The 55,207-nt window shown below is 66.3% G+C and carries 57 protein-coding genes and 2 tRNA genes (2 of these 59 only partly in view); 35 read left to right on the top strand and 24 right to left on the bottom strand.

Translation table 11 applies throughout. From position 1 onward, the window contains the following. Together ptsP and VCJ71_RS11715 are read right to left on the bottom strand one after the other, a co-directional pair. Positions 1-471, bottom strand: the 5' portion of a protein-coding gene (gene ptsP, locus VCJ71_RS11720) for a phosphoenolpyruvate--protein phosphotransferase (protein WP_324641315.1). 1,800 nt of this gene lie to the left of the window's left edge; 471 of the gene's 2,271 nt are visible here — the first part of the coding sequence; the start codon lies at positions 469-471; its stop codon lies beyond the left edge, outside the window. Between the two features lie 95 nt (positions 472-566). Further along, positions 567-722 carry a YdcH family protein gene (locus tag VCJ71_RS11715; protein ID WP_290134422.1) on the bottom strand — a complete coding sequence of 52 codons (156 nt, stop codon included), beginning with the start codon at positions 720-722 and terminating at the stop codon, positions 567-569. Between the two features lie 170 nt (positions 723-892). Here VCJ71_RS11715 and VCJ71_RS11710 point away from each other — a divergent pair, with 170 nt between their 5' ends. After that, a complete protein-coding gene (locus tag VCJ71_RS11710; RefSeq protein WP_290134421.1) occupies positions 893-1,090 on the top strand; it encodes a YdcH family protein in 198 nt (65 codons plus the stop codon). A gap of 636 nt (positions 1,091-1,726) precedes the next feature. Further along, the gene (locus VCJ71_RS11705) at positions 1,727-2,194 is read left to right on the top strand and encodes a DUF1465 family protein (RefSeq protein WP_324641314.1); all 468 of its coding nucleotides are present in this window, start codon (positions 1,727-1,729) and stop codon (positions 2,192-2,194) included. A gap of 11 nt (positions 2,195-2,205) precedes the next feature. On the opposite strand, the gene glpK is transcribed toward VCJ71_RS11705, so the two are convergent. Further along, positions 2,206-3,681 carry a glycerol kinase GlpK gene (gene glpK / locus VCJ71_RS11700; RefSeq protein WP_324641313.1) on the bottom strand — a complete coding sequence of 492 codons (1,476 nt, stop codon included), beginning with the start codon at positions 3,679-3,681 and terminating at the stop codon, positions 2,206-2,208. 91 nt (positions 3,682-3,772) lie between these two features. On the opposite strand from glpK, the gene VCJ71_RS11695 reads away from it, so the two are divergent. From VCJ71_RS11695 to VCJ71_RS11680, 4 genes are all read left to right on the top strand, one after another. Further along, on the top strand, positions 3,773-4,642 hold the full coding sequence (locus VCJ71_RS11695; protein WP_324641312.1) for an MBL fold metallo-hydrolase: 870 nt from the start codon (positions 3,773-3,775) through the stop codon (positions 4,640-4,642). A 63-nt stretch (positions 4,643-4,705) separates the two neighbouring features. Further along, positions 4,706-5,497: a Bax inhibitor 1 family protein gene (locus VCJ71_RS11690; RefSeq protein WP_324641311.1), complete on the top strand. Its 792-nt coding sequence runs from the start codon at positions 4,706-4,708 to the stop codon at positions 5,495-5,497. Between the two features lie 70 nt (positions 5,498-5,567). Further along, positions 5,568-6,554, top strand: coding sequence for a quinolinate synthase NadA (gene nadA, locus VCJ71_RS11685; RefSeq protein ID WP_290134417.1), 987 nt, complete (start codon positions 5,568-5,570; stop codon positions 6,552-6,554). A gap of 4 nt (positions 6,555-6,558) precedes the next feature. Further along, positions 6,559-6,843 (top strand): hypothetical protein, encoded by a 285-nt coding sequence (locus VCJ71_RS11680; RefSeq protein WP_324641310.1) that lies wholly within the window; start codon positions 6,559-6,561, stop codon positions 6,841-6,843. Between the two features lie 2 nt (positions 6,844-6,845). Here VCJ71_RS11680 and VCJ71_RS11675 read toward each other — a convergent pair whose 3' ends face one another. Together VCJ71_RS11675 and VCJ71_RS11670 are read right to left on the bottom strand one after the other, a co-directional pair. After that, positions 6,846-7,628: a Brp/Blh family beta-carotene 15,15'-dioxygenase gene (locus VCJ71_RS11675; protein ID WP_324641309.1), complete on the bottom strand. Its 783-nt coding sequence runs from the start codon at positions 7,626-7,628 to the stop codon at positions 6,846-6,848. A 46-nt stretch (positions 7,629-7,674) separates the two neighbouring features. After that, on the bottom strand, positions 7,675-8,553 hold the full coding sequence (locus tag VCJ71_RS11670) for a bacteriorhodopsin (RefSeq protein ID WP_324641308.1): 879 nt from the start codon (positions 8,551-8,553) through the stop codon (positions 7,675-7,677). 149 nt (positions 8,554-8,702) lie between these two features. On the opposite strand from VCJ71_RS11670, the gene VCJ71_RS11665 reads away from it, so the two are divergent. Together VCJ71_RS11665 and VCJ71_RS11660 are read left to right on the top strand one after the other, a co-directional pair. Further along, positions 8,703-10,013: a DUF2254 family protein gene (locus VCJ71_RS11665; protein WP_324641307.1), complete on the top strand. Its 1,311-nt coding sequence runs from the start codon at positions 8,703-8,705 to the stop codon at positions 10,011-10,013. Then, a complete protein-coding gene (locus tag VCJ71_RS11660) occupies positions 10,010-11,335 on the top strand; it encodes a DUF2254 domain-containing protein (RefSeq protein WP_324641306.1) in 1,326 nt (441 codons plus the stop codon). The genes VCJ71_RS11665 and VCJ71_RS11660 overlap by 4 nt, the downstream gene beginning before the upstream one ends. On the opposite strand, the gene VCJ71_RS11655 is transcribed toward VCJ71_RS11660, so the two are convergent. Then, positions 11,307-12,251, bottom strand: a complete 945-nt coding sequence (locus tag VCJ71_RS11655; RefSeq protein WP_324641305.1) for a DMT family transporter — start codon at positions 12,249-12,251, stop codon at positions 11,307-11,309. The two genes, VCJ71_RS11660 and VCJ71_RS11655, sit on opposite strands and share 29 nt — an antisense overlap. 57 nt (positions 12,252-12,308) lie before the next feature. Between VCJ71_RS11655 and VCJ71_RS11650 the strand changes: the two genes are divergently transcribed. Together VCJ71_RS11650 and VCJ71_RS11645 are read left to right on the top strand one after the other, a co-directional pair. Further along, positions 12,309-13,430: an alkene reductase gene (locus VCJ71_RS11650; RefSeq protein ID WP_324641304.1), complete on the top strand. Its 1,122-nt coding sequence runs from the start codon at positions 12,309-12,311 to the stop codon at positions 13,428-13,430. Then, on the top strand, positions 13,430-14,308 hold the full coding sequence (locus tag VCJ71_RS11645; RefSeq protein ID WP_324641303.1) for an HpcH/HpaI aldolase/citrate lyase family protein: 879 nt from the start codon (positions 13,430-13,432) through the stop codon (positions 14,306-14,308). The genes VCJ71_RS11650 and VCJ71_RS11645 overlap by 1 nt, the downstream gene beginning before the upstream one ends. 3 nt (positions 14,309-14,311) lie before the next feature. Here VCJ71_RS11645 and VCJ71_RS11640 read toward each other — a convergent pair whose 3' ends face one another. Further along, positions 14,312-14,632: a hypothetical protein gene (locus VCJ71_RS11640; protein ID WP_324641302.1), complete on the bottom strand. Its 321-nt coding sequence runs from the start codon at positions 14,630-14,632 to the stop codon at positions 14,312-14,314. After that, positions 14,629-15,342, bottom strand: a complete 714-nt coding sequence (lipB, locus tag VCJ71_RS11635; RefSeq protein ID WP_324641301.1) for a lipoyl(octanoyl) transferase LipB — start codon at positions 15,340-15,342, stop codon at positions 14,629-14,631. The genes VCJ71_RS11640 and lipB overlap by 4 nt, the downstream gene beginning before the upstream one ends. Before the next feature lie 65 nt (positions 15,343-15,407). Between lipB and VCJ71_RS11630 the strand changes: the two genes are divergently transcribed. Continuing rightward, complete coding sequence (locus VCJ71_RS11630; RefSeq protein ID WP_324641300.1) at positions 15,408-16,256, top strand: glycerophosphoryl diester phosphodiesterase membrane domain-containing protein; 849 nt, start codon at positions 15,408-15,410, stop codon at positions 16,254-16,256. A gap of 7 nt (positions 16,257-16,263) precedes the next feature. On the opposite strand, the gene VCJ71_RS11625 is transcribed toward VCJ71_RS11630, so the two are convergent. Continuing rightward, positions 16,264-16,887 carry a class I SAM-dependent methyltransferase gene (locus VCJ71_RS11625; RefSeq protein ID WP_324641299.1) on the bottom strand — a complete coding sequence of 208 codons (624 nt, stop codon included), beginning with the start codon at positions 16,885-16,887 and terminating at the stop codon, positions 16,264-16,266. A 112-nt stretch (positions 16,888-16,999) separates the two neighbouring features. Between VCJ71_RS11625 and VCJ71_RS11620 the strand changes: the two genes are divergently transcribed. After that, positions 17,000-18,367 carry an MFS transporter gene (locus VCJ71_RS11620; RefSeq protein ID WP_416379172.1) on the top strand — a complete coding sequence of 456 codons (1,368 nt, stop codon included), beginning with the start codon at positions 17,000-17,002 and terminating at the stop codon, positions 18,365-18,367. 38 nt (positions 18,368-18,405) lie between these two features. On the opposite strand, the gene arsC is transcribed toward VCJ71_RS11620, so the two are convergent. After that, positions 18,406-18,750: an arsenate reductase (glutaredoxin) gene (gene arsC / locus VCJ71_RS11615; protein ID WP_324641298.1), complete on the bottom strand. Its 345-nt coding sequence runs from the start codon at positions 18,748-18,750 to the stop codon at positions 18,406-18,408. A gap of 224 nt (positions 18,751-18,974) precedes the next feature. On the opposite strand from arsC, the gene VCJ71_RS11610 reads away from it, so the two are divergent. After that, the gene (locus VCJ71_RS11610; RefSeq protein WP_324641297.1) at positions 18,975-21,041 is read left to right on the top strand and encodes a TonB-dependent receptor; all 2,067 of its coding nucleotides are present in this window, start codon (positions 18,975-18,977) and stop codon (positions 21,039-21,041) included. Between the two features lie 3 nt (positions 21,042-21,044). Here the strand turns inward: VCJ71_RS11610 and VCJ71_RS11605 are convergent, their stop codons facing one another. The 3 genes from VCJ71_RS11605 to VCJ71_RS11595 all read right to left on the bottom strand — a co-directional run bounded on the left by VCJ71_RS11605 (position 21,045) and on the right by VCJ71_RS11595 (position 23,101). Beyond that, entirely contained in the window at positions 21,045-21,593 is a 549-nt protein-coding gene (locus VCJ71_RS11605; protein WP_324641296.1) for a (2Fe-2S)-binding protein, read from the bottom strand. 13 nt (positions 21,594-21,606) lie between these two features. After that, positions 21,607-22,368, bottom strand: a complete 762-nt coding sequence (locus VCJ71_RS11600) for a class II aldolase/adducin family protein (protein ID WP_324641295.1) — start codon at positions 22,366-22,368, stop codon at positions 21,607-21,609. Between the two features lie 82 nt (positions 22,369-22,450). Further along, positions 22,451-23,101 carry a TetR/AcrR family transcriptional regulator gene (locus VCJ71_RS11595; protein ID WP_324641294.1) on the bottom strand — a complete coding sequence of 217 codons (651 nt, stop codon included), beginning with the start codon at positions 23,099-23,101 and terminating at the stop codon, positions 22,451-22,453. Positions 23,102-23,187: 86 nt separating this feature from the next. Between VCJ71_RS11595 and VCJ71_RS11590 the strand changes: the two genes are divergently transcribed. The 6 genes from VCJ71_RS11590 (at position 23,188) to VCJ71_RS11565 (ending at position 30,766) form a co-directional block, all read left to right on the top strand. After that, positions 23,188-24,324 (top strand): ABC transporter permease, encoded by a 1,137-nt coding sequence (locus VCJ71_RS11590; RefSeq protein ID WP_324641293.1) that lies wholly within the window; start codon positions 23,188-23,190, stop codon positions 24,322-24,324. After that, positions 24,321-25,037 carry an ABC transporter ATP-binding protein gene (locus tag VCJ71_RS11585; RefSeq protein WP_324641292.1) on the top strand — a complete coding sequence of 239 codons (717 nt, stop codon included), beginning with the start codon at positions 24,321-24,323 and terminating at the stop codon, positions 25,035-25,037. The genes VCJ71_RS11590 and VCJ71_RS11585 overlap by 4 nt, the downstream gene beginning before the upstream one ends. Then, complete coding sequence (locus VCJ71_RS11580) at positions 25,034-26,101, top strand: HlyD family secretion protein (protein ID WP_324641291.1); 1,068 nt, start codon at positions 25,034-25,036, stop codon at positions 26,099-26,101. Before VCJ71_RS11585 ends, VCJ71_RS11580 begins: the two co-directional genes overlap by 4 nt. Beyond that, positions 26,101-27,528, top strand: a complete 1,428-nt coding sequence (locus VCJ71_RS11575) for an efflux transporter outer membrane subunit (protein ID WP_324641290.1) — start codon at positions 26,101-26,103, stop codon at positions 27,526-27,528. The genes VCJ71_RS11580 and VCJ71_RS11575 overlap by 1 nt, the downstream gene beginning before the upstream one ends. 77 nt (positions 27,529-27,605) lie before the next feature. Then, on the top strand, positions 27,606-28,952 hold the full coding sequence (locus VCJ71_RS11570) for a TolC family protein (protein ID WP_324641289.1): 1,347 nt from the start codon (positions 27,606-27,608) through the stop codon (positions 28,950-28,952). Between the two features lie 215 nt (positions 28,953-29,167). After that, a complete protein-coding gene (locus tag VCJ71_RS11565) occupies positions 29,168-30,766 on the top strand; it encodes a M10 family metallopeptidase C-terminal domain-containing protein (RefSeq protein WP_324641288.1) in 1,599 nt (532 codons plus the stop codon). Positions 30,767-30,849: 83 nt separating this feature from the next. Here VCJ71_RS11565 and VCJ71_RS11560 read toward each other — a convergent pair whose 3' ends face one another. The 4 genes from VCJ71_RS11560 to VCJ71_RS11545 all read right to left on the bottom strand — a co-directional run bounded on the left by VCJ71_RS11560 (position 30,850) and on the right by VCJ71_RS11545 (position 34,310). Further along, positions 30,850-32,181, bottom strand: a complete 1,332-nt coding sequence (locus tag VCJ71_RS11560; protein ID WP_324641287.1) for an HlyD family type I secretion periplasmic adaptor subunit — start codon at positions 32,179-32,181, stop codon at positions 30,850-30,852. Continuing rightward, positions 32,178-33,965 (bottom strand): type I secretion system permease/ATPase, encoded by a 1,788-nt coding sequence (locus VCJ71_RS11555; RefSeq protein ID WP_324641286.1) that lies wholly within the window; start codon positions 33,963-33,965, stop codon positions 32,178-32,180. The genes VCJ71_RS11560 and VCJ71_RS11555 overlap by 4 nt, the downstream gene beginning before the upstream one ends. Positions 33,966-34,102: 137 nt before the next feature. Then, positions 34,103-34,178: transfer RNA gene (locus VCJ71_RS11550), tRNA-Thr, on the bottom strand. 58 nt (positions 34,179-34,236) lie between these two features. Then, positions 34,237-34,310, bottom strand: a tRNA-Cys gene (locus VCJ71_RS11545). Positions 34,311-34,427: 117 nt separating this feature from the next. Here VCJ71_RS11545 and VCJ71_RS11540 point away from each other — a divergent pair. Beyond that, positions 34,428-35,204 carry an acyl-CoA thioesterase gene (locus tag VCJ71_RS11540; protein WP_324641285.1) on the top strand — a complete coding sequence of 259 codons (777 nt, stop codon included), beginning with the start codon at positions 34,428-34,430 and terminating at the stop codon, positions 35,202-35,204. A gap of 7 nt (positions 35,205-35,211) precedes the next feature. Here VCJ71_RS11540 and VCJ71_RS11535 read toward each other — a convergent pair whose 3' ends face one another. Together VCJ71_RS11535 and VCJ71_RS11530 are read right to left on the bottom strand one after the other, a co-directional pair. Next, positions 35,212-36,021: a crotonase/enoyl-CoA hydratase family protein gene (locus VCJ71_RS11535; RefSeq protein WP_324641283.1), complete on the bottom strand. Its 810-nt coding sequence runs from the start codon at positions 36,019-36,021 to the stop codon at positions 35,212-35,214. A gap of 16 nt (positions 36,022-36,037) precedes the next feature. Then, positions 36,038-37,213, bottom strand: a complete 1,176-nt coding sequence (locus VCJ71_RS11530) for an LL-diaminopimelate aminotransferase (RefSeq protein WP_324641282.1) — start codon at positions 37,211-37,213, stop codon at positions 36,038-36,040. A gap of 92 nt (positions 37,214-37,305) precedes the next feature. Between VCJ71_RS11530 and VCJ71_RS11525 the strand changes: the two genes are divergently transcribed. From VCJ71_RS11525 to VCJ71_RS11485, 9 genes are all read left to right on the top strand, one after another. Beyond that, positions 37,306-39,255 carry a PHA/PHB synthase family protein gene (locus tag VCJ71_RS11525; RefSeq protein ID WP_324641281.1) on the top strand — a complete coding sequence of 650 codons (1,950 nt, stop codon included), beginning with the start codon at positions 37,306-37,308 and terminating at the stop codon, positions 39,253-39,255. Positions 39,256-39,376: 121 nt separating this feature from the next. Then, positions 39,377-40,186 carry a phasin family protein gene (locus VCJ71_RS11520; protein ID WP_324641280.1) on the top strand — a complete coding sequence of 270 codons (810 nt, stop codon included), beginning with the start codon at positions 39,377-39,379 and terminating at the stop codon, positions 40,184-40,186. Positions 40,187-40,382: 196 nt separating this feature from the next. Further along, positions 40,383-40,781, top strand: coding sequence for an ATP-dependent Clp protease adapter ClpS (gene clpS / locus VCJ71_RS11515; RefSeq protein WP_324641534.1), 399 nt, complete (start codon positions 40,383-40,385; stop codon positions 40,779-40,781). Next, complete coding sequence (locus VCJ71_RS11510; protein WP_324641279.1) at positions 40,760-41,290, top strand: DUF427 domain-containing protein; 531 nt, start codon at positions 40,760-40,762, stop codon at positions 41,288-41,290. Before clpS ends, VCJ71_RS11510 begins: the two co-directional genes overlap by 22 nt. 106 nt (positions 41,291-41,396) lie before the next feature. After that, the gene (locus tag VCJ71_RS11505; protein ID WP_324641278.1) at positions 41,397-42,629 is read left to right on the top strand and encodes an LptF/LptG family permease; all 1,233 of its coding nucleotides are present in this window, start codon (positions 41,397-41,399) and stop codon (positions 42,627-42,629) included. Then, positions 42,619-43,728, top strand: a complete 1,110-nt coding sequence (gene lptG / locus VCJ71_RS11500; RefSeq protein WP_324641277.1) for an LPS export ABC transporter permease LptG — start codon at positions 42,619-42,621, stop codon at positions 43,726-43,728. Before VCJ71_RS11505 ends, lptG begins: the two co-directional genes overlap by 11 nt. Further along, positions 43,725-44,240, top strand: coding sequence for a GNAT family N-acetyltransferase (locus tag VCJ71_RS11495; protein WP_324641275.1), 516 nt, complete (start codon positions 43,725-43,727; stop codon positions 44,238-44,240). Before lptG ends, VCJ71_RS11495 begins: the two co-directional genes overlap by 4 nt. Positions 44,241-44,307: 67 nt before the next feature. Further along, the gene (locus tag VCJ71_RS11490) at positions 44,308-44,607 is read left to right on the top strand and encodes a hypothetical protein (RefSeq protein WP_324641273.1); all 300 of its coding nucleotides are present in this window, start codon (positions 44,308-44,310) and stop codon (positions 44,605-44,607) included. A gap of 121 nt (positions 44,608-44,728) precedes the next feature. Then, positions 44,729-44,968 (top strand): hypothetical protein, encoded by a 240-nt coding sequence (locus VCJ71_RS11485; RefSeq protein ID WP_324641272.1) that lies wholly within the window; start codon positions 44,729-44,731, stop codon positions 44,966-44,968. Between the two features lie 6 nt (positions 44,969-44,974). Here VCJ71_RS11485 and VCJ71_RS11480 read toward each other — a convergent pair whose 3' ends face one another. Further along, the gene (locus tag VCJ71_RS11480; RefSeq protein ID WP_416379171.1) at positions 44,975-46,096 is read right to left on the bottom strand and encodes a fatty acid desaturase family protein; all 1,122 of its coding nucleotides are present in this window, start codon (positions 46,094-46,096) and stop codon (positions 44,975-44,977) included. Between the two features lie 193 nt (positions 46,097-46,289). On the opposite strand from VCJ71_RS11480, the gene VCJ71_RS11475 reads away from it, so the two are divergent. Further along, positions 46,290-47,447, top strand: coding sequence for an N-acetyltransferase (locus VCJ71_RS11475; protein ID WP_324641270.1), 1,158 nt, complete (start codon positions 46,290-46,292; stop codon positions 47,445-47,447). Between the two features lie 92 nt (positions 47,448-47,539). Beyond that, positions 47,540-47,974, top strand: a complete 435-nt coding sequence (locus tag VCJ71_RS11470; protein ID WP_324641269.1) for a response regulator — start codon at positions 47,540-47,542, stop codon at positions 47,972-47,974. Between the two features lie 281 nt (positions 47,975-48,255). On the opposite strand, the gene VCJ71_RS11465 is transcribed toward VCJ71_RS11470, so the two are convergent. Then, positions 48,256-49,005 carry a Crp/Fnr family transcriptional regulator gene (locus VCJ71_RS11465; RefSeq protein ID WP_324641267.1) on the bottom strand — a complete coding sequence of 250 codons (750 nt, stop codon included), beginning with the start codon at positions 49,003-49,005 and terminating at the stop codon, positions 48,256-48,258. A gap of 166 nt (positions 49,006-49,171) precedes the next feature. Between VCJ71_RS11465 and VCJ71_RS11460 the strand changes: the two genes are divergently transcribed. After that, positions 49,172-49,966: a response regulator gene (locus VCJ71_RS11460; RefSeq protein WP_324641265.1), complete on the top strand. Its 795-nt coding sequence runs from the start codon at positions 49,172-49,174 to the stop codon at positions 49,964-49,966. Between the two features lie 48 nt (positions 49,967-50,014). Here VCJ71_RS11460 and VCJ71_RS11455 read toward each other — a convergent pair whose 3' ends face one another. After that, positions 50,015-51,649, bottom strand: coding sequence for a CHASE domain-containing protein (locus VCJ71_RS11455; protein ID WP_324641264.1), 1,635 nt, complete (start codon positions 51,647-51,649; stop codon positions 50,015-50,017). Between the two features lie 286 nt (positions 51,650-51,935). Here VCJ71_RS11455 and VCJ71_RS11450 point away from each other — a divergent pair, with 286 nt between their 5' ends. From VCJ71_RS11450 to VCJ71_RS11440, 3 genes are read left to right on the top strand one after another with little or no spacing between them, the layout of a single operon-like run. Continuing rightward, positions 51,936-52,142, top strand: coding sequence for a NepR family anti-sigma factor (locus VCJ71_RS11450; RefSeq protein ID WP_324641262.1), 207 nt, complete (start codon positions 51,936-51,938; stop codon positions 52,140-52,142). After that, entirely contained in the window at positions 52,142-52,759 is a 618-nt protein-coding gene (locus tag VCJ71_RS11445) for a sigma-70 family RNA polymerase sigma factor (protein WP_324641260.1), read from the top strand. Before VCJ71_RS11450 ends, VCJ71_RS11445 begins: the two co-directional genes overlap by 1 nt. 30 nt (positions 52,760-52,789) lie before the next feature. After that, positions 52,790-54,007 (top strand): AI-2E family transporter, encoded by a 1,218-nt coding sequence (locus tag VCJ71_RS11440; RefSeq protein WP_324641259.1) that lies wholly within the window; start codon positions 52,790-52,792, stop codon positions 54,005-54,007. 54 nt (positions 54,008-54,061) lie between these two features. Here VCJ71_RS11440 and VCJ71_RS11435 read toward each other — a convergent pair whose 3' ends face one another. Together VCJ71_RS11435 and VCJ71_RS11430 are read right to left on the bottom strand one after the other, a co-directional pair. Further along, positions 54,062-54,673, bottom strand: coding sequence for a superoxide dismutase (locus VCJ71_RS11435; protein ID WP_324641258.1), 612 nt, complete (start codon positions 54,671-54,673; stop codon positions 54,062-54,064). Positions 54,674-54,746: 73 nt separating this feature from the next. Next, on the bottom strand, positions 54,747-55,207 hold the end of the coding sequence (locus VCJ71_RS11430; RefSeq protein ID WP_324641257.1) for a dicarboxylate/amino acid:cation symporter. The gene runs 814 nt beyond the window's last position; only the last 461 of its 1,275 coding nucleotides appear in the window; its start codon lies off the right edge, out of view; its stop codon occupies positions 54,747-54,749.

The following is a 55,207-nucleotide window of genomic DNA, read 5'->3' as shown; positions in this document are numbered from 1 at the left end:
CAGTTCGGACAACACCATCGCCACGGTCTGCAGCGCCTCGATCTCCACCTCTTCGTAGCGGCGCGGATCGACATGCTGCACGTTGACCACGCCGATGGCGCGCGCCTGGCGCACAATGGGCACGCCGGCGAAGCTGTGGAACCGCTCCTCGCCTGTTTCGGGGCGGAACATGAAGTCCGGATGGGCCTTGGCCTCTGCCAGGTTCAGCGTCTCGACATTCTGGGCGATGGTGCCGGTCAGCCCTTCGCCGATGCCCATGCGGGTGACGTGCACGGCGGACTTGTTGAGGCCGCGCGTCGCAAACAGCTCCAGCATGCCGTCGCGCAGCAGGTAGATCGAGCAGACCTCGCTATCGAGCTCTTCCCCGATGATGTCGACCACCCGGTCGAGCTTGTCCTGCGCGCTGGTGCGCGAGGCCATCACGTCGTGTAGGCGCGTGAGGATCGAGCGGGCGGAGGAGGCGGCGGTCATCGTCCGCCGGTCCTATCCGATATGGCGGGCGCTGCAAACCGGGCGGCGGTGAAAACCATGCCCGGATTGCAGGCCCTATATGTGTCAGGCGCCGCCTAGATGTGGGCGAGCTCTTCCTTGATGGCGAGCTTCTGCTTCTTGAGGCCGGAAATGGTTGCATCGTCAGGTGCCGGGCGCGCCATTTCCGAAGCGATCATCTGCTCCAGCCTGGCATGCTTGGTTTCGAGGGCGGCAACGTGGGACGATGACATAGACACATCTCCTTGTTTCACTTTTGCGACTCGGACGAGGCGTCACAAGTCGAGGTGGCATGGAACCACACAAAGGGTTAACACGGCAAGGATAGAGCCATCGCGGTCGTCCCGAATCCGGCACGGCTCAGGGTCCGGGCGAAGCGATCCGGCGACAGGAAGAGAACGGCGTGACCGAAGACGAATTGCGCAAGCGACTGGCAACGCTGCAAACCGAACACCGCGACCTAGACGCCGCCATCGACGCGCTGCTGCGCGCGGGCAGCCACGACCAGATGCAGATCGCTCGGCTGAAAAAGCGCAAGCTGGCACTGAAAGACCAGATCGCCGTGGTGCAGGACCATCTCTTGCCAGATATTATAGCGTAAGGTGAGCTTGAAAAATGGCCGCACCGCGGGATCGCGCCCGGTTTTTCTAAGGCTAGATACGAAGCGGTGCGGGCTTCAAGATCCGTGCAAAGAGAGCGACTAACTCGTTAGAAAGCGACGACGTGCAGCAAGCCATAGAAAACGTATGACCAGCAGCAGCACTATCAAGGCTCCGAATGCTTCGGTCTGGCCCCAACGTTCCTCCACCCGATCAAATACTGTGACGGGAATCATAAGGCTAGCAAAGCCGAAAAATTCGATCGTATAGTATCGGAATTTGAAGTTGCTGAATAAGCGCATTCATATCTCGCAGTGACATAGGCCCTCGGTTTGACACTCCACCGCGGCAGTGACCCGGGATATGCTAGCTCCTTTAATATCTTCCAAAACCTGACCGCATGATCGTGGAAAGGCCTCACCGCACCGCGCAGGCGGTGCCAGAGGCCGACCGGCCGACCGCAGCGGCCTCGCAGCCGGAACGAAGTCCCGGCGGAGAGAATAGCCGCGAGGACGACCGCGCGGAGGCGCGGTCATGAAACAAGAGAGTCCCGAATTGCGACAGTCCCGAAATGGCATGGGGATGACTGCGACAGGCTCTGGACGCGGGGCGCCGCGCGGGTTTAGCGAACGCTCACAATGCGGGATCATGCGGACATCAACGCGCCCATAGTGGAGGCGCTGTACGAGGAAGGGCTCGAACTGGCCGACCGCGTGCGCGCGGCCTTCGACCTGTCGGGCCGGATCGATGCGGCGGCCGAGGACGAGGATTTCGCCCGTATCGCCCTGTCGTGCGAGGCGCTGCGCTGCACCACGCGGATGATGCACGCACTCGCCTGGCTGCTCAACCAGCGGGCCTATTTCAACGGCGAGATGAGCGAGTTCCAGCTGCGCCGCCACGGCCGGCTGGCGAAGCGGCAGCCCGATGGCGACCGCCAGCAGCTGGCCGCACTGCCGGTGCGGATCGTGACGCTGGTTGCCGAAACGCAGCGCTTCTACCAGCGGATCGAGCGGCTGGACGCCGCGTGGCGCGAACGTTTCGCCATGCAGCCGCCCGCGATCGAGCGCCTGCGCCAGCGGCTCGAAGCCTCGCTCGCCGCGCTCTAACTCGCCGCCTTTTAGCTCGCGGCCAGGGCCAAGCCCCAGCGGTCGAGCCGCGCTTTCCTGATGTCTTCGTCCATCGCCGGTTCGAACACGGTGCGCGTGCCGCCCATCGCCGCATAGGCGCCCTGCAGGTCCGCGTGCAGCCCCGCGCCGACCGCCGCCAGCATCGCCGCACCCAGCGCCGTCGTTTCGACGAAGCCCGGCCGTTCCACCGGAATGCCGAGCAGGCCGGCGATGTCGCGCGCCATCCAGTCGTTCGCGCTCATCCCGCCGTCGATCCGCAGCATGGTCCATTCCGCCCCGTCGGCGGCAAAGGCCCCGGCGAGGTCGCGGGTCTGGTGGGCCATCGCCTCCAGCGCGGCGCGAGCGATATGCGCGCGGCCGGTGCTGAACGAGAGGCCGGAGATCACCCCGCGTGCCTCCGGCCGCCAATAGGGTGCGCCGAGGCCGGCGAGCGCGGGGACGATCACGACCCTGCTGTCCCCCTCCACCGACGCGGCGAGCCGTTCCGTATCCGCCGCCTTGTCGATGATGCCGAGCCCGTCGCGCAGCCACTGGACGAGGCTGCCGGCGACGAACACCGCGCCTTCCAGCGCATAGGTCCGCTCCCCCTCGTGCTGGTAGAGCACCGTGCCGAGCAGGCGGTGGCGCGATTGCGGCACGGTGGTGCCGTGGTTGGCGAGGATGAAGGCCCCGGTGCCATAGGTTGCCTTGGTCTCCCCCGGCGACAGGCAGCCCTGCCCGATGGTGGCCCCCTGCTGGTCGCCGACGAGGCCGGTGATCGGGATCGCGGTGCCGAAATGCCGCGGCGCGGTCTCGGCAAGCGCGCCCGCGTTGTCGACGATCCGGGGAAGCGCGGCGCGCGGCACGTCCATGAGATCACACAGGTCCTGCGCCCAGTCACCGCCGTCCAGCGGCATCAGCAGCGTGCGGCTGGCGTTGCTGGCGTCGGTGACGTGCGCCGCGCCGCCGCTCAGTTTCCACACCAGCCAGCTTTCGACCGTTCCCAGCGCCAGCGTGTCCGCGTCCGCCGCAGCCTTCACCGCGTCCACCTTGTGCAGCAGCCAGCGCATCTTGGTGCCGGAGAAATAGGGATCGAGCAGCAGGCCGGTGCGGCGCTGGACCTCGTCCTCGTGGCCCTGGTCCTTCATCTCGGCGCAGAAATCGGCGGTGCGGCGGTCCTGCCACACGATGGCGCGGGCGAGCGGCTCGCCGCTGGCGGTGTCCCAGGCAACCACGGTTTCGCGCTGGTTGGTGATGCCGATACAGGCGATCCGGTCGTTGCCGTCCGCCCACTCGACGCATTCCTGCGCGCAGGCCAGCGTCGCTTGCCAAATCTCGCCCGCATCGTGCTCCACCCAGCCATCGCGCGGGTAATGCTGCGTAATCTCGGCCTGCGAGACGTGATGCAGCCGGCCTTGCGGATCGAACAGCATCGCCCTGGTTGACGTGGTCCCGGCATCCAGCACCAGGATCAGCGGATCGGACATCGGCGCGCTCCTACAAAACTTCTGCCGGGGGCCTAGCGCGGCGGCGCGCCGCTCGACAAGCCGCAACTCGGCCTCCATATCCCCCCACGTAATGAAGGGACCGCCCAAACCGTGGCCGACCGGCAAGGTCGAGCAGCTGGAGCCGCTGGTGCGCCGCGTGCTGGCGGACAATCCCTCGCCCTATACCTATACCGGCACGCAGACCTACCTCGTCGGCAATAGCGACAGCCTTGCAGTGATCGACCCCGGCCCGGTCACGCCGGAGCATCTTGCCGCGCTGGAGGATGCCATCTGCGATGCAAAGGTTGCGGCGATCATGTGCACCCATACCCACCGCGACCATTCGCCCGCCGCCCGGCCCCTGTCGGCAAGCACCGGGGCGCCGGTGGTCGGCTGCGCACCGCTGGTCCTCGACGATAGCGGCCCGCGCGCCGACGCGCCGTTCGACGAAACCTACGAGCCCGACCGCGTGCTGGAAGACGGCGAGGCGATGACCGGTGCGGGCTGGACCCTCACTGCGGTCCACACGCCCGGCCACACATCCAACCACCTGTGCTTCGCGCTGGAAGAAAGCGGCGCGCTGTTCACCGGCGACCACGTGATGGGCTGGTCGACCAGCGTCGTCGCCCCGCCCGATGGCGACATGGCCGCCTACATGCGCAGCCTCGAGAAGCTCTACGCGCGCGAGGACCGGGTCTATTACCCCGCCCACGGCCCGCAAGTGGACAAGCCGCGCCAGCTGGTGCGCGGCATGGTCGGCCACCGCCGCCAGCGCGAACGCCAGATCCTGCGCCTGCTGGACGAGGAAGCCCGCACGATCCGCGCGCTGGTGCCGCTGATGTACAAGGGCCTCGACAAGCGGCTCTATCCCGCTGCCGGGATGAGCGTGAAAGCCCACCTGATCGACCTGGAAAACCGCGGGGAAGTGGCCCGCGACGGCGAGGTCTGGCGCACGAATTGACTCGCGCAGGCCCTCTTCGCTAACCTTTCTGCAACGGGTCGCGGAAGCCGGAGGGGGGAACTCATGGCAACCGCATCATCGGGCGCAACCACGACAGCCGCACCGCGCAAGGTCGCGGGCGAAACGCGCTTTTTCACCATCATGGCCTTCGTCATGTCCGCCATCATCGTCGCGGGCTTTTCGCTCAACCTGGCGATGGGCCGGTCGAGCTTCGCCGTGCCGGCGGTCTACCACGTCCACGGCATCGTCTTCATGGGCTGGATCGCCCTGTTCCTCGCCCAGCATGTGACGATCTCCACCGGGCGGATCGCGGCCCACGTCGCGCTCGGCAAGCTGGCCTACCTGTGGGTCCCGGCGATGGTCATCGCCGGCACCGCGCTGATGATCGCGGTGGCGCAGCGCACCGGCGGGCCGTTCTTCTTCCATGTCAGCGAGTTCCTGTGGAGCAATATCGCCACGCTATGGTGCTTCGGCGGGCTCGCCTTCTGGGCGCTGCGGCGTCGGCGCTACACCGGCTGGCACCGGCGGCTGATGCTGGTGGCGATGGCGATCCTGACCGGGCCGGGCCTCGGCCGCCTGATCCCCCTGCCGCTGCTGATCCCCAATGCGTGGACCATCACCGTCGCTGCCACTTTCGTGTTCCCGCTGATTGCGATGCTGGCGGACAAGCGGCGCGAGGGGCGGGTGCACCCTGCATACTGGTGGGGCACGGGGCTTTACCTCGCCACCTTCCTCGTCAGCGTGACGATCGCCTACAGTCCCTTCGGCATCGGGGTGACCGAAAGCCTGATCGCAGGCACGCCGGGGGCGGAGCGGCCGATGGAAGCCTTCCTGCCACCCGGATTCACGATGTAGCGGAACCTGCTCGCCTGCTGCCCCGTTTTGGCTATAGAGGCCCTAACAGCGGGCCAGACGGGACGAGACTATGACTGCCGAAACCAAGCTTCCCACGGGCGCGGACCTGCGCGAGGAGATCGACCGCCTGCGCAAGGACCGCAACGCGGTGATCCTGGCGCATTATTACCAGAAGCCGGAAATCCAGGACATTGCCGACTTCGTGGGCGACAGCCTGGAACTGTCGCGCAAGGCGGCCGCGACCGATGCGGAAGTGATCGCCTTTTGCGGCGTGAAGTTCATGGCCGACACCGCCAAGATCCTCAGCCCCGAAAAGATCGTCGTCCTGCCCGACATGGACGCCGGCTGCAGCCTGGAAGACAGCTGCCCGCCCGACAAGTTCCGCGCCTTCCGCGAAGCGCATCCCGATCACATCGCACTCACCTACATCAACTGTTCGACCGAGGTGAAGGCGCTCAGCGACGTGATCGTCACCTCTTCCAGCGCCGAGACGATCCTGGAGCAGATCCCGGAAGACCAGCCGATCATCTTCGGGCCGGACCGGCATCTGGGCGGCTATCTCAACCGCAAGTACAACCGCGACATGCTGCTGTGGCCGGGCGTGTGCATCGTGCACGAGGCTTTCAGTGAGAGCGAGCTGCTGAAACTGAAGCAGCAGCATCCTGACGCGCCCGTGGCCGCGCATCCCGAATGCCCCCCGCACGTGGTCGACCACGCCGATTATGTCGGTTCGACCAGCGGCATCCTGCAGTTCGCCAAGACCTTCCCCGGCGACACGCTGATCGTGGCGACCGAGCCGCACATCATCCACCAGATGGAAAAGGCCCTGCCGGAGAAGAATTTCATCGGCGCGCCGGGCGCAGACGGCAACTGCAACTGCAACATCTGCCCCTACATGGCGCTCAACACGATGGAGAAGCTCTACACTGCCCTGCGCGACCTGGAGCCGCGCATCGAGATCGAGGAAGGCCTGCGCCTCAAAGCGCGGCAGAGCCTCGACAAGATGCTGGAGATGGCGAGCGGCACCATCGGCAAGGGCGACCTGGGCCGGGCATGATCCGATGCTGAAGGAACTGGGCGCGCGGTTTCGCGCGCGGCGCTGGAACCGGGCGCGGGGCTGGGAATTCTCAGGCTCCGTTACCGAGGGCGAGGTCTTGGCAGAATGGCCGTGCGACCTGTGGGCCGCAGACTGGATCGCGACAGGCGTCAGCGCGGAGCTGCGCGATCCGCTGCGCGCCGAGCGCCGGATGGTGTCGACCTATTACGTAATGGCGGGCGAGCGCCGCTTCGCATTTGCGGCGACCGAACTCTCTAACGGCGTGTGGGGCTTCTACCTGCCGGTGTGAGGCTAGCGCTCCAGCCGTTCGCTCAACATATGCGGGGTGGCCATGCCGAAAGCCAGTGCGGCCGCCCACGGCAGCGGCAGGTGGCCCGACAACACCAGCGCCGCCATCGCCAGCGCGCCGAGCAGCGCGATCGAGGCCGTGGGGCCCTGCGCCGCGATCACATCGCGCCAGCCATATCTGCGGATCTGCGATCCCTGCAGCGGAAACGCGTGGCCGACGGCAAAGGCGAAGCCGACCGCGAGCACGGGATGCAGCTGCGCGACTGCCACCAGCGTGGCCGCAAGCGAGGGGTCGAAACGCCCGCGCACGAAAGTAGCAACTGAAAGCGCCATCCCCGCCGCGCCGGTTGCGGCCAGCGCAAGCATCCAGCCACGCGGCGGGGCCAACCCAAGCAAGGCTGCGAACACGGAAGACGTCTCGTCCATTCGCAACAGCGCGCTGCCGCCCACCGCAAGGCACGCGAAAGCGGCCCGGCCGATCCCGTCACCGCGCCCGGAGCGGGCGAAGTGCCACAGCGACAGCAGCAGGAACAGCGTCAGCCCGGCAAGCGGTAGCGCCAGGAACAGGGCCGCGACGGCAAGGCCCGCCATGACATAGGCGGCTGCCGGCGCGAGGGCGAAGGGCCGCAGCGTCCCGGCCTGCTCGTCGCCCGCGCCGTGGGCGAAGCCTGCCAGGAACAGAGCAAGCCCCATGGCGATGGCAGCCCCCGTCCCGAGCAGGGAGACGGCCGCGCACACGGCCAGCAGGGCCACCGGCCAGCCACGCGAAAAGACGGCCTGCCCCATCGGGACAGGCCGTCTTTCATTGCGGGCAGGCGTTCCTGCCAAGGTGTCAGTCGCCACGGGCGCTGGCGACCTTGCTGCCGAGCGGGCTGGTCTCCAGCGCTTCTGCTGCCGGGACATAGCCTTCCAGCGCGCTGCGACGCAGGACGTAGCGGCTCAGGATCACGCCGTAGAGCAGCTTGGTCGAGATGTCGGCGATGCTGAAGAGCAGCTGGCGGACCACCACGATGTCGCCGGTGAAGCCCAGCTGCGGCAGGGCGTAGGCGATCGGGTAGATACCCCAGGTGGCAAGGAAGTAGTACCACAGGTTCTTGGGCCACACGGCCAGCTGCGGCGGCGAATTGGCGATGGCCGAGGTGATGACCCCGCGCACTTCGATGATCAGCCACACGAAGAAGACGGTGGAGATCACACCCCAGATGTTCAGCCGCGTGAAGTCGCCCGTCTCGCCGAACTGGCCGTAAAGGCCGGTCCAGATCATCAGCACGCCCGGGATGATCATCCGCAGCGCCCGCTTGTGCAGTTCCGGGCGCGACAGGGCGAAGGCGATGGGCAGCTGCGTCAGCAGGATCGGGACGGTGATCGTCCAGTTGCCGTAGCGGAAGGCGTTGGAGAAGGTCTCGCCCTCGGCCATCGGCTGGTACATGCCGCCGGTGAAGGCATAGCTCGCTTCCCACAGGTTGAATTCGCGCATCAGGCTGAGCCCGGCGCTCGCCATCACGATGGCCGACATGATCGGTACGATGCGATAGCGCGGGGCCAGCTGGAAGCTGGACATGATGAAATAGAGGATGAAGGCAAAATGGGCGCCGTAGCTGACCATCAGGATCAGCGAGCCCATCGTATACTGGCCGCTGGTGAGCGGGACGAGGTTCTCGATATTCCCCAGCACCGCCTGGGCGCCCGAGATTGCGGGTTCTGTAGTCATTGGCAAAACTCCTGGCACGATCCGTTATCGGCTAACGGTCTCATCGCGCTCGGCCTGCCCAGTCCCCTGCTCCGCGCCGAAACCTAATGCCGCCCCAGGGGTTTAGTTCCCGCCGCGGAATGCGGGCTAACCGGGGAAAACACAGCGAAATGAAGGGCACGAACATCGCCGGCGGGTGGCCGGGCTGGATCTGGCATCGCGTGGTCCAGAGCTACTGGTCGCTCGCAGTGCTGGCCGTTATCGGGTCGATCCCCATCACGCTGGCCGTGCTCTATCTCGACCGGCACGGCGGCGCGGCGTGGCTCCTGGACAACGGGCTGGCGACCGCGGCGAGCGCCGACACGGCCAAGGATTTCCTCGGCGTGGCGACCGGCGTCAACGCCGCTTTCATCTCGCTCTATTTCTCGATCACGCTGATCGTGCTGAGCATGGCGGCCAGCAACCTCGGCGTACGCCTGATAGATCGGTGGCTGGAACGTCGCCTGACGCGCACCAGCCTGGCCGGCCTGTCCTTCACGCTGATCGCCTCGCTCATCGCCATGCTCTCCGTCGATGCGGAGATGGACTTTGCCGAGGTGCCCTTCCTCATCGTCGGTTACGTTGCGGTTTTGCAGGCGATCAACCTGGCGATGCTGGCGGTCGCGCTGCACGATCTGGGCCGGACCATGTTCGTCGACAGGTCGGTCGACAACCTCGGCGTGGACGCAGCCAGCCGGACGATAGATCTCGCCAGCATCCCCGCCCGCGATACGCAGTGGCAGCAGACGCTGCCCGCCCCGCGCGAAGGGTATATCGAAGGAGTGGATACAGACCTCCTCGTCAAGCGCTTCGCAGGCCGCAACATGCGCGTGCGGGTGGAAGCCGCGCCCGGCCAGCACGTGATGAGGGGCGATCCGCTGCTCTACGCGGACGCCCCGTTCGACGAGGACGAGTTGAAGCGCGCCATACCCATCGGGCCGTTCCGCTCGGACAGCCAGGGCCTCGTCTTCCAGGTCCGCCTGCTGGTCGAAATCAGCGCCCGCGCGCTCTCGCCGGCGGTCAACGATTTCTACACCGCCCTCACTTGTGCGGACAAGCTGGCCAAGGTGATGCGCAGCCAGGTGTCGACCTGGGTTTCGGCAGGTTGCACCCCGTGCCTGGGCGAAGAGGATTGGCTCGAACTGCCCGGGCAGGACTTCCGCTCCATCTTCGATGACCCGCTGTCCGCGTTCCGCCAGGCGGCGGCCGATTACCCCTCCGTTGCCATCCACATGATCCGCAACTACGGCCGCGTCGCCGCATGGCACCGGGACAGTGCGCAGGATCCCGACGGCGAGTTCGGGGATTTCATGCGCACACTGGCTACGGACCTGCGCGACCACGCCACGATCCAGGCCACGCTGGACAAGGACCGCGCCGACATAGCAAAGGCATTTGCAGCCAGTTTCGGCGAGAGTGCCGGATCGAAGGAGACACGATGACTGCAGATATCCGGTTTTTCTGGTCGCGCCTGAATGCGAACTACTGGTTCTACCCGGCGCTGTTCAGCATTCTTGCCGCGGCGCTTGCCTTCGGGATGATCACGCTCGACCGGTCGGGTGCGGCAGCGTTCCTGAACGATGTCAGCTGGATCGTCCCCTCCCGGCCCAAGGGCGCGGCGGACATGCTGACGGTGATGGCCGGCAGCATGATCGGCGTCGCCTCGACGGTGTTTTCCATCACCATCGCCGCCGTCGCCTATGCCAGCGGCAATTACGGCCCGCGCCTGCTCACGAATTTCATGGAGGACCGCGGTAACCAGCTGAGCCTCGCGACTTTCATCGGCAGCTTCGTCTACGCCATCATCGTCCTGCGCTCCGTACGCGGGGCGGACGAGCCGGCAGCCAATATCGAGGAAGTCGGCACCGCGGTCGCCGGCTTCACGCCGCAGTTGTCGCTGCTGGTTGCCTATGCGCTGATGGGGCTGTGCGTCGCGGTTCTGGTGTTCTTCCTCAATCACATCCCGTCGTCGATCCGCGTGAACAAGGTGCTGGAAGGCATCGGCCGCCGCATGCTCTCCAACCTTCGCACAGCCTATCCGAAGGAAAACGAATATTCCGACGCGATGGAGCCGCGCGAGGGCAAGCCGGTATGCGCCTGGGCTACCGGCTATATCCAGCTGATCGATTTCGGGGACCTTGTCAAAATCGCGCGCGATAACGACGCGGTCTTTTCGCTTCGGATGCGGACCGGCGACTTCGTCCACCGCGACCTGCCGATCATGGATGTCGAAGGCTGCGAGCCGGAAGATATCGAGGAAAAGATCCGCGCCTGTTTCACCCTCGGCGCTACGCGCACGCCCGACCAGGACCCGCAGTTCCTGATCGACGAGCTGGTCGAGATCGGCCTGCGTGCCCTGTCGCCCGGCATCAACGATCCCTTCACCGCGATTACCGCGCTGCACTGGCTAGGTGCTGCCACGACGGAGATCGCGCGCCGCGACCTGCGCAAGGACGTGTGCGGGGAAGATGCGGAAGATTGCCCGGTCATCCCCGCGCCGGACGATTTTGACCATTACATCCAGCGCGGCTTCGGCTCGATCCGCAGCGGCGTGGCGACATCGCCGATCGCTTCGGAAGTCATGCTCGACACGCTCGCCAACGCTGCCGCGCCGGTGCAGAACCAGCAGCGCCGGAACCGGATCCGGGCTGAAGGCGTGCTGCTGGGCGAACAGGTGCGCCAGCACCTCGTCGGGCCGGACCTCGAACGCTACGAACGCAACGAAGTCGCCTTCCTCAAGAAGTTTCGGGAAGAGCCCGCCTAGGCCGCGTGCTCGCCGCCTTCACCGCCAGCAGCGCGCCTGCCAGCAGCGCCATGCCTAGGATGTCGGGCGGGGACAGGACTTCGTCGAACGCCGCCCAGCCGACATAGGCGGCGATGGCCGGCTGGGTCAGCAGCGCCACGCCGATGACCAGCGGGCTGAAATGACGCAGCGAATAGACCATCAGGCCCTGCCCCAGGATCTGGCTGGTCACCGCCAGCGCCAGCACCGGGGTCCATTCGCGCGGCCATACCGGTTCCCCTAAGGCGATGCCGCCCAAAAGCAGCAGCGGCGCGGCGGACAGGCCGGCCAGCAGCAGCACCTGCCACGGCCCCAGGCTCGCCCGCGCCTTTTGCGCCGGCAGCAGGTAGAAGGCATAGCAAATGCCCGCGACGATGCAGAACACATCGCCCGCCAGCGTCTGCGCGCTGATCTGCAGGCTCCGCCCCAGCAGGATCGCGGCGCCGGCCAGTGCCATGGCAACGGCCAGCCATTCCAGCCGCTGCGGCATGCGGCGCACCACCGCGATGCTCCACAGCATCAGGATGAGGCTGCCCGCATTGCCGAACAGTGTCGCATTGCCGAGCCGGGTCATCTCGATCCCGATGTGCCAGCTGCCGAGGTCCACGGCGAAGAACGCACCCGCACCCAGCACCAGCAGCACGAGCCCGCGCGGCGGCCGCCCGACCTCGGCCTTCCGCCCCTCGCGCCAGGCCAGCAGCGCGATCACCGGCAGGGCGAGCGCGATTCGCCAGAAAGCGGCCGACACCGGCCCGGTATCGGCCAGCCGCACCAGCCACGGGCCGAGCGCCAGCGCGACATTTCCCGCCAGCAGCGCAGCGAAATGCCATGCGGTCGGTACCGGCTCCGCCACGGCGGCAGGAGCTTTTGCGGCAGGCGGGGCGCTTGTATTGTCCACCGCCCGGCTCTAGCTCGCATGGCCAGGCGGGGACAATCGAAAGGATAGAGAAGGCCCATGAACGAAGCGCTGCTCCAGCCCCTCACTCTCGGCGCGCTCGAGGCGCGCAACCGGATATTCATGGCGCCGCTCACCCGCGGCCGGTCGGAGCAGCCGGGCAGCATCCCGGGCGAGCTGATGGAAACATATTACCGCCAGCGCGCGGGCGCGGGCATGATCATCACCGAGGCGACCGGCATTTCGGTCGAAGGCCTCGGCTGGCCCGCTGCGCCCGGCATCTGGAGCGAGGAGCAGGTCGAAGGCTGGCAGCGCGTGACCAAGGCCGTGCACGAGGAAGGCGGGCTGATCGTCATGCAGCTGTGGCACATGGGCCGGCTGGTGCACCCCGATTTCCTCGGCGGCGAGCCGCCCGTGTCCGCCAGCGCGACCACCGCGCCCGGCCATGCGCACACGTTCGAAGGGCGCAAGGATTACCAGCAGGCCCGCGCGCTCGGCACTGACGAAATCGCGCGCGTGGTGGAAGATTACCGCAAGGCCGCCGCCAATGCGAAAGCGGCCGGGATGGACGGCATCCAGCTGCACGGCGCGAATGGCTACCTCGTCGACCAGTTCCTGCGCAGCAGCACCAACCTGCGCGAGGACGAATACGGCGGCTCGCCGGAAAACCGCACCCGTTTCCTGCGCGAAGTCACCGCCGCGCTGGTCGGCGAATGGGGCGCGGACCGGGTCGGCGTGCGCCTGTCGCCCAACGGCGAAACGCAGGGCTGCGACGACCCCGATCCGGCCAGCATCTTCGGCGAAGCGGCAAAGGTGCTGGAAGACCTCGGCGTCGCCTTCATCGAATTGCGCCAGCCGGGGCCTGACGGCACTTTCGGCCAGACCGATGTGCCGCAGCAGGATGCGCTGTTCCGCCAGCATTATTCGGGCAAGCTGGTGCTCAATTCCGATTATTCGGCTGGGGAAGCGGTTGCCGATATCGACAGCGGCCGGGCCGACGCGATCAGTTTCGGCCGACCCTATATCTCCAACCCCGACCTTGCCGCGCGCATCGAAGCGGGCGCGGACTGGGCGGAAAACGTCAATGTCCCGCAAAGCTGGTACCTGCCGGGCCCGGCCGGTTACATCGACTATCCGACCATGGAAGAGGCCGGACAGGCAGCCGCGGAAGGCGCCGCCTGATGCCATACCGTTCATGGCTGTTCGTCCCCGGCGACAGCGAGAAGAAGCTCGACAAGGTCAACACCGTCCTCACCGACGTGGTGATCGTGGACCTCGAAGACGCAGTGGCCGCCGACAACAAGCAGGCCGCGCGTGAGCTGGCGCACGACTGGCTGCAATTCCATATCCAGCACGAAGGCGCGACCGGGTTCCACCGCTGGATCCGCATCAACGCCTTCGACACGCCGTGGTGGCGCGATGACTTGCAGGCCGCGATGCCCGGCCGGCCGGCGGGGATCGTGCTGCCGAAATGCACCGGGCCGGACCAGATCCAGCAGTTGTCCGCCGAGCTCTACGAGATGGAGCAGAAGCTGGGCTTCGAGAAGAACAGCACAGAAATCCTGCCGCTGGTGAGCGAGACCGCGAAGGCGGCCATGTCGATTCCCAGTTATATCGGCGACACCAACCCGCGGCTTGCCGGGCTGACCTGGGGCGCAGAGGACCTGTCCGCCGCGATCGGTGCGGGGCGCAAGCGGGACGAGGACGGCGCGTGGACGGACACGTTCCGCATGGTCCGCGCCCAGACGCTGCTGACCGCGCATGCACGCGGCGTGATGGCCATCGATACGCTGCATTCCGACTTCCGCGATTCGGACGGGCTTGCGCTGATGGCCACCGCTTCACGCGCGGACGGCTTCACCGGCATGCTGGCAATCCATCCCGGGCAGGTGGAGATCATCAACACCGCCTTCACCCCGACCAAGGCGGAGCGCGCCCATGCGCAGCGGATCGTCGATGCCTTTGCGGAAAGTCCCGGCCTCGGCACGCTGCAGATCGACGGGGAAATGATCGACCAGCCGCACCTGGTCCAGGCGAAGCGGCTGCTGGGCGAAGCCTAGGGCTTATTCCGCCGCCTCGAGCGCATCGACCGGGGCTTCCGGTTCGGCGGGCTCCGGCGTCGACTCTGCTGCCGGCGCTGCGTCCGCCTCGCCGGCGCCCTCGCCGCTTCCGGTTTCCGTAGTGCCGCTCGCGCCGTCCGTCGCACCCTTGGCGAGCGGCGGCTGCGAGGTCGTTTCGGCGAGCGGGATCATCGCATCGCTGATCGAACCTTCCAACACCTCTCCGTCGGCATCGGTATCGCGCGCGGCATTGTCGGACTTGCCGCAGGCGGCGAGCGCCAGCAGCGCGAGCAGCAGGGGGGCGGTGGTGGCGAAAGTCTTCACGCGGCGCTGGCTCCGTCGGCAATCCTGTCGGTCGGGCCCGAGCTTGCATCGCACGGGCCGAGCGCGGCGAGGAAATCGCCGGCGCGGGCGAGCAATGCCTCATCCCATGCCCCGGCCGCAAGCGGTTTGCCGAGCCGTGCCAGGCTGGTTACCCCGTATTCGGCGATGCCGCACGGCACGATGCCGCCGAAATGCGACAGGTCCGGGTCCAGGTTGACCGCAAAGCCGTGCATCGTGACCCAGCGCTTCACGCGCACACCGATGGCGCCGATCTTCGCCTCGCTGCCGTCGATGTCACGCGTCCAGATGCCGACGCGGCCTTCCGCGCGCCAGCTTTCCACCCCGATGTCGCCGAGCGCCGCGATCACCCAGCCTTCCAGCGCGTGGACGAAACAGCGCACGTCGCGCCCGCGCCGCGCAAGATCGAGCAGGACATAGCCGACCCGCTGCCCCGGCCCGTGGTAGGTATAGCGCCCGCCCCGCCCGGTCTCGACCACGTCGAACCGGCTGTCGATCAGCTCGTCCGCCGCGGCGCTGGTCCCGGCGGTATAGACCGGCGGATGCTCCAGCAGCCACACCAGCTCGCGCGCCGAGCCCTGCTGGATCGCCAAGTTGCGCGCCTCCTGCTCGGCCAGCGCCTCGCGATACGGCACCTGGCCCTCGCTGCGGCGCCACTCGATCGCCGGGTCTGGAACGGTTTTGTCGGTCATGGCCATTGCGTGGCGTCACTCGCTGCGACTATCAAGGGGCAAAGGGATCAAGGGGGCTACCGACAATGAACTTCGATATGGGCAGGGCGTGGAATCACGCCGTCGAGCTGATCAAGGGCAGTTTCAAGCTGCAGCTGGTCATTGCCGGTCTCTTCATACTGGTGCCGAGCGCTATCGCGTTTCTCATCGCCCCGGAAATAATCGTGCCGCCGGAAAATCCGGGAAGCACCGACATCTTCGCACCGACCCCGGAAGCGGAGCTTGGTACCTCGCTGCTCGGCTTCGTGCTCAGCATCGTCCAGATGATCGGCCTGATCGCGATCCTCGCGCTGATGGCGCGCAGCCGCCCGACCGTGGGCGAATCGCTGGGAATTGCGCTGCGCAGCCTGCCGACGCTGATCGGTGTGGTCCTGCTTATCGTGATCGGTGCGATCATCATCGCTATCCCCTTTGCGCTGGTCTTCGGCGCGGGGATGATGGGACTTGGCTCGGCGGGAGGATTCGGTTCGCTGGGCGTCACCGCCATCATCATCGCCATCGCGGCGCTCGTATTCTTCTTTTATATCTACACGCGTCTGTCGATGATCATGCCGGTGGTCGTGCTGGGCGGGGAGCGCAACGTCCTTTCCACGATCAAGGATTCCTGGCGCCTGACGGGCCCGGTGGCCTGGCGCCTGCTGGGTTTCTATGTCCTGCTGTTCATCGCGGCGATCGTCATCTCTTTCCCGCTGGGTTTGCTGATCGGTGGGGCAAGTGCGATCGGCGGCGAAGCCGGCGGCGCAGTGTTTGCCGCGATGCTGGTGAACCTGGTGGTGAGCGCGGTGCTGAACATCGTGATGATGGGCGTGCTGGCCGCCGTGTTCTACCAGCTCAGCGGCACGAGCGCGCCGGACATCGCCGAAACCTTCCAGTAAGGGCCGCCTAGGCTTTCCAGCCCCAGAAGAGCTTGCACGGCGGGATGTTCCACGGGGCGTAGCCATCGTCGATGCGCGCGAAGTGCGGTTCCATGAAGTCGCGGGCGCGGGCGCTGAACTGGTAGACCAGGAATGCGCCGCCCGGGCGGATCACCCGGTGCGTGGCTGCCGCGATGGCGGGGCCGACCCCGTCCGGCAGGGTGGAGAACGGCAGGCCGGACACCACGTAATCGGCATGGTCCGCACCGTGCGCCTTCACAATCGCCTCGACATCCGCGGCCGAGCCGAGGACTGGCGAGAAGCGGCTGTCGGGAATGGTCCGCTTTAGATAATCGATGAACAGCGGGTTGGTGTCGATCGCGATCAGCTTCGCATCGCGGCGCAGCCGGTCCAGGATCGGGCGGCAGAACGTGCCGACGCCCGGACCGTATTCCACGAAGACGTCGCACGCCTCCCAGTCGACCGGGGCCAGCATCCGGTCGATCGTGTTCATCGACGACGGGATGACGCTGCCCACCATGCGCGGTTCGCGAACGAACCCTTCGAGGAAGACGCCCGCCGGGCCGAGCGCCCGTTTCATCTTGCCGATCAGCCCGCCCGCACGCGTGCGCGCCGCTTCGTTGGAAGTCATGGAATTCGCATACCCTTGCTGCCCGGCGCGGATCCCGCGCGGCTTCGCTCCATGCGTTCGCAAATAGGCCGCGCCATTGCAAGCGAGCGGTGCCCGCAGTAGCGGCAATCGGGTGAGCGAAACCGCGCCCCCTCCCGGCACGCCGGCCCCGCCGCCCGCAAAGCCGGGCACCATTTCGCGCGAGCGGCTGGTGCTGCTTTACATGGTCATGCTGACCACCGCGGCAGGCAACACGGCGATGCAGTCCGTCATGCCGTCGATCGGCACGTCGCTGGGCGTGGCGGACGTGTGGATCAGCCTCGCCTACAGCTGGTCGGCAGTGCTGTGGGTGGCGACCGCGCCGTTCTGGGCGCGGCGGTCCGACCGGCGCGGGCGCAAGACGATGATGGCGCTGGGCATGGTCGGCTTCATTTCCAGCTTCGCCCTGTGCGGCATCCTGTTGTGGCTGGGCCTCAATGGCTACCTCACCGCCTTCCTGACGCTGGCGCTGTTCGCGCTTGCCCGAGGGCTTTACGGCGGGTTCGGCAGTGCGGCGCCGCCGGCGGTGCAGGCCTATATCGCCAGCCGGACCGACCGCAGCCAGCGCACCAATGCGCTGTCGCTGATCGCGTCGAGCTTCGGGCTCGGCACCGTGATTGGCCCGGCGCTTGCCCCGCTGCTGATCTTTCCCGGTGCGGGGCTGACGGGGCCCTTCCTGATCTTCGCCCTGTTCGGTCTGGCGACGCTGGTGGCGCTGCGCCTGCGCCTACCGAACGACGATCCCGCTTTCGAGACTCGCTCCGGCGTGGTGCCTGCGCCCTATGGCACCGGCACCAGCGCGAACGGTGCCGGCCGGGCGGAGGACGAGGACGAGCAGCAGGCGGCAGAGGACATCCCCGACCTCAAGTGGACCGACCGCCGCCTGCGCCCCTGGCTGGTGGCCGGCCTATTGGGCGGGCACGCGCAGGCGATGGTGCTTGGCATTGCGGGCTTCCTCGTGCTCGACCGGCTGGGCCTGCGCGCCACGCCGGACGAAGGCGCGGGTCCGATCGGGCTGGTGTTGATGGCAGGCGCCATCGCGACGCTGCTGGCGCAATGGGGCCTGATCCCGACATTCAAGCTCGGCCCGCGGGCGGCGACCTTGTGGGGCATGGCGCTCGCCATCGTCGGCATATTGATGTTCGGCTGGGCGGAGAGCCTGCACCCGATCGCGCTGGGCTTTGCCATCGCCTCGCTCGGCTTCGGCCTGTTTCGCCCCGGCTTTACCGCAGGGGCATCGCTGGCGGTGCGGCGCAGCGAGCAGGGCCAGGTGTCCGGCATCGTCGCCTCGATCAACGGCGCGGCCTATGTCGTTGCCCCGGCACTTGGCGTGTGGATCTACGGCCATTCGGACCACGCCGCCTTCATCATCGTCGCAAGCCTGTGCGCGATGGTGGCGGTGCTAGGCTGGCGGGGCCTGCAGGCCGATGCCGACCTGACCGGGGAAACCGGCGCTAGCTGAACCCGATGCGCCAGATCGGGCGCGGCAGGCCGGGCGCGTCAGAGGATTTCCTCGACCTTTTCCTTCGGCCGGCACAGGCGCACGCCTTTTTCGGTTTCCACCAGCGGCCGTTCGATCAGGATGGGATCGGCGACCATCGCATCGAGCACGGCGTCGGCATCCGCATCGGGCAGCCCGTGCTCCTGCGCATCGGTGCCGCCCAGGCGCAGGCCCTGCGCCGGGGTCATGCCCGCATCGGCGAACAGCTGGGCGAGCTTCTCGCGCGTGGGGGGATTCTCGAGATAGCGGACGACCTCCACGTCGACGCCGTCGCGCTCTTCCAAGATCGCGAGCGTGTTGCGGGAGGTGCCGCATTTCGGGTTGTGCCAGATGGTCGCTTTCATCGCCTGTCTCCTCGGCGCCCCTGACTTTGCGCGGGGCCGTTGCGTTGCCCCGACGCCCTAGCGCGCGAAAATCTTCATGCAAGGCGATCACTATGGTTGCAAATGCGAATTCTTCGCAATAGAGGCTGCTCCTGCAAATCATTCGCAATAAGAACAGAAAGCCTCTTGTGACTTCTACCAATCCCCGTTTTTCGCTGCGCGCCGCCGTTCTTGCAGGCGCAGCCATGCTGCCCGCCGCCCCCGCTTTTGCCGACGAGGCCGATTCGTCCGGCCCGCGCGTGCAGGAATACCTGCCCGAGGACATCCTCGTGATCGGGGAGCGCAAGGGGTACGAGAGCGAGGACGGCTCGACCGCCACGAAAACGCAGACCCCGCTGATCGACGTGCCGCAGGCGGTCTACGTCCTGACCGAGGAGCAGCTCGACGACCAGGGCGTCCGCTCGCTCGGCGATGCGCTGCGCTATGCCCCCGGCGTCAGCCTGGAAAGCGGCGAAGGCCACCGCGACGAGGTGTTCATCCGCGGCCAGGAAACCACCGCCGACTTCTTCGTCGACGGTCTGCGCGACGATGCGCAATATTACCGCCCGCTCTACAACATCGACCGGGTCGAGGTGCTGAAGGGCGCCAATGCGCTGATCTTCGGTCGCGGCGGCGGCGGCGGGGTGATCAACCGGGTCACCAAGACGGCCGACCCGCTCGACACTTTCATCGCGCTCGACGGAACGGTGGACAGCTTCGGCGCCTTCGCCGTGGCGGCCGATGTCAGCGAGCCCCTCTCCGACACGGCCGGCATCCGCCTCAATGCGACGTACGAGGAGTTTGCCAACCACCGCGACGAATACGACGGCCGCTTCTTCGGCATCAGCCCGACGCTGTCGTTCGAAGTTGGCCCCCAGACCACGCTGACGGCCAGTTACACCTATGACGACGACGAGCGCGTGACCGACCGCGGCATCCCGTCGCTCGGCAACCGTCCCATCCAAGGCTATGACGAAGTGTTCTTCGGCCAGCCGGGATTCAACACCAGCGATGTGCAGGTGAACATCGGCCGCGTGCGGGTGGACCACGTGTTCTCCCCCCGCCTGCGCGGCAACATCGCCTTCCAGTATGCCGATTACGACAAGTTCTATTCCAACATCGTGCCCACCGGGGCGACGGAGACGACGGTTGACCTCGGCGGCTATGCCGATGGGACAGAGCGCCAGAATTTCGTCGGCCAGGCGAACATCATCGGCGATTTCGACACGGGGCCGCTGCACCACAAGTTCCTGCTCGGCACCGAAGTCGTCGCCAGCGACACCCTGAGCTTCCGCGACCGCGTGCGCTTCGCCAGCGGGCTGACGACGGAAACGGTCGACCTTGCGCAGACGATTTCCGTCCCCGCCTTCTCGACCGAATTCCAGCGCCGTCGCAGCAGCGACCTGCTCGTCACCTCTTTCTATGCGCAGGACCAGATCGCGCTGGGCGATACGATCGACCTCGTCCTGGGCGTCCGCTACGACGAATTCGACCTCGAGGCCGACGTCCAGGATGCAAGCGGCGCGGTCACCGGCACCACGACCCGCCTCGACAGCCGCTGGAGCCCGCGCGTCGGCGTTATCGTCAAACCGGTGGAGACCGTGTCGCTTTACGCCAGCTACACCGAGAGCTTCCTGCCGCAGTCGGGCGACCAATTCGTGACGCTGAGCCAGCAGCAGCAGGCGCTGGAGCCCGAATTGTTCGAAAACGTCGAGCTCGGCGCGAAATGGGCGCCGCGGCCCGACCTGTTCCTGACAGCCGCCGTGTTTCGCCTCACCCGGTCCAACACCACGGCGGTCGATCCGGTGAACCCCGGCCTCGTCGTCCTGACCGGCGAATCGCAGGTCGAAGGCTTCGAAGCGAGCATCGCGGGCAAGCTGGCCCCGGGGCTGCAGGCGAACCTCGCCTACACCTATCTCGACGGCGAAATCACGTCGGACAGCGACTTTGCGGATGAAGGCACGCGGCTGCAGCAGCTGCCGCGTCACCAGGTCGCCGCCTGGGCGCGTTACGACGTGACGCCGGTCGTCGGCATCGGTGCGGGCGTGATCCACCAGTCGGACCAGTTCGCCAGCTTCGCCAACAATGTGGTCCTGCCCGCCTACACCCGCGTGGATGCGGCGTTGTTCTGGGACGTGTCCGAAACGCTCGACCTGCAGCTGAATGTCGAGAACCTGTTCGACACGGATTACTACCCCAGCGCCCATGGCAACAACAACATCGCGCCGGGCGCTCCGCTGAACGCCAGCATCACCGCCCGCGTGAAGTTCTGACGCCTATTCGCCGTCCGGCAGGCCCATCGCCGGCACCGCCTCGGCCGCGTCTTCGGGATCGATCCCGGGCGCGGGCGCGGCGCTGATCAGCTCCTCGCGCCGGGCCACGCGCCCGGCGCGCTGGATGGCGCGGGTCAGCCGCGGATATACCCCGCAGCGGCACAGGTTGGGGATCGCCGCTTCGATCTCCGCCTCGCTCGGCGCGGGATTGCTGCGGAGCAATGCAGCAGCGGCAATCGCGATACCCGGCGTGCAGAAGCCGCACTGGATTGCCTGTTCGGCAACCAGCGCCTGCTGCACCGGGTGGCTGCGGTCCGCCGACAGGCCTTCGATCGTGGTGATATAGCGGCCCTCGACCTCGCCCAGCGCGATCAGGCAGCTGCGCAGCGCCTCCCCGTCGACCAGGACCATGCAGGCCCCGCATTCGCCGGTGCCGCAGCCGTTCTTCGTGCCGGTGAGGTTCGCCGCCTCGCGGATTGCGGTGACGAGCGGGGTTTCCGGGTCGAGCGCAATGCCCACCGGCCGGTCGTTGAGCGTGAAGCCGATGGCCACGATGGGTGCGCGCCTATTCCTTGAAGCTGGGGTCGATCCGTTCGGCCCGGCGCATCCAAGCGCCGAAATCGAACATCCCGCCGCCGCCCTGCTGCTGCATCACTGACAGGTCGCGCTGGTGCACGTCGACCACGTCTTGCGGGATGGTGAGCGGGGTGCCCGCGGCCTTGGTCGCGATCTGAATCTCGCAGGCGCGCTGCAGGCTCCACATGGTGACGAACATTTCCTCGATCGTCCGGCCCAGCACCACCGGGCCGTGGTTGCGCAGCATCAGCACGCGGTGATGCTTCAGGTTCTCGACCAGTCGCTCGCCCTCCTCCTCGCGCACGGTCACGCCTTCGAAGTCGTGGTAGCCGATCTGGTCCTTGAAGCCCGCAGCATAGAAGCTGGTCGCGGTCAGCCCTTCCTCGGTGCTGCACACCGCCATCGTGGCGGTCGTGTGGACGTGGCAGATGGCGTGCGCCCAATCGAGCTTTTCATGGAAATAGGCGTGCTGGGTGAAGCCCGCCTTGTTCACCGGATAGGGCGACCCGTCGAGATTGTTGCCCTGGCTATCGATCTTGACGAGGTTGCTGGCGCACACCTCGTCATACAGCAGGCCGAAGGGGTTGATCAGGAAGGCTTCCTCCCCCGGCACCTTCAGGCTGATGTGGTTGTAGATCGATTCCGACCAGCCCATCATGTCGAAGATGCGATAGCACGCGGCCAGCTTCACGCGCGCCTGCCATTCGGTATCGCTGCACTGGAAATCGTCGCGCTTGAGGGCGGTGGCCATGGGTCTCTCCGTTGCTTTATCCGGGCGCCTTATCTCATTTCACCGCGCGCCGGACAAGGCTGGCCGGTATCGCAGCGCGCAGTCAGGCTGCATAGGCGCGCAGGAACGTCTCGACCGCGGCATCGATGCGGCGCTGGTTGACCGCAGGGTCATGTTCGCCGGCGAAGCGCCATTCGAGGTCGGCCATGCCTTTCACCATCCCGGCGAACTGTTCGGCGGCAAGCTCCGGATCGTCCAGCTCGAGCTCGCCGCGCGCGGCGGCCCGGCGCATGACGTCGGCAAGCGCCGCCTTCATCCGCCGCGGTCCGGATTCGAGGAAGGTGCGGCCGAGTTCGGGATGTCGCTCGGCTTCGGACGCCAGCCGTCGCTCGAAACGCAGCATGTTCGGGCGGAACAGGAAGCCGTGCATGCCGTGCGCGATCATCGCCAGCCGCTGCGCCAGCGGCACGTCGTCGATTTCGGGCAGCATCCGCCCGCGCATCTTTTCGCACTCGGCCTCGACTGCCGCCTTGAACAGGGCCTCCTTGCCGCCGAACTGGTTGTAGACGGTGACCTTGGACACGCCCGCAATCTCCGCGATCCGCTCGATCGAGCTGGCCGCGAAGCCGACGTCGAAGAACTGGTCGACGGCGGCATCCAGGATCGCGTCGCGCTTCGCCGTGTCGACGGGGCGCCCCTTGCGCAGACCTGCCCCCTTACCCAGACATTCGTGGCCGGAATTGTCGATTGACATCGTGAACGGCACCGTTCAATTAAACGAGACCGTTCACTAATAGGCGTCAGGGTCGCATCTGGCAAGCTGGGCGAAAGCGCGAGGGCATGAACTGGATCGCGATACGGATGCTGACCGGCGACCGGCAGAAGTTCTTCGGCCTCGTCTTCGGCATCGCTTTTTCCACCCTCCTCATCACCCAGCAGCTGACGATTTTCGTCAATTTGCTCGAACGCGGCGCGAGCGGCGTCTACAACGTCGGCGCGGCGGACGTGTGGGTGATGGACCCGGTCAGCCGGACGACCGACGTGAATTTCCCCATGCCCGCCACCGCGCTCGACCGGGTTCGCGGCGTGCCCGGCGTCGAATGGGCGGTGCCGCACCTGCGCGCCGGGGCCTCCGTGCGGACCAAGGACGGCGACCTCGAAGGCGTCAGCGTCATCGGGGTGGACGACACCACGCTGATCGGCTTGCCGAAGGGCATGGTGGAAGGCAGCCGCGCGGTGCTGGAACAGCCCGATACCGTCATCATCGACGATGTCGGCGCCACCCGCATGTTCGCCGAAGGGGACGACCCCATTGGGGAGCGGCTGGAACTGAACGACCAGCGCGCCGTGGTGCGCGGGATCGCCGATTCCATCCCCAGCTTCACCAGCCAAGTCACGCTCTATACAACCTACAGCCGGGCGCTGACCTACGTGCCCGGCACTCGCAACCGGCTGAGCTTCGTACTGGCCAAGAGCGCCGCGGGCGTCACCCCGGAGCAACTCGTCACCCGGATCGAGGGCCAGACCGGCCTGCGCGCCCGCACGCGGGAGGATTTCGCGCAGGACGGCATTAATTTCATTATCGAGAACACCGGCATCCCGCTCAATTTCGGGATCACCGTGGTGCTGGGCTTCGTGGTCGGCGTCGCCATCGTCGGCCTGACTTTCAGCCTGTTCATTCGCGACAACATCAAGCAGTTCGGCGCGCTCAAGGCCATCGGCGTGCACAACGGCAAGCTGCGCCGCATGGTCGCAGTGCAGGCGGGGATGGTCGGGCTGATCGGATACGGCCTCGGCGTGCTGGGCACGGTGGGCTTCATCCAGGCCTTTTCGTCGAACCCCACCTTCAAGGGGTTCTATATCCCGTGGCAGGTTCCGCTGCTCAGCCTGATGGCGGTGACGCTGATCATCGCGCTCACCGGCTGGCTGGCCTTGCGCAACGTGCTGAAGACCGAACCTGCGGCGGTGTTCCGGTGAGCGCGCAGACCGCCATCGCGGTGCGCGACATCGCGCGCGATTTCGAAAGCGGCCAGCAGACGATCCGCGTCCTCCACGGCATCGACCTGGAAGTGAAGGCGGGAGAGCTCACCTATCTCGTCGGCGAAAGCGGTTCGGGCAAGACCACGCTGATCTCGATCATGTGCGGCATCCTGTGGCCGACCGAAGGAGAGGTGGAGGTGTTCGGCACCGACATCTACAACCTGTCGGACCGCGAGCTGGTGGAATTCCGCCTGCAGAACATCGGCTTCATCTTCCAGCAGTACAACCTCATCCCCGCCATCGACGCCGCCAGCAACGCGGCCGTGCCGCTGATCGCGCAGGGCATGGACCGCACCGAGGCGCGCGAGCGGGCCAGGGCAATGATGGACAAGCTCAACATCCTCGACCAGGCGGACAAGCTGCCCAGCCAGCTTTCGGGCGGCCAGCAGCAGCGCGTCGCCATCGCCCGCGCGCTGGTCCACGAACCGCGGCTGGTGGTCTGCGACGAACCGACCGCCGCGCTCGATGCGAAATCGGGGCGCAAGGTGATGGACCTGCTGCGCGAAGTGGGCGTGGCGGAGGACCGCAGCGTCATCATCGTCACCCACGACAACCGCATCTTCGATCTCGCCGACCGCATCCTCGTGCTGGAGGACGGGCGGATCACCCATGACGGCACCGAAATGCCCGACGAAGGACAGAACGGATGAACCTGCGCAATCTCAACTTCTCGCGCCAGATCCTGCCCGCGATCGCGGTGCTCGGCCTGATCCTGGCGGCGATCTACATCGCCACCGGCCTGCCCGACCGCGAGCTCGCCCCGGCCGAGGAAGAGCCGGCGCGCGCCACCGGGGAACTGGCCGATGCGCCGCGCGTCGCCGGGGCGGGCGTGGTCGAGCCGTCGAGCGAGACCATCGACATCGGCACGGCGGTATCGGGCCTCGTCACCGACATCCGCGTGACGCCGGGCGATTACGTTCAACGCGGCCAGCCGCTGTTTACCGTGGACGACCGTGCCATCCGCGCGCGCATCGCGGAGACCGGCGCCGCCATCGGCGAAGCGCGCGCCGCGATCACCGAAGCGCAGGCCGCCATCGCCGAGGCACGCAGCGCCGAAGCCACCGCCGCGCAGCAACTGGCGCTCTATCGCGGCGTATCGGACCCCGCCGCAGTCAGCCGCAGCGAAGTCATCCGCGCCGAAGGCGAAGCGAGCGCCGCGCGCGAACGCCGCCAGCTCGCCGAAGCGCGCCTTTCCGCCGCACGCGCCCGGCTGCAATCGGCGCAGGCGCTGCAGCAGTCGGCCCGCACCGAACTGGGCCGCCTGACCGTGCGCGCACCGATTTCGGGCGAGATCCTGGCGGTCAACATCCGCCCCGGCGAATTCGTCAGTGCAGGCGGCCCGCAGGGCGGCAACGCGACCCCGTTCATCCAGATGGGCGAGACCCGCCCGCTCTATGTCCGCATCGATATCGACGAGGACGAGGCGGTGCGGATCGACATGGGCGCGCCCGCCTTCGTCAGCCCGCGCGGCGCGGCGGACCGGCAGGTGCGCGCGCAATTCGTGCGCGCGGAGCCGCTGATCGTGCCCAAGCGGTCACTCACCAACTCGGCTGCCGAGCGCGTGGACGTGCGCGTGCTGCAGGTGCTCTACCAGCTGCCGCCGGTCGACATGTTCCGCGTCGGCCAGCAGGTCGATGCCTTCATCCCTGCCCGTGGGCGGGAGACGGCGCAGGGCGGCGCGAACGTGCGCCCGGCACCGGTGGAGGCCCGGTGATGCCAGTGATGGCGAAGCGCCGCGCTGCCGCAGTCGCGCTGGTCGCGAGCGCGCTGGGCGGCTGCGTCGCCGGCCCGGCGCCCGAAATCGCGACGCCCGCGCCGGTCCTGCCGGAGACCTATCTCTACCGGCCATCGGGCGCGGTGGAGACTTCGCTCGCCGACCTTCTACCGCAGGGCGATGCCGCCTTCGTCCGCATGGCGGAAGTCGCGCTGGCGGGCTCCCCCACCCTGCTCGAAGCGGTCGCCCGGATAGATGCCGCGCGCGCCGCCGCGGACCGCGCGGGCGCCAACCGCCTACCCGCAGTCGGCATCGGCGGCTCGGTCACCGGATCGCGCACCAATCCCGACCAGTTCGGCGCGAACCTGCCCCCCGGCGTGGAATTCGACATCACCCGCGTGCAATACGGCGCGAATGTCACCGCGAGCTGGGACCCCGACGTCTTCGGCCGCCTGCGCTCCAGCGAACGCGCCAGCCTTGCCCTTGCCGAGGCCAGCGCGGCCGACCGCGATGCGGTGCGCGTCGCCCTGATCGCGGAACTTGCCGCCGCCACGATCGACTGGCGCACGCTCTCCGCCCGCGAGGCAAGCCTGCGCCGCGACCTCGGCACCGCGACCGAATTCGCGCGGCTCGCCGGGGTGCGCGAGGAAGCCGGACTCTCCCCCGGTTTCGACCGTATCCGCGCCGAAGGCACGATGGCGAATGTGCAGAGCCGGATCGACGCGCTGGCAGGCGAGAAGGCCCGGCTGCTCGGGCGGCTCGTCACCCTCTCCACGCTGGATGCAGGGACTATCGAGGCGCTGTTCGCCGAGACTGCGCCAGGCACCGGCGCGCCGCCGCCCCCGGCAACTTTGCCGAGCGACCTGCTATCCGCCCGGCCCGACGTGCGCGCCGCCTTCGCCCGGCTTGCCGCCAGCGACCAGGCGCTTGCCGCGACCGCTGCCAGCCGCTTCCCCAGCTTCGACCTGTCCGCCGTGGTCGGCCTGCTCGCCTTCGGGATCGGCGGCTTGTTCGATACCGACGCCATCGTCGGCTCGCTGGGTGCAAGCGTGGCCGCGCCCCTGCTCGACTTCGGACGTATCGGGGCGGAGATCGACGGCGCGGCGGCCGACAAGCGCGCGGCCTTCCAGCGCTATCGCGGCGCGGTCTACCAGGCGCTGGGCGATGCGGAGAGCGGCTATGCGCTCGTCGCCGCAACCGACCGGGAGGCAGCCTCGGCCCGCACGGAAGCGGCGCTGGGCGCGCGGCAGGCGGACCTTGCCGACACCCGCTACCGCGCCGGCCTCGCCGATTTCCTCACCGTACTCGACGCGCGGCGCACCGCCATCGCCGCAAACGAACGCGCCGATGCGGCGGAGGGCCGCGCGAGCCGCGCCCGCGTGCTGCTATGGCAGGCACTCGGCGGCAGCGAGAGCCCGTTGCCATAGGGCCCGCAGCGCAACCGCGCGGTTGACCCCCTTCCCGCCTTTCCATACTCCAACCGGCGGATCGCGGGAGTACGGGCGTGGGCAGTTCCAAGGCATGGCATATCGGTAAGGCGCTGGCGTTTGCCTGGCTTGCTGCCGGCTTGGCCCTGCCGGCACAGGCGCAGGTGGTGCGCGACAACGGCACCGTGACGCTGCAGGGCGCCGTCGCCGCCGCGCTCGAAACGAACCCGCAGATCATCCAGGCGCAGTATAACGAGGAAGCGGTTTCCGCGCAGGAAGACCAGGCGCGCGGTGCCTTTTACCCGCAAGTCGACCTGGAAGCCGGCACGGGCGTGCGGCAGCTACGAAACAACACGCGCACCAATCTCGGGATTGCGGACGACCTGCTGTATCCCACCGATGCGCGGGCGGGCATCAATTACACGATCTTCGACTTCGGCCGCCGCCGGGGCGAGCTCGCGCGGCAGGCCGCCCGCGCCGATGCGGCGGCGGTACAGGTCGTGCAGCGCGCCGATGCGGTCGCACTGGAAGTGGCGCGGCGCTATCTCGACCTCGTGCTGCAGGACCGGCTGGCCCTGTCCGCGCAGGAAAGCGTGGTGTTCCACCGCGTGCTGGTGGGCGACCTTCAGCGCGGCATCGATGCCGGCACCGTCGGCCGGCCGGAACGGCGGCTGGCGGAAGACCGCCTGCAGGCCGCACTGGTGCGCGAAATCGAGGCAGGCCGCGCGCGCGACATTGCGCGCATCCAGCTGCTGGAACTGACTGGGCTCGACATCGCCCGGCCGCTGCCGCCGCCCGATCTGTCCGGCCAGCTGCCGGAAGGGCTCGACATGGCGATCGCTACCCTGCTGGAGCGCAACCCCGCCATCCTCGCCGCGCAGCTGGAAGTCACCGCTGCCGAGGCACAGCTTCAGTCCATCCGCGGCGAACGCTACCCCGAAATCGGCGTCGACCTGGCGGCCCAGACTGGCGACGACATCGACGGCTTCGGCGGGCAGACCGACGACTTGCGCGCCCGGGTATCGGTGCGCTGGAACGTGTTCGACGGCGGCATCACCGAAGCGCGCGTGCGCGAGGCAAGCGCCCGGGCGAACGAGCAGCGCTTCCGCCTCGCCGAGACTGCCCGCGCCGCACAGTCCGAGCTGCGCGCCGCGCTCAGCACGGCCGATGCGCAGGGCCGCTTCGCCAGCACCTATGGCGAGCAGACGGTCATCACGCAGGATCTGTCGGAATCCTATCGCCGCCAGTTCGAGATCGGCCGGCGCAACCTGCTCGAACTGCTCGATGCTCGGCTGAGGATGCAGGAAGCGCGCGACCGGCAGGCGCAGGCCGAATACGCCCGGCTGTTCGCCCAGTACGAGGCGCTGGCGCTGCTCGACCTGCTGCTCGAATCGCTCCAGCTCGCCCCGCCGATCGGGCGCTGAACGGGCGATCGGCACGCATCCGGCCGGCCGGCGATGCGCCATTGTTATAAATATCTGTTTTGTCGCGGGACATTTGCAGGTTTTTTACCATGACCCCTTGCGTCAATAGCACAGATGGATAGGCTCCCCCCATCCGCAACACCGCAGTCGATTGGGTCGCACCTCTTTGCGTCTGGGGACCGGTGGTTGCTTCGGATCCTTGGGAGAATTTCAACATGGGTGTTTTGGACTGGAAGTTCGGCAACAAGAGCGTGCTCACGCCGCAGAACCACGAAGGTGATGTGGATGTCGAAGACTTCAATCTCGACAATTTCGCGGACGGCGAAGCGACCTATCGCAACAAGCCGATCTTCGACCTCGACCAGGTGATCGACCAGATCGACACCGGCCGCGCGCAGAAGATCACCGCCAACAACACGATCACCTACACCTTCCTCGACGAAGGCGACGGGCTGATCTCGATCTACAACAATCCGAACTACGGCTTTTCGGCCGGCTTCGGTCTTGCCGCCTTCACGGAAGACCAGGAAGAAGCAGCCCGCCTCGCCGTGGGCCTGTGGGACGACCTGATCGCGCCGTCCTTCCGCGAAATCGAAGGCCGCGGCGCGGACATCCAGTTCGCCAACTCGTGGGATCCGGCGCAGGCTTACGCCTATTTCCCGAACGAGAAGGGCGGCTACAAGTACCTCGGCGACGTCTTCATCGCCGACCCGCGTTCGTATTACGACGAAAGCGGCCAGCTGCTCCATCGCGGCAACTTCACCAACGGCGACCTGTCGATCGGCGGGTATGGGCACACGACCATCGTGCACGAGCTCGGCCACTCGCTCGGCCTCAGCCACCCCGGCGACTACAATGGCGCTGGTGCAACCACATACACCGACCAGGCCGAATACGCGCAGGATAGCGAGCAGTATTCGATCATGTCCTACTGGGACGAGAGCCAAACCGGCGCGCGCGTGGTGAACTGGAACACTCTGACGGTCAGCTTCCTCGGCCGCTGGGCAAACCCGCAGACGCCGATGCTGCACGATATCCTGACGGTGCAGGCGAAATACGGCGCGGACCTTACCACCCGCACCGAAGACACCACCTACGGCTTCAACTCGAATGCCGACCGTGAAGTGTTCGATTTTGCCGTCAACGACCAGCCGTTCCTGGCCATCTACGATGCCGGCGGCGTGGACACGCTGGACTTCTCCGGCTTCGAAGCGTCGGTCGTCATCAACCTCAACGACGGCGAGTTCTCGTCCGCCGGCCAAGGCAACGTGACGGTCGCCGACGTGATCGAAGGTCTCGACCCGATCGATGAAGCTATCGACGTCGCATACGAAGGCGCGTTCTTCGACGACTACACCAGCAATTCGGGCAACGTGCCTTCGCAGGCCTTTCTCGACAATACGATGGCGCAATTCATGGACGCCAACGCCAACAGCATCGCAGCCGACTGGGGCCACGCAGGCGTGTTCGCAACGCAATACCTCAACATCGCGATCGCCTATGAAACGGAAATCGAGAATGCCATCGGCACCGATTACCGCGACCTCATCATCGCCAACGAGCTCGACAATGTGCTTACCGGCAATGGTGGGGACGACGTGTTCATCTTCCTCGACGGCGGCAACGACACGATCACGGACTTCGAATCGGGCAGCGACCTGATCGACCTGTCCGCCTTCGGCATCGACGACACGGCAGTGACGATCGGCGAAGGCTTCCTGACCGTGGACTTCGACGGTGACGGCCAGGCCGACCTGACGCTGACCTTCAGCAACGGCGCCGAAGTGCAGGCCACCGACATCTACTACGGCTGATCGCCGCAAGGCTCACCGACAACGAAAGGGCCGCTCCGGTATTCCCGGGGCGGCCCTTTTCCTTTGGCGCTGTGGCCTGCTGCCTACTCGCGGAAGGCCCGCTGCTGCAGGCGGGTGATCGGGCGCAGGATATAGTCGAGGACCGAGCGCTTCTCCGAAATCAGGCTGACCTCTGCGGTCATCCCCGGCCCGATCGGCAGGCGATCGCCGCTGTCGGTCACCACCGCGTCCGCCGCGGTCGCCACCTGCACTTCGTAATAGGGCTCGCCCGTGCGCTCGTCGGTCTGCGCATCGGGGCTGATGGTAACGACTTCGCCGTCCAGCCCGCCGTAGACAGTGGGGTCGTAAGCAGTGATGTTGACCTTGGCCTTCTGCCCGATGGCCACCCAGCCGATGTCGCTCGGCCGGATGCGCGCGGTGACCAGCAGCGCATCCTCGCTCGGGACGATCTCGATCAGCGGTTCGCCCGGCACGACCGATCCGCCGACCGTGTTCTTGAGCACGCGGTTGACGCGCCCGCTCATCGGCGAGCGGAGCACCGACCGGTCGAGCCGCTCGGCCAGCGCCGGCTGCGAGCCACGTACTGCGGCGAATTCGCGATTGGCGGAGGACAATTCGTTCGCGGCGGCAGAGCGCCAGTCCTGCCGCTGCTGCGCCAGCGAGGAACGCGCTTCCGCCACGCTCGCCTGGGCGCGGGTGATATTCGCCTGCGCCGCGGCCACTTCGGCGCGGGTGGAATTGGCGCGGCTTTCCGCCTGCACCAGCTCGATGCGCGGCTCGATCCCGTCCTCGACAAGGGGGCGGATCAGCGCCAGCTCCTCCTGCGCGGCGCGCGCGGCGCTCTGGCGGGCGTCGAGCTGGGCGCGGGCTTCCTCAACGGCACGCTCGGCCTGCCGGATGCGCGCCTCGCCCGCCGCGACCAGGCTCGACAAATTGGCCTGCCGCGACTGGTAGAGCGCGCGCTCGATCTCGATCTGCTGCTGCATCGCCGCGCCGCCGCCCGTGGGAAAGTTCGGCGCACGGCCAGCAGCCTCGCCCTGCAAGCGCGCGATCCGGGCTGCCAGGGCGGCGCTGTCGGAGCGGCTGATCGCCAGGTCGCCGCCGCGCTGGGTCTGGTCGAGCGCCATCAGCGGCTGCTCCGCCGTCACCGTGTCGCCGGCCTTCACGAAGACTTCCTCGATCACCCCGCCTTCGAGGTTGGAGACGACCTGCAATTGCGAGGACGGCACGACCCGGCCCTGCCCGCGCACCACCACGTCCAGCGTCGCCAGCGCGGCCCATGCGATAAAGATCACGACGATCGCGACGATGGCATAGAGGATCCAGCTGGCCGCCTTGGACGGCGCGAGGGTGGCGACCCGTTCGTCATCCTGCACCACGTCCGTGCTCACGGCATCGTCTTCCATCGCGCTCATTTCTTGCCGCCGGTCGTCACCAGCGCCTCCTTCGGCAGTTTCGACAGGGGCTGGCGCGCGGCCTTGCCGAAGTTCGGCAGCACCTCGTCACGCTTGCCGTCCGCGATCACCCGGCCGCCGTCCATCACGATGACCCGGTCGACCAGCCGCAGGAACGGCGTGCGGTGGGTGATGACGACCAGCGTCTTGCCCTGCACTTCGCTTTCCAGCGCCTCCAGCACGGCGTTTTCCGTCTCGTTGTCCATTTGGCTGGAAGGCTCGTCGAACAGCAGCACTTGCGGGCTCCCGGCCAGCGCGCGCGCAAGCGCGATCGACTGGCGCTGCCCGCCGGACAGGCCTTCGCCCCGGTCCATCAGCTTGCGGTCGTATCCGTCCGGGATGCGCTTCATGAAATCGTGGGTTTTCGAAAGCGTGGCCGCGCGCAGCATTTCCTCGTCCGAAATGTCGGCCCGGCCGAGCGTGATATTGTCGCGCACCGTGCCCGAAAACAGCACGCTTTCCTGCAGCGCGGCGCCGATGCGGGCGCGGATGTCGTCCTTGCTCAGCTGGCGCAGGTCGACGTTATCGACCAGCACGTTGCCTTCCAGCGGCGGGAACAGGCCCATGATGAGCCGCGCGATCGTGCTCTTCCCCGATCCCACGCGCCCGACCAGCGCCACCCGTTCCCCCGGCGCGATGCGGAAGGACACGTTGTCGAGCGCCTTGGTCTTGGTGCCGGGATAGGCGAAGGTGACATCGGCGAATTCGATCTCGCCTTTAAGCCCGGAAAGCTTGAGCGCGCTGCCGGCGCCCGTCTCCCGCTCCGTCTGCATCAGCGAATCGATCTGGCGATAGGCGGAGCGCGTCGAGTTGAGGCGCGAGAGGATCGAGGCGATCTGGGTGAGCGGGGCGACCGCGCGGCCCGACAGGATCGAACAGGCGATCAGCGCGCCGAGCGACATCTCCTGCGCGGCGATCTGGCCGACGCCGACGATGATGACGCCGGCATAACCGATCATCTGCGCGCTCTGCGCGAAGGTCAGCGCGATATTGGCGGTCAATCTCTGGGCGAGCGACGTCTGCGCGTGCTCGACCACCGCATCGTCCCACCGCGCGGCGAGCATCGGCCCGGCGGCGGCGGCCTTCACCGTCTCCAGCCCGCCGATGGTTTCGACCAGCACGCTCTGCTTGTGCAGCCCCTGCCCCAGCGCGCGGGCGCTCAGCCGGTCGAGCGCGGGATTGGTGAGCCAGCCTGCGAGCAGCACCAGCGGGATCAGCACCATCGGCACGAAGACCACCGGCCCGCCGATCAGCGCCACCACCACCAGGATGAGGAGGATGAACGGCACGTCGACCATCGCCAGCACCGTGGCGCTGGCGAAGAAATCGCGCAGCGCCTCCAGCTCGCGCATCAGGCCGGCGAGCGCACCGGTGCTGCCCTGCCGCCGGTCCAGCCGGATCGCGAGCAGCTGCTGGAACACCTTGCGCCCCACGTCGAGGTCGATCCGTGCGCCGGCATGGTCGGTGAGGTAGGACCGCAGCATCTTCAGCACGAAATCGAACACGACCACGATGCCGAGCCCGATGCTGAGCGCGATCAGCGATTCCGTGGCGTTGTTGGGGATCACCCGGTCATAGACGACCATCGTGAAAATGCTGGTGACCAGCGCGAACAGGTTCACGAACACCGCCGCCAGCGCAACGCGGCGATACGTTCCCGCATTGGCGCGCAGCGGCTCCATCAGCCAGTCCGCAAAACGCGGCTTGCGCTCGCTGGGCGAAATACGTCCGTCGTCTTCGATCATGCCATCCAAGCCGTCTGCCCCGGGCACCCGCAAGGGGCCACCCCTCCAAAGGGAAGGGGATAGCGCCAAAACCCGCCGCTGCCCACCCACGGTGTGAAGGGTCGGTAACGGAGAAATCGTGTGTTTCTCTGGAAAAGTGGTGCCGCTTAGAGGACTCGAACCTCTGACCCCATCATTACGAATGATGTGCTCTACCACCTGAGCTAAAGCGGCGCCTGCGTGGCCCCTTAGTGCGCAAGGCGCGGGACCGCAACATTATGTGCTTCGCGTGTGGAGGCCCGAGCCGGAATCGAACCGGCGTGCAAGGATTTGCAGTCCTCTGCGTAACCACTCCGCCATCGGGCCGGCACGCGAAGGCTGGCCCCCTAGCTTAGCCACCGGCGCAGTTCAATGCGTTTGTGCAGGAGGAGCGCCCGCCAACATAGGTTGCAGATAGCCACGAGGTGTCTACAGCTTTGCGCCATGGCTTTGACGGACTTTCTCGACCCGGTCGGCAAACCCGGCCCGCAGACCCTGCCCGACGCGCAGACCTGGATGCAGGGGCGCACGTTCTACGGCGGCGCATCGACGCTGATTGCCTATACCGCCGCGATCCGCGCATTCCCCGACCTGCCGCCCTTGCGGGCAGCGCAGGTCGGCTTCGTCGCGCCCGTGGGCGAAACGGTGGAGACCCGCGTGCAGATCGTCCGGCGGGGGCGCAACGTGACCCAGCTGCGCAGCGAAATCCTGTGCGATGGCGAAGTGGCGCTCACTGCCTTCTTCCTGTTCGGCGCCGCGCGCGATCCCAACGCCCGCCACCCTGCCGCCAGGGCGGACAACGTCGCCTTCGATCCCGACGATGCCGAGATCGTGATGGCCGACAAGGGGCCAGTCTTCATTCGCAATCATTTCGAGCTGCGGCGGGGGCAGGATTTTTCCGGCAAGGGGCCGCCGGTGGTGCGGCGCTGGCTGCGGCTGAAAGGCGACCACGGGCTCGACCCGGTTTCTCAGCTGATCCTCGTCGGCGACACGCTGCCGCCCGGCGCGATGCGGGCGATGGAGCGGCCGGGCCCGATCAGCTCGATCAACTGGTCGTTCAACATCCTCGACCCGGAGCCTGTGACGCAGGACGGCTGGTGGCTGGCCGAAACCAACAGCCAGTGGGCCGATCACGGCTTTTCCAGCGAGCGCCTGCGCCTGTGGAACATGGACGGCACGCAGATCGTGGACGGGATGCAGATCGCCGCCGTGTTCGGCTGAAGTATCGCTAGTCGGCGTAGTTCGCCGCGCGCTTCTGCAGTTCCGCCATCACCGCCTCGATCTGGTTCGGGGTGCGGATGACGCCGGCCTGCGCCTCGGCCTCTGCCAGCAGGATCGCGTCCTCGCCCATGTCGGGCACGGTGTTGGCGAGCTGCTTGGCCGCACGGATCGCGTCCGGATTGCGGCCGGCCATAGCGGTGGCAAGTTCCTGCGCGCGGGCGAGCGGGTCGTCCGCCATCTCGGTGACGAAGCCCAGCGCCTTGCCTTCCTCGGCCAGGAATTCCCGCGCGGTGTAAGTAAGTTCGCGCAAGACATCGTCGCGCACATTGCCGCGCCACAGGGCGAAGCCGCCCATGTCGGGCACCAGCCCCCATTTCATCTCCATCACCGCCATGCGCGTGGCAGGATGGGCGATCCGGATGTCCGCGCCGCTCGCGATCTGCAGCCCGCCGCCGAAACACACGCCATGGAGCGCGGCGATCACCGGGACCGGGCACTTGCGCCAGGTCATCGCGACTTCCTGGTACTTGTTGGCGTTGCCGTAGGTCCGTTCCTGCAAGGGCGGCGCATCGGGGTCGGCCTGCGCGCCGAAGCTGGCGGTGTCGAGCCCGGCACAGAAGGCCCGCCCCTCTCCCGAAAGCACGACCGCGCGAACGCCTTTCGCGCTGCGCAGCGCGGTGCCGGCGGCGATGATGCGTTCGAACATGGCGGGGTCGAGCGCGTTCATCTTGTCCGCACGGGTCAGCCGGACGTGCGCGACGTGGTCGGCAACGTCGATGGAAACGCGGTCGTCGCTGGTGAAATCGAGGGCGGTCATGGCGATGCTCCGAAGTCTAGTCGGCGAGGAAGCGCTTGATGTTGCGCGCGGCCTGGCGGATGCGCTGCTCGTTCTCGACGAGGGCAATGCGCACGAAACCTTCGCCGGCCTCGCCGTAACCGACGCCCGGCGCAACGGCGACGCCTGCCTTTTCCAGCAATTGCTTGGAAAATTCGAGGCTGCCGAGATTGCTCATCTTCTCGGGCAGCGGGGCCCAGGCGAACATCGATGCAGCCGGGGCCGGGATCGGCCAGCCGGCCCGGGTGAAGCTCTCGACCAGGAGGTCGCGCCGGCGCTGGAACGTCTGCCGGTTCTCCTCGACGACATCCTGCGGCCCGTTGAGCGCCGCGCAGGCCGCCGCCTGGATCGGGGTGAAGGCCCCGTAATCGAGATAGCTTTTCACCCGCGTCAGGGCGGCGATCATCTCCGCATTGCCGACCGCGAAACCGATCCGCCAGCCCGCCATGCGGTAGGTCTTGCTGAGGCTGGTGAACTCGACCGCGACATCCTTCGCGCCCGGAACCTGCAGGATCGATGGCGTCGGCTTGCCGTCGTAATACAATTCCGAATAGGCGAGGTCGGAGATGACCATCACTTCGTTTTCCCGCGCCCAGTCGACCACCCGGGTGTAGAATTCCAGGTCGGCGACCTCTGCCGTGGGGTTTGACGGGTAATTCACGATCAGTATCGTCGGGCGCGGCACGCTATGGGCCATCGCCTTGTCGAGGATGTTGAAATAGGCGTCGCCCGGCGTAGTCGGGATTTCGCGGATCGTGGCACCTGCCAGGATGAAGCCGTAGGTATGGATCGGGTAGCTGGGGTTGGGCGCCAGCACCACGTCGCCCGGCGCGGTGATCGCGGTGGCTAGGCTGGCGAGCCCTTCCTTGGACCCCATGGTGACCACCACTTCGCTTTCGGGGTCGAGCTCTACGCCGAAGCGGCGCTGGTAGTAGTTGGCCTGCGCCCGGCGAAGTCCCGGGATGCCCTTCGACTGGGAATAGCCGTGTGCATCGGGCTTCGCGGCCACTTCCACCAGCTTGTCGATCACGTGCTGCGGCGGCGGCTGGTCGGGATTACCCATGCCGAGATCGATGATGTCGCGCCCTGCCCGCCGGGCGGCATGGCGCATGCCGTTCACCTCGGCGATGACATAGGGCGGCAGGCGCTTGATGCGGTAGAAGTCGCGGCTCATGCGGGGCGTGATGCCGATAGCGGCTGCACAATTCAATCGCGATCGCGCACCGGGACTCGAAACTTTCACCGCCCTTGGGCTATTGAACAGGCATGGCTGACTACGACTCCGACCCCACCGCCGCTTTCGACACCGCTGCCCGCCAGATGGGCGAGCTGATGCAGCGACAGGCGGAAGCGACGCAGGGTTTCTTTGCCGCGATGGCGGGCGGGCAGATGCCGGCGATGCCCGCTGCAATGGAATTCCCGGTGCCGGGTGCCGGCGCGGGGCAGCCGGACTGGGCGGCACTGGGCCAGCAGCTGCAGGCGATGTGGGGCGATTACCGTGCGATGGCGCCCGGTTCGTTCGGCATGGGTTCCATGAACATGGCCGCGGTAAATCCGGCGCAGCCTTTCGCCGATCCCGCGCGCTTCCAGCGGTTCTTCGACGACTGGTGGAAGCAGATGCCGATCGCCGACCCGGGCCGCCAGCAGGAGCTGGTCAACGAAAGCGTCAAGCTGTGGCAGGACGTGCTCGGCCAGTTCACCGGCGGAATGGCGGCGCTGGCGGGGGACGAGGAGCCGGACCTGCCGCGCAAGGACCGCCGCTTCGCCGATCCCAAGTGGCGCCAGCAGCCGATGTTCGCGCTGATCCACCAGACCTACCTGATGCTGGCCGAACGGATCGGTGCGATGGTGGACGAGGTCGAGGGCCTTACGCCGGAGCAGCGCGACAAGCTGCGCTTCTCGACCCGCACCGTGCTGGAGGCGCTGAGCCCCGACCATTTCCCGATGACGAATCCGCTGGTGCTCGAACGCACGATGCAGACCGGCGGGCAGAACCTGGTGAAGGGGATGGAGCACCTGATCGCGGACCTCAAGAAGGGCCAGCTGACCCATGTGGACCCCGAAGCATTCGAGGTCGGCCGCAACATCGCCACCACGCCCGGCAAGGTCGTGCACGAAACTCCGCTCTACCAGCTGATCCAGTATTCGCCGACCACGGACAAGGTGCTGGAGACGCCGCTGGTGATCTTCCCGCCGTGGATCAACCGCTTCTACATCCTCGACCTGAACGAGAAGAAGAGCTTCGTTCGCTGGGCGGTCGGCCAGGGCATTTCGACCTTCATGGTCAGCTGGAAGTCCGCCGACGAGACTCTCGCCGAGGTGACGTGGGACGATTACATCGCCGCCCAGATCGACGCGATCGACCACATCCGCGAACGGCTTGGCGTGAAGGACGTCCACACGATCGGCTATTGCGTCGCGGGCACCACGCTTGCCGCGACGCTCAGCGTGCTGGAGGCGAAGGGCGAGGCTGAGAAGGTGAAGAGCGCCACCTTCTTCACCGCGCAGGTCGATTTCGAAAAAGCGGGCGAGCTCAAGGTCTTCATCGACGATGCCGGGCTCGATGCGCTCAAGCAGTCCGCGCCCGACGGCTATGTCGACGGGCGAGTGATGGCCGCCACCTTCAACATGCTGCGCGGTACCGACCTCATCTGGAACTACGTCGTCAACAACTACCTGATGGGGGAGGACTATCCGGCGTTCGACCTCCTCCACTGGAACGGCGACGTGACCAACCTGCCGGCCAAGTGGCACCAGCAGTATTTGCGCGAATTGTACCGCGACAACCTGCTGGTGAAGCCGGGCGCGGTCAGCGCACTGGGTGAAAAGATCGACCTCGCAAGAGTCACCACGCCGAGCTACGTCCAGGCTGGGCGGGAAGACCATATCGCCCCTGCCGAAAGCGTGTTCCGCGTTACCGATCACTTCGCCAGCCCCGTCACCTTCATGCTGGCGGGCAGCGGGCACATCGCGGGGGTCGTCAACCCGCCCGGCTCGGGCAAGTACCAGTACTGGACGAATGACGGTGAGTATGGCTCGCTCGCGGAATTCGTCGAAGGGGCGCAGGAGCATCCCGGCAGCTGGTGGCCGCACTGGCACCAGTGGCTGCTGTCGCACGGTACGAAGACGGTCGAGGCGAAGGGAAAACGCGCGCCCGGCGGCTGGAAAGACCAGGTGCTGGAAGATGCGCCGGGGCGCTACGTAAAAGCGCGCTAAACCCCGGGAATACCTTTCCAAACCAATCTCTTACGGGTTTTTGTGCAGTGCACAAAAAATCCCTTGCAACGCACTTGCAGCATGCCTATATTGTGCAGTGCAACAAGAGTTGAGGTTTATCATGAGTGAGACAGTGAGCAAGATCGACCAGGCCGCAGAGCGCGCCTACGCCGAAGCCGCTGCCGCGCAGAAGGTCGAGGCCAAGAAGGCCGAAGCCGCAAAGGCGGAATCTTCCAAGGCAGAGGCCAAGCCGGTTGCCGAGACGCCCGCCGCCAAGGCAGACGTTCCGGGTGCGACCAAGGCCCCGGCGAAGACCGCCCCGGCCAAGAAAGCTGCCAAGAAGCCGGCGGCGAAGAAGGCCCCGACCAAGTCCAAGACCAAGACCGTGAAGCCGGCTGCCAAAAAGGCCGCCGCCAAGAAGACCACCAAGCGTGCCCCCGCCAAGACTGCGGCCAAGCGCGCCACCAAGAAGGATACCACCATCATGGCTACCACCAAGACCACCGCCAAGAAGGCCGAGTCGAAGTTCAAGGCAACCGCTGCCGACATGCAGGACCGCGCCAAGGCCGCTTACGCCAAGGCTGGCGACTTCGCCGGCGAAATGGGCGAATTCACCAAGGGCAACGTCGAAGCCGTCGTTGAGTCCGGCAAGATCCTCGCCAGCGGCATGCAGACCATGGCCCGTGAAAGCGTGGAAGACGCCAAGAGCGTGTTCCAGCAGACCACCGAAGACCTGCGTCTCTTCGCCGCCGTCAAGAGCCCGACCGAACTGTTCAAGCTGCAGGGCGAAATCGCCCGTCGCAACTTCGACACGGTCGTGAAGTACGGTTCGAAGCGCACCGAAGAGAACATCAAGCTGGCCAACGAAGCATTCGCTCCGATCCAGAACCGCATCAGCCTCGCCGGCGAGAAAATCCGCAAGGCTGCCTGAGCCGATACGGCAAAACAGACACGATAGCGGCCCCACCTCTCTCTCTCCCCGGGGCCGCCATCACCGCGGGCCGGTTGTCATTTGGCAGCCGGCCCGCTTCGTTTTTGATGATCAGCATCTCGGGGTAGGCTTGCGCCGGCCCCCGCAATTGGCCCTTGCGCATAAGGCCGCCCTTCCCGATATTCCGCCCGTGACCATGACCCGATCCCATTCTGTCCGCTTCTCCCCCGCCCCGCTCCTCGCAGGCGACGGCGACAATGCACCCGGAGACGGCGGCAAGGACGGTGATGGTGGCGGCGACGGCCAGGTCGTCATCGCGACCAAGACCAAGACCCGCCCCAAAAAGCCCAGCATGTACAAGGTGCTGATGCTGAACGACGATTACACGCCGATGGAATTCGTCGTCATGGTGCTGAAGCGCTTCTTCCAGATGGATCTCGAGCAGGCGACGCGCGTCATGCTGCAGGTCCACCAGAGCGGCGTCGGCGTGTGCGGCGTCTTTCCCTATGAGATCGCCGAGACCAAGGTGAATCAGGTCATGGATGCCGCGCGGGAAAACCAGCACCCGCTGCAGTGTACGCTGGAAAAGGCGTAGGCGCCCTGGCGTTCGGCCATCCCCGCCCCGATCCCGTCGCTGACGGGCAGGAAAGCGTGTGGGACTATCCGCGCCCGGCGATTTGCGAACCGACCGGCCGCCGCATCGAAATCGCTCACAAGGGGCAGGTGCTGGCCGATACGAAGGCGGCCTATCGCACCCTCGAAACCAGCCATCCGCCCACCTATTACCTCCCGCCCGGCGACGTGGCGATGGCGCACCTGACGCCGAATCCGCGCCGCTCCCTGTGCGAATGGAAGGGCCAGGCGCGCTACTGGGATGTCGAGATCGGCGGCGACCGGTTCGAAGCCGCCGCGTGGTCCTATCCCGATCCGACGCCGGCCTTCGCCGCAATCCGCGATTACCTCGCTTTTTATCCCGAACCTTTCGAGCGCTGCCTCGTCGACGGGGAACAGGTGACGCCGCAGCCCGGTGGCTTTTACGGCGGCTGGATTTCGCAATACGAAGCCGGTCCGTTCAAGGGCATACCGGGCAGCCGCTTCTGGTAGCCCCATTGACGGCTTCTCGCCGGAAACTCGGGGCATGACCCGGCCCCAACTCCGCGCTATAGCGCCAGTCCGCACGCCGCGGCCTGCCAGCTGATCCGGGATAGTCTTGAAGTTTCTCACCGCTCTCGACCGCTACATCTTCAAGCTGGTGATGGTGCCGATGATCTCGGTGTTCGTGATCGCGGCATCGCTGCTGATGCTGGACAAGATGCTGTCGCTGTTCGATTTCGTCGCCAGCGAAGGCGGGCCGATCGACATCGTCTTCAAGATGCTGGCGAACCTGCTGCCCGAATACGCCAGCCTCGCCATCCCGCTGGGCCTGATGCTCGGCATCCTCTTCGCCTTCCGCAAGCTGGCCCTGTCGAGCGAGATCGACGTCATGCGCGCCGTCGGCCTCAGCTATGGCCGGCTGCTGCGCGTGCCCTACCTCATCACCCTTTTCATGGTGGCGCTGAACTTCATGATCGTCGGCTATCTCCAGCCGCTCGCCGCCTATTATTACGAGGAATTGCAATACGAACTGCGCTCGGGCGCGCTTGGCGCATCGATCAAGGTGGGCGAATTCACCCGGCTGGAAGACCGCGTCGCCTTGCGGATCGAGGAGAGCGAGGACGAGGGCCGGCAGCTCAACCGCATTTTCGCGCGGCTCGCCAACGAGGACGGACAGGTCTTGTCGATCAGCGCGCGCGAGGGCCGCTTCCTCGCCAGCGCGGAGAGCCGCGACACGATCATCCTGCGACTGTCGGACGGCATCATCGTGCATGACGAGCCGGGCATCACCCCGCGTGTGCTCACCTTCAGCCGCAACGACCTGCCGATCGACCTGCCGGCCATCGAGCGGTTCCGCGACCGCGGCGGGAAGGAAAAGGAATATATACTGCCCGAACTGCTCGAAATCGGCTGGAACCAGGGCTTTTCCGAAACGACGCGCGACGGCAGCCAGTCCGCCTTCAACTTCCGCATGGTCGAGGTGGTGATGATGTTCCTGCTGCCGCTGCTGGCGGTGGCGCTGGCGATCCCGCCCAAGCGATCGACCAGCGCGCTCGGCATCTTCATCTCCATCGTCATGGTCGTGGCCTATCACAAGGTGAACGAATACGGCGCGGCGCTGGGCGCGCAGGGGCGGGTCGATCCTTTCCTGGCGTTGTGGGGGCCCTTCGCCGCGTTCTCCGCGCTGATCGTGTGGATGTACTGGAAAGTGGCGCACGTGCCGGGCGGCCAGCCCATCGGCGCGCTGGAAGTGGCCTTCGGCAAGATCGGCAAGGCGATCGGCCGCGTGTTCAAGGGCCGCCGCCCGAAGCAGCATGTCCCGCGCGAGGAGGTGCTTGGTGCGACTTGATTTCTTCCCCTCGCGTACGCTGACGCTCTATCTCGCCAAGATGTTCATCGTCCGCATCGCCGCGGTGCTGGTGATGCTGATCACGGTGCTGATGGCGCTCGACCTGCTTTCCAACAGCGGCAAGATCATGGCGGTGGAGGGCAACGGACAGGCGGAAATCCTCACCTATCTCTCGCTGCGCATCCCGCAGATGATCGCGCGGTTCCTGCCCTATTCCGTCCTGCTCGCCACGATCATCACGCTGGCGGGGCTGAACGCGAATTCGGAGGTCATCGCCATGAAGGCGTCGGGCCTGTCCGCACACCAGGTGCTGGCGCCGCTGATCCTGACCGCCACGGTAATCGCGGGGCTGAGCTTCGCCTTCAACGAACGGGTGGTGACTCGCGCGGCCGCGACGCTGGAGGCATGGAAAGCGGTCGATTTCGGCGAGGTACCGACCGACGACGGGCTGAAGCGCAACATCTACATGCGCAGCGACAACGCCGTGCTCTACGCACGCATCGCCGGCGGGCGGGGCGAGGATACGGTGATGCGCGGCGTGACCTGGTACGAGCTCGACCCCAACGGCATGCTGACGAGCGAGATCCGGGCAGAGCGCGCGACCTATGCCGCGCCGGGCTGGCGGCTCGAGAATGCGCAGATCTTCCGCGTCGCCTCCGCCAGCGAAACGGTGGTGGAAGACGCGGCCGATGCGCCGGTCGTCGGCACCGATATCGGCCCTGAAGAGGTGGGCATCGAGAATGTCGACGGGGAAGCGGAGACGCTGGCCCAGCTGGCCGATTCCATCGAAGCGCTGGAGGCGGCCGGCAAGCGGACCGACGAATTGCGCGCGATCTGGTGGCACAAGATATCGGGTCCGATGGCAGCGATACTGATGCCGCTGCTGGGCGCGGTTGCCGCGTTTGGCCTCGCCCGTTCCGGCCAGCTGTTCCTGCGCGCCGTGATCGGGATGAGCCTGGGTTTCGCCTATTTCGTGGTCGACAACGCCGCGCTCGCGATCGGCAATTTCGGCGGCTATCCGCCGCTGCTGGCCGCGTGGGCGCCCTTCGTCCTGTTCGCACTGGTGGGCGAGACCGTCCTCATCCGGACCGAAGAGTGACCGGCTGGAACATCCGCCTCGCGCGGGCGGCCGATGCGGAGGCGCTGCCGGATATCGAGGCGGCCGCCGGCGCGCTGTTTCGCGATGTCGACGATATCGGTACCGCCGGGACGCACGCCATATCCGCCGATGCGCAGCGCGCCTATATCGCGCGCGGCCACTGCCTCGTCGCAGAGGCAGACGGACGCATCGTCGGTTTCGTCACCTGCCGGCCGGAAGGACGCGAGCTGGCCATCGTCGAGCTCGACGTTCACCCGGACCACCAGAAGAAGGGCATCGGCGCGGCGCTTGTTCGCGGCTGCCTGATCGATGCCGCCAATGTGGGTTTTTCCGCGGTGACACTGACCACCTTTCGCCACGTTCCGTGGAACGCGCCGTTCTATGCGAGGCTGGGCTTCGTCGAAGTCGAGAACCTCGATACGCATCCCCGGCTCGAAGCCGAAATCGCGCAGGAAATCGCCCACGGCCTGCCGGCGGAAAAACGCGTGGCGATGATCAAATTTCTTGCGTGAATCGTAAATAAGGCGGAACTAAGGCAAACGTGGCCAGTTTATGTCACGGACCACGAGGAGTTCCCTTATGAAGAAAATCGTACTTGCAGCCCTGCCCGCCATCGCGCTGCTTGCCGCTTGCGGCGAAACGGCGACCGACGACGTCGAAACCGATGCCACGGCCGACGATACTGCAGCCATGAGCACCCCGGCCGACACCACCGCTACCGACGGCATGGCAGCCGACGGCGCGATGGCCACCGACGGTGCCGACGGCACCACCGTTTCGGTCGACGAGAACGGTGCGGACGTTTCAGTGACCGACGGCTCGACCTCGGTCGATGCGAATGTCGACGAAGATCCCTCGGCAACCGTCACCACCAACTAAGTCGCCCACGCGAACGGAACGGGCCTTGCGCAGCGATGCGCGGGGCCTTTTACGTTTCCATCGTCCGGAACAGGGGTGGCTCGCCGCTCGTTCGCATGCGGACCAGTCAGGAGATCAAGCCATGCGCCTTACCCTTGCAGCCCTCGCCCCCGCTTTCCTCTCGCTAGCCGCATGCGGCGGCGAGACCGAGCCCGTAAACACCGAGTTCGAGGAAGAGGTACCGGCGCCCGTGGCCGATGCGCCCGACGGCGAACCTGCCCCCGTCAACGACACGATCAGCGGCGGCGCGGACGAACAGGTCGACGAGCAGTATTCGGGCGAGAACATGTCCGGCGCGACCGACACGATGCCGGCCGAGTAGGACCCGTCAGCCGCCCCCGCCCATCGTGCTGCGGGCGAGCCGGGCGACCAGCGGACGCAGGCCGGCGTGGTTGGCGCCATGATAGCTGGAATCTCTGTCCAGCCCTGCCTTCAGCCGGCGATGGCATTCGCCGAGGTCGTGATAGGGCATCGACGGCATCAGGTGGTGCAGCGCGTGGTAGCGCAGCCCGACCGGCGCCCAGATCGCCGCGAAGGGCGATGGCGGCGGCACATTGACGCTGTCGAGATATTGCGCGGTCACCGTCATTGCCTCGCCATCGTTTTCCCACAGGTGGGCGACGAGAGTGCGGACCTGGTTGAACACGGCGACGGCGGAAATGATCGCGATACCGGTCAGCAGCGGCTTCCAGCCGAACAGCGGCACGGAGGCGAAATAGGCGAGTGCCATCGCGGTACCGCCGATTTCCTGCCAGAACACGCGGCGCTTGATGTCGCCTTCGGGCGGGCGGCGCCGGAAGTCCGGATTGATGGCCAGCGCAGAGGCGCGCTGCCAGACAAGCTGGCGCAGCGGCGGGATGATCGCGCTGAGCGGGTTCAGGATGCCGAAACGGATCAGCAGGCCGACGGGAAGCAGGGCGGCGATGATGACGAAGCCGGGCAAAGACCACGGTTTCATCAGCGCCAGCGGCAAATATTCCGGGTCCTCCACCGTGCCGTATTGCGTGCGCTTGTGGTGCAGCGTGTGCACGCCTTCGTACATGAAGGACGGCGTCAGCATCGGCACACCGACCAAGGCATTCCACGCCAGCCGAAACCCGGGCAGCGCGTTGCGGTGGATATGGCTCAATTCATGGATGAACAGCAGCGCACGGTAGAAGGCGAGCACTGACACGACCGCGCAGGCCAGCGCCACCCAATCGTTCTGGAGGCCGATTGCGCCCGCCATCCCGGCGTAGCCGACAGCGGCCGAAGCCAGCATGTCAGGCCAGAACACATGCGGTTTGGCTTCGCCCAGGTCCTTGGTCAGGTCGCGTACGGCGCGCAACATCGCCTTGTCGTCCGGCATCTGGGCATGCCAGCTGCGCGGACGCGCGGATGCATCGCGCAGCTGCGTGCCTGCATCGACCGGTGAGGCCGTGTCCGCCGAAAATGTCCGATGTGCGTTCATGTCTCGCTCGTTCCGAAGCCGGCCGCGCCGCACGTTTTTCGCGGATTTGTGCGGATCTGCGTGGGGCGCCTCTATCATCAAATGCTAAATGCCGCAATTCGCCCGGGGCGCGGCGCGTGCGCCCCGTGCTTGACATTCCCCGCCTATCCGAAACAGGGCTAACCCGCGCTGAACGGATAATGCGAGGGTTTGTGTGGGCGACGGGCAGGTAGTGATCGATCCGGTCGGCGGCAAGCGCGACCTCGATGCATTTATCGATCTCAGTTATCGGCTGAACCGCGACGATCCCAACTGGGTCGCCCCGCTTCGCGGCGACATGGTCGAGCTGCTGACGCCGGGCCGCAACCCGTTCCATGAACACGCGAGGGTGCAGTATTTCCTCGCGCGGCAGGGCGCCCGGGTCGTCGGCCGGATTTCCGCCCATATCGACGAACTGGCGCTGGCCCAGCCGCCCGAACAGGGCATGGGCCCGGGCACCGGCAACTGGGGCCTGCTGGAAGCGGAAAGCGAGCCGGTCGCCCACGCGCTCATCGCGCGCGCCGAAGACTGGCTACGCGCTGAAGGGATGACCAGGGTCCTCGCCCCGATCAGCCTGTCGGTGTGGGAGGAGCCTGGGCAGCTGGTGCTTGGCCACGACCATCCGCCCACGGTGCTCATGGGTCACCAGCCCAAGCATTACGAAGGCTGGATCGAAAGCGCCGGCTACACGACCGCCAAGCGCCTGCTCACTTACGAGCTCGACATCACGCAGGAATTCCCGCCGCTGATCCGCCGCATCGTCCAGTCCGGCCATCGCAACGATCGGATCACCCTGCGCAAGGTCGACCGCAGCCGGTACGAGGATGAGGCGAAGATCATCATCGGCATCCTCAACGATGCCTGGTCCGGCAACTGGGGCTTCGTCCCCTTTACCGAGACCGAGATCGCCTATGCCGGCAAGAAGATGAAGCCGCTTGTGCGCGAGGACCTGATACTGATCGCGGAGCTCGACGGAGAGCCGATCGCCTTCATGATGACGCTGCCGGATTTCAACGAGCCGTTGGCGAAGACGAAAGGCAAGCTGTTCCCCTTCGGCTGGTTCACCCTGCTGAAATGGCTCCGCAAGCCCAGGGTGCGCACGGTCCGCGTCCCGCTGATGGGCGTGGTGAGGAAACACCGCAACACCAGGCTCGCGTCGCAAGTCGCATTCATGATGATCGACACGATCCGCAACGCATCGGTCGCGAATTACGGCGCGACCCGCGGCGAGATCGGCTGGATCCTCGAAGACAACCAGGGGATGGTCGCCATCGCCGACGCGATCCAATGCACCGTCAATCGCGAATACCGCATTTACGGCAAGGCGTTGTAGCGACAGCGTTTCCGAGCGGGAACAAAGGTCAAGGGGCCTCGTTCGGAAATGTGGGCGTTGCCATCCGGCGGCGCAGGACTGGACTTTTCCCGATGCGCAGAACGAAACCCGCCGACCAGCCCGCCTTGAGCGGGCTGAAGCGTGTCCTCGTGGTGGAAGACGATCCGATCCTTGGCGCCGCCATCGAAGCCACGCTGGAGGATGCGGGCGTGGAGGAAGTCATCGTCCTTCCCGAACTTCAATCCTCCCTTGCCGCGATCGAGGCCAGGAAGCCCGACGCGATCGTGCTCGACATCCACCTTTCCGACCGGAGCGATGGCTGGGCGCTGGCGGAATTGGTGCAGGTGATCGGCCCCAAGCCTCCGCGCATCGTGTTCCAGACCGGCCTGCCGGAATCGATCCCGCCGGAAATCGCGGAGCTCGGCCCCGTGCTCGAGAAGCCCTACGATCCTGCCGAACTCGTCGAGGCGCTGCGCCTGCCGGTAAACAAGTCGCTCCTCGCGCGGATCAAAGGCGCGCTCGCCTGATCCTTCGCCTGCGGGCATCCAGCCATTTCCGATCAGACCTGCGCAGCGTGCTCGACGCTGCCATTGTCCGTGGCCGCAACGCCCCCTCTTCTCACGGTCAGCGGACAAGAAAAAAGGCCTCCGCTCTTTTGAACGGAGGCCTTTCGGGATCGTATCACCAGCCGCTTGGACGGGAGGGGGGTCTCGGCGGTGACAATAGGGAAATGCGCGGCAAGAAAAGCGGTTCCCGCCCTCCAAACTTTTTTCAAAATTATTTGCGGCGGCGACAAATCCCTTGGAATTCAGAGGTATGGGCGCGGTGAAATATGGGGCGACTGGTATTCGGCGAACTCCACCGTGGCAGCCAGATCGTGGATGACGATCTCCCCGCGCTTCCAGTCCACCAGCCCGCTTTCGCGCAGCTGCTGGATCGAGCGGTTCGCGTGGACCAGCGAAAGGCCCAGCATGTCGCCGATCTGCGCCTGGGTCAGCGGCAGGCGCAGCCGTGTCTTGCTGTCGGCATAGCCGCTTTCATACGCCCGCTCGACGAGGAACAGCGCCAGATAGGCTATGCGCTCGGCAGCCCGGCGCTTGCCGAGCGTGACGAGGTGGCTTTCCAGCGCTCGCTCCTCCTTGGCGGCGAGCCACACCATGTCGAACCCGAAGGCGGGTTCCTTGGCGATGAGATCGTTGAAGCGATCCTGCGGGAATACGCACAGGCGTGCTGCGGTGACGGTATCGACCCCGTGCGAGGGCGCATCGCCGCGCACGGCCTGCAAGCCGAGCAGGTCGCCGGGGAACATGAAATTGACGATCTGGCGGCCGTCGTCGCCCGGCAGTTCGCGGTAGCGGATAAGCACGCCTTCGAGCACGGTATACAGCTTGTCGTGCGGCTGGCCCTGGCGGATCAGCGTGTTGCCTGCTTCCAGCACCATTTCGCCGCGCTTGAAATCCTCGACCAGCGCCAAGCGGTCGGGCTCGATCGGCGTGAGGCCCGGCCGGCACGCCAGCGGACAATCGCGGCAATCGATGAGATCGGTGGTGGTTTCCATTTCGGCTGCCCCCCAAACACGCCGGAAAACCGCCGACATTCCTTGAGTATGTCGAGCGATCCGGCTTAAACAACTTACCGCCCGGCGCACGGGTTCCCGTTCGGGAACCATGCGCGAAGGTCGGCGTTCGACTGGCGTATACACAGACGGAAGGGATTTCAATTACATGTCATTGGCCGATCAGGTTGCCGCGAATCTTCCATATTTGCGGCGCTACGCCCGCGCGCTCACGGGGTCGCAAGGGACCGGGGATGCCTTTGTCCGCCAGACGCTGGAAGCAGCGCTCGCCGACGAACAACTGAAGCAGGAACTGGCCGAAGGCGGCCGCGTGCCGCTATATCGCGCGTTCGACAAGCTGTGGAGCAGCGCGCACATGGAAGTCGCCGCCGACAGCGGTAGCGACGATCACGAAGGCAGTGCGCAGGATCGCCTGCGCCGGATCACCCCGGTCAACCGGCAGGCTCTCCTCCTCACCACGCTGGAAGATTTCTCCAACGAAGATGCGGGCAAGATCATGGGCATGTCGGCCGACGACGTCGCCAGCCTGGTATCCGAAGCCGTGTCGGAAATCGACCGCGAGAGCACGACCAGCGTCCTCATCATCGAGGACGAGCCGCTCATTTCGATGCAGCTGGAAGACCTGGTGCGCTCGCTTGGACACGAAATTTGCGGCACCGCCGCGACCCGCACGCAGGCACAGCAGGTGGTCGCCGAGACGCGCCCCGGCCTCGTCCTCGCCGACATCCAGCTTGCCGACGGCAGTTCGGGCCTCGATGCGGTGGACGACATTCTCGAAATCGGCAGCGTGCCGGTGATCTTCATTACAGCCTATCCGGAGCGTTTGCTGACCGGCGACCGGCCGGAACCGACCTATCTCATCACCAAGCCTTTCCAGGAGGCATCGGTCCGCACGGCGATAAGCCAGGCCCTGTTCTTCAACAGCAGCCGCCCGCTGAACTGATCAGGCGAACCGTACAGATCGGTTGAGATACAAGCCGCCCGCTTCCCCTCAGGAGGCGGGCGATTTTTCTTCGCCTGCGTCGCGTGCGCGCAGGGAAAAGTCGGTCGGCTGGCGCAGCGGCACCAGCATGGTGCACTTCACACCTTCCGGATCGAAGCGAAGGTCGACAGGGCGGCCGAGCTCGTGCGCCACGATCTTCTCGATCAGGTCGGTGCCGAACCCGCGCGTGCGCTCCTGCTTCACTTCCGGACCGCCGCTTTCGGCCCAGTCGAGCTGGATCGTGTTGCCGTCCATCTCTTGCCACCGGATATCGATCCGCCCACCGGGCACGCTCAGCGCGCCGTATTTGGCGGCGTTGGTGGCGAGCTCGTGGATGGCAAGACCCAGCGACAGCGCATCATTGGGGGCAAGTTCGGAATCGGGGCCGTTGAGGTTGAGCATGCGCTCCGAATCCCGCGCGTAGGGGGCAAGCTCCGCCTCGATCACCGCGCGCACCGGGGTCGTGCCCCAGTCGGAATGCGTCAGCAGGTCATGCGTCGCGCTCAGCGCGCGGATGCGCCCGTCGATACCGTCGGCAAATTCGTCGAGCGAGCTGGCCCGCCGGCGGGTGAGCGCCACGATCGACAGCACGTTGGCAAGCGTGTTCTTCACCCGGTGGTTGAGCTCGCGGGTCAGCGAGTTGCGGATGGATGCCTGTTCGGCGAACCAGCTGATCGCGGCATCGTCCTCGAACGCCTGCTGCGTCAGCAGTCGCACGACCATCATCAGCAGCAAGGCCACCATCAGGCCGAACAGCAAGGTCAGCAGCGACAGCGTGGACAGCGCGGAAGTCGACGGCGCGTAGACTTCGAGTACCCAGCGGTGGTTTGCCAGGCGGATTTCCTGGCGAACCTTCTTGGCGCCGCCATCCTCCACCCCGGCACTGGCAAGCAACTGCTCTTTGCCATTCATGGTATCGTAGAAGCGGACACCGAAATCGCTGGCACCTTCCAGCTCGAGCGCAGACCCGAGGAAATCGGCGGCGTTGAACGGGCTGTAGATGAAGCCCTTGAGCCGCGGCCCGGCCTCTTCGCGCACGACCACCGGCATATAGATAAGGAAGCCGGGTTCGGGCGCCGCCCCTTCCTGCACCAGAACCACCTGCCCCGATGCGGTCGGGCGCAGATCGCGGAACGCCTCCTGCATGGCTTGGCGCCGGACAGTCTCGGAATACATGTCGAAGCCGAGCGCGCGGCGATTGCGCTCGGTATCGGGTTGCAGGAAAGTCACCGGGACGGCGAAGGGCTGGCCGGGGGCAAGTGCGGGAAAGATTTGCGTTCGCAGGCTGTTTTCGCTCTCTCGCGCGTCCGACCAGGCGGTGAATTCGCTGCGCCGCACGACCGGCGCCCAGCCGAAGCCCTCGGCCCCGCGATAATCGGCGTCGAGCCGCAATTCGCTGACGAAACGGTCGAAGCGGGACCGCGGCACTTCATCCAGCGTTGCGAACAGCGCAGCACCGGCCCGCAAATAGGAGGAATTGGCGTTGGCCCGCCTCTCCAGCGCGCTGGAGACGGCTTCTGCACGGGCGATCAGCATCGCATCGGTTCTCTGGTCCTCGCCCCGCTCCATAACGAAGACGGACAGCGCGGTGATCATCATCACCAGCGCGAACAGCGCCAGCGGGATCGCCCGCGGATATTCCACCAGCAACCTGCGCGAAAGCTTTCTTCGGGAGAGCGCAGGTGACAGCGGGAAAATTCCTTCTTTCGCCAAGGATAAGGCCCTCACAAGCGGGCCGGGTTCACAGTCCTGCCGGAAATGCGCGCAATTGCGGCGATAATCCGTGCATCGCGGGAACCGTGTAGGCCGGCTTTCGTTCCAATTTCCACGGACGACGGGGTACCAACTGTTAACAATTGGCACTCGGATTGATTGCTTTGCCGCCCGACGGGGCGACATTGGCTTGCAACACGCGTACTAAGGCATTCGAATGACATCGAAAGAACCCAACAAACCTGCCGACGAAGCGGGACCTCAGAAGGTCGGAACGGGAATGGACGGAATGGAAAGAGCAGGCACGGAAAAGGAGCCCGGTTGGGCGAACGGGTTGCGGCAATTATATGATTCCGTGGTGGAAGAGGACCTGCCCGACAGCTTCAAGGATCTGCTTTCGAAACTGGACGCGCCGAAGCACTGATGCCCAAACCGGAAAACAATCGCAGCGCCGAAGACCAGGCGGCCTTCAAGCGCGAACTGACGGAAGTCGTGCCGCACCTGCGCGCATTCGCGCGCGGCCTGTGCGGCCGCCCCGACATGGCTGACGACCTGGTGCAGGAAGCGCTCCTCAAGGCATGGGCCGCACAGCAGCGGTTCGAGCCGGGCACGTCGATGCGCGCCTGGACCTTCGTGATCCTGCGCAACGCCTACTTGACCGACATGCGCCGCAACCGCTTCCGCGGCGAGTATGACGAGACGGTGGCCGAACGCATCCTGACCGCCCCTGCCGGACAGGAAGAGCCTGTCCACCTGTCCGACATGCACCGCGCGCTGCTGACGCTGCCGCCCGAACGGCGCGAGGCGCTGTTGCTGGTCGGTGCCGGCGGCTTTTCCTACGAGGAAGCGGCCGAGATCTGCGGCTGCGCGGTCGGCACGATCAAGAGCCGCGTGGGCCGCGCTCGCGCCGCGCTCACCAGCATGCTCGAAGATGGCGACATCCCGCAGCGCTCGGTCGACGATGCGCGCGCGCACCGCGCCATCCTGGAAGAGCTGGACGATGTGGCCGCCGGCCTCGGCAAGTCCGAACCCACTCGCTAATCGGGCGAAAATGCGGCAAGACTCTCGCGCATGAGCGAAAGCGATCCCGTAACCCGCGCGGACACGGCCCCTGCCGACAGGCCGGTGCATGGTGCGCGCACGAGCCTGTTTCGTGCGGCGGCCTTTGCCGAACAGGAATTGCGGTTCATTTCCGTGCTGGTGGTGTTCATCGGTTTCGGGCTGTTCCTGGCGCTGCCCTTTGTCCTGTCGATCGGATCGGTGGTGTTCCTCCCCGTGGTGACGGCGCTGATGATCACCATCATCCTGTCGCCACTGGCCGACCGTTTCGCGGCATGGGGCCTGCCCAATATCCTGTCGTCGCTCTTCGCGCTGCTGGTGTTCTTCACGCTCGTCGTCTTCGCGCTTGCGCTGGTGTTCCTGCCGGCGGTCGACCTGATCGACGAGGTGCCGGCCATGTTCCGCACGATATCGGAGCGGCTGGGCGAATTGCGCGGCACCTTCGCGTGGGTCATCGAGCTCAACGACGATCTCGCCACGATGGTCGGCGGCAACACGCAGGACGGCCCGCAAGTCGTGCTCGCCGGGCCGAGCGTCCTGCAGCAGCTCGCCGTGGCAACGCCGACGGCGGTGCTGGCGATCCTGCTCACCTTCCTGATGGCCTTCTTCATGATCGAGGCGCGCGTGCGCATGCGCCGCCGCCTGCTGCTGGAACGCAGCGATTTCGGTGCCAGCGTCAAGGCCGCGCGCGTGATGCGCGACGTGCAGGACCGCGTCGCGAGCTACATCCTCACCGTCGCCATGATCAACGCCGGGCAAGGCGTGATCGTGGCGCTGGGCGCGTGGGCCCTCGGCGTGGATGCGCCGATCATGTGGGGCGGCCTCGCCGCGCTCCTCAATTTCCTGCCTTATATCGGCCCGGTAGCGATGATCGGCCTGCTGACGCTGTTCGGCGTCGGCACGGCAGAGACGATGCTGCTCGGCTTGATACCGGCGCTCGCCTATCTGGCCCTGCATACGATCGAGGCGAATATCGTCACGCCCACCATCCTCGGCGCGCGCTTCACCATGAACCCGGTCATGATCCTGATCGCGCTCAGCTATTTCTCCTGGATCTGGGGCATCACCGGCGCGCTGCTATCGGTGCCGATCCTGCTGACGCTGACGGCCCTGTTCGACCATGTCGGACGGCCCAACCTGATCGGCTTCCTGTTCGGCGAGCCGCTGTTCAATCCACCGGAGAGCGACGAGGTCCCCGCACCCGCCGCCACGATCACGGCGGCAGACTGACACAAAAAAGCCCGCCGTAATGGCGGGCTTTTCGTTGTCGGTGTGCAAGGAGAATCAGGCTGGGTAAGTCCAGCTCGATCCGCGCTCCATGTTTTCTGCCGCGAAGTCCCAGTCGAGGTGGTTCTCGATCACTTCCTTCAGGTATTCCGGGCGCTTGTTCTGGTGATCGAGGTAGTAGGCATGCTCCCACACGTCGATCGTCAGCAGCGGGTTGAAGTCGCTGTCGGCCAGAGTGTCGCCGTCATGCGTTTCCTCGATGCTGAGCTTGCCGCCCTTTTCGGCCAGCCACACCCAGCCGCTGGCGAAGTGGCCCGCGCCACGGTCGGCCAGCTTGTCCTTCAGTTCGGCGAAGCTGCCGAAAGCCTCGTCGATCTTGTCGGCCAGCGCGCCGCTCGGCGACTTGGCGTCGGCGCTCAGCGAATGCCAGTAGAAGCCGTGGTTCCAGCTCTGTGCGGCGTTGTTGAACAGGCCCTGGTCGCTATCGCGTGCGGCGGCGATGATGTCTTCCAGGCTCTTGTTCGCATGGTCCGTGCCTTCGATCGCCTTGTTGGTCTTGTCGATATAGGCCTGGTGGTGCTTGCCGTGGTGGTAGCTGAACGTCTCGGCGGAAATTGCCGGATCCAGCGCGTCGGCGGCGAAGGGCAGGTCGATGAGTTTGAAAGCCATGGTTGGATCCATTCTGTTGTAGTTGGGGATGTCATCGGGCCAACGCACGAGAGCGCCGTCGGGTCCGAAAAGTTTATGCCTCCACAGCGCCGCCGGTGCGCCGGTCGACCGTGCCCGCCAGCGCGACATTCATGGTGACGTTGCCGACGGTGCGCATCAGGTCCGGTATCATCTCCACCGCCACCAGCAGCGCCAGCGGCCCGATGGGCACGCCCATGGCGAGCGCGATGGGGCCGATGGACGTCACGAAGCTGACCGAGCCGGGCAGGCTGACGGAGCCGATGGTGGTGACGAGCGCCACCGCCGCCCCCGCCGCGAGCACGCCGGGGGTCAGTTCCACACCGGTCAGCACCGCGACATAGATCGCGACCGCCAGGTTCATCGCCGGGCTGGTTGCGCGGAAGATGGCGACCGCAAGCGGCAGCACGAAGTCCGCCGCAGCCGCGCGGATGCCGAGCCTGCGGCAGCTTTCGAGCATCGGCGGCAGGCTGGCGAGCGAGCTCTGGGTGGACAGCGCCACCGCCTGCGCTGGCA

The sequence above is a fragment of the Pseudoblastomonas aquimaris genome (genome assembly GCF_035481675.1).
In the GTDB taxonomy this organism is placed as follows: domain Bacteria; phylum Pseudomonadota; class Alphaproteobacteria; order Sphingomonadales; family Sphingomonadaceae; genus Alteriqipengyuania_B.
This window is presented reverse-complemented; position numbering and strand designations above follow the sequence as displayed.

Excerpts from the sequence above, each read along its gene's own strand:
- VCJ71_RS11670 (WP_324641308.1), bottom strand. The coding sequence starts at position 8,553 with ATGACTACAGAACCCGCAATCTCGGGCGCCCAGGCGGTGCTGGGGAAT.
- VCJ71_RS11555 (WP_324641286.1), bottom strand. The coding sequence starts at position 33,965 with ATGATCGAAGACGACGGACGTATTTCGCCCAGCGAGCGCAAGCCGCGT.
- VCJ71_RS11690 (WP_324641311.1), top strand. The coding sequence starts at position 4,706 with ATGGCAACCGCATCATCGGGCGCAACCACGACAGCCGCACCGCGCAAG.
- VCJ71_RS11680 (WP_324641310.1), top strand. The coding sequence starts at position 6,559 with ATGCTGAAGGAACTGGGCGCGCGGTTTCGCGCGCGGCGCTGGAACCGG.
- nadA (WP_290134417.1), top strand. The coding sequence starts at position 5,568 with ATGACTGCCGAAACCAAGCTTCCCACGGGCGCGGACCTGCGCGAGGAG.
- VCJ71_RS11460 (WP_324641265.1), top strand. The coding sequence starts at position 49,172 with ATGTCATTGGCCGATCAGGTTGCCGCGAATCTTCCATATTTGCGGCGC.
- VCJ71_RS11630 (WP_324641300.1), top strand. The coding sequence starts at position 15,408 with ATGAACTTCGATATGGGCAGGGCGTGGAATCACGCCGTCGAGCTGATC.
- VCJ71_RS11600 (WP_324641295.1), bottom strand. The coding sequence starts at position 22,368 with ATGGCCACCGCCCTCAAGCGCGACGATTTCCAGTGCAGCGATACCGAA.
- clpS (WP_324641534.1), top strand. The coding sequence starts at position 40,383 with ATGACCCGATCCCATTCTGTCCGCTTCTCCCCCGCCCCGCTCCTCGCA.
- lipB (WP_324641301.1), bottom strand. The coding sequence starts at position 15,342 with ATGACCGACAAAACCGTTCCAGACCCGGCGATCGAGTGGCGCCGCAGC.
- VCJ71_RS11665 (WP_324641307.1), top strand. The coding sequence starts at position 8,703 with ATGAAGGGCACGAACATCGCCGGCGGGTGGCCGGGCTGGATCTGGCAT.
- VCJ71_RS11530 (WP_324641282.1), bottom strand. The coding sequence starts at position 37,213 with ATGAGCCGCGACTTCTACCGCATCAAGCGCCTGCCGCCCTATGTCATC.
- VCJ71_RS11540 (WP_324641285.1), top strand. The coding sequence starts at position 34,428 with ATGGCTTTGACGGACTTTCTCGACCCGGTCGGCAAACCCGGCCCGCAG.
- VCJ71_RS11660 (WP_324641306.1), top strand. The coding sequence starts at position 10,010 with ATGACTGCAGATATCCGGTTTTTCTGGTCGCGCCTGAATGCGAACTAC.
- VCJ71_RS11575 (WP_324641290.1), top strand. The coding sequence starts at position 26,101 with ATGCCAGTGATGGCGAAGCGCCGCGCTGCCGCAGTCGCGCTGGTCGCG.
- VCJ71_RS11715 (WP_290134422.1), bottom strand. The coding sequence starts at position 722 with ATGTCATCGTCCCACGTTGCCGCCCTCGAAACCAAGCATGCCAGGCTG.
- arsC (WP_324641298.1), bottom strand. The coding sequence starts at position 18,750 with ATGAAAGCGACCATCTGGCACAACCCGAAATGCGGCACCTCCCGCAAC.
- VCJ71_RS11465 (WP_324641267.1), bottom strand. The coding sequence starts at position 49,005 with ATGGAAACCACCACCGATCTCATCGATTGCCGCGATTGTCCGCTGGCG.
- VCJ71_RS11490 (WP_324641273.1), top strand. The coding sequence starts at position 44,308 with ATGAAGAAAATCGTACTTGCAGCCCTGCCCGCCATCGCGCTGCTTGCC.
- VCJ71_RS11595 (WP_324641294.1), bottom strand. The coding sequence starts at position 23,101 with ATGTCAATCGACAATTCCGGCCACGAATGTCTGGGTAAGGGGGCAGGT.
- VCJ71_RS11480 (WP_416379171.1), bottom strand. The coding sequence starts at position 46,096 with ATGAACGCACATCGGACATTTTCGGCGGACACGGCCTCACCGGTCGAT.
- VCJ71_RS11580 (WP_324641291.1), top strand. The coding sequence starts at position 25,034 with ATGAACCTGCGCAATCTCAACTTCTCGCGCCAGATCCTGCCCGCGATC.
- VCJ71_RS11565 (WP_324641288.1), top strand. The coding sequence starts at position 29,168 with ATGGGTGTTTTGGACTGGAAGTTCGGCAACAAGAGCGTGCTCACGCCG.
- VCJ71_RS11705 (WP_324641314.1), top strand. The coding sequence starts at position 1,727 with ATGCGGGATCATGCGGACATCAACGCGCCCATAGTGGAGGCGCTGTAC.
- VCJ71_RS11650 (WP_324641304.1), top strand. The coding sequence starts at position 12,309 with ATGAACGAAGCGCTGCTCCAGCCCCTCACTCTCGGCGCGCTCGAGGCG.
- VCJ71_RS11470 (WP_324641269.1), top strand. The coding sequence starts at position 47,540 with ATGCGCAGAACGAAACCCGCCGACCAGCCCGCCTTGAGCGGGCTGAAG.
- VCJ71_RS11450 (WP_324641262.1), top strand. The coding sequence starts at position 51,936 with ATGACATCGAAAGAACCCAACAAACCTGCCGACGAAGCGGGACCTCAG.
- VCJ71_RS11535 (WP_324641283.1), bottom strand. The coding sequence starts at position 36,021 with ATGACCGCCCTCGATTTCACCAGCGACGACCGCGTTTCCATCGACGTT.
- VCJ71_RS11485 (WP_324641272.1), top strand. The coding sequence starts at position 44,729 with ATGCGCCTTACCCTTGCAGCCCTCGCCCCCGCTTTCCTCTCGCTAGCC.
- VCJ71_RS11560 (WP_324641287.1), bottom strand. The coding sequence starts at position 32,181 with ATGAGCGCGATGGAAGACGATGCCGTGAGCACGGACGTGGTGCAGGAT.
- VCJ71_RS11440 (WP_324641259.1), top strand. The coding sequence starts at position 52,790 with ATGAGCGAAAGCGATCCCGTAACCCGCGCGGACACGGCCCCTGCCGAC.
- glpK (WP_324641313.1), bottom strand. The coding sequence starts at position 3,681 with ATGTCCGATCCGCTGATCCTGGTGCTGGATGCCGGGACCACGTCAACC.
- VCJ71_RS11675 (WP_324641309.1), bottom strand. The coding sequence starts at position 7,628 with ATGGGGCAGGCCGTCTTTTCGCGTGGCTGGCCGGTGGCCCTGCTGGCC.
- VCJ71_RS11525 (WP_324641281.1), top strand. The coding sequence starts at position 37,306 with ATGGCTGACTACGACTCCGACCCCACCGCCGCTTTCGACACCGCTGCC.
- VCJ71_RS11645 (WP_324641303.1), top strand. The coding sequence starts at position 13,430 with ATGCCATACCGTTCATGGCTGTTCGTCCCCGGCGACAGCGAGAAGAAG.
- VCJ71_RS11435 (WP_324641258.1), bottom strand. The coding sequence starts at position 54,673 with ATGGCTTTCAAACTCATCGACCTGCCCTTCGCCGCCGACGCGCTGGAT.
- VCJ71_RS11625 (WP_324641299.1), bottom strand. The coding sequence starts at position 16,887 with ATGACTTCCAACGAAGCGGCGCGCACGCGTGCGGGCGGGCTGATCGGC.
- VCJ71_RS11445 (WP_324641260.1), top strand. The coding sequence starts at position 52,142 with ATGCCCAAACCGGAAAACAATCGCAGCGCCGAAGACCAGGCGGCCTTC.
- VCJ71_RS11590 (WP_324641293.1), top strand. The coding sequence starts at position 23,188 with ATGAACTGGATCGCGATACGGATGCTGACCGGCGACCGGCAGAAGTTC.
- VCJ71_RS11695 (WP_324641312.1), top strand. The coding sequence starts at position 3,773 with ATGAAGGGACCGCCCAAACCGTGGCCGACCGGCAAGGTCGAGCAGCTG.
- VCJ71_RS11520 (WP_324641280.1), top strand. The coding sequence starts at position 39,377 with ATGAGTGAGACAGTGAGCAAGATCGACCAGGCCGCAGAGCGCGCCTAC.
- VCJ71_RS11610 (WP_324641297.1), top strand. The coding sequence starts at position 18,975 with ATGCTGCCCGCCGCCCCCGCTTTTGCCGACGAGGCCGATTCGTCCGGC.